Source organism: Aliiroseovarius halocynthiae, assembly GCF_007004645.1.
Taxonomy (GTDB): Bacteria; Pseudomonadota; Alphaproteobacteria; order Rhodobacterales; family Rhodobacteraceae; genus Aliiroseovarius; species Aliiroseovarius halocynthiae.
Map to the genome: position 1 here is coordinate 334647 of NZ_ML660019.1, position 55555 is coordinate 390201.

At 57.5% G+C, this 55555-nt stretch carries 60 protein-coding genes and 1 other RNA gene (2 of these 61 only partly in view); 38 read left to right on the forward strand and 23 right to left on the reverse strand.

What is annotated here, in order from left to right; translation table 11 throughout:
* Window positions 1–435, forward strand: partial view of a pyridoxal phosphate-dependent decarboxylase family protein gene (locus FIL88_RS01755; RefSeq protein WP_142852100.1) — the end only. The gene continues 981 nt to the left of window position 1, outside the view; 435 of the gene's 1416 nt are visible here — the last part of the coding sequence; its start codon lies off the left edge, out of view; the stop codon is at window positions 433–435.
* Between the two features lie 5 nt (window positions 436–440).
* Here FIL88_RS01755 and FIL88_RS01760 read toward each other — a convergent pair whose 3' ends face one another.
* Together FIL88_RS01760 and truA are read right to left on the reverse strand one after the other, a co-directional pair.
* A complete protein-coding gene (locus FIL88_RS01760) occupies window positions 441–1094 on the reverse strand; it encodes a site-2 protease family protein (protein ID WP_142852101.1) in 654 nt (217 codons plus the stop codon).
* 76 nt (window positions 1095–1170) lie between these two features.
* The gene (truA, locus tag FIL88_RS01765; RefSeq protein ID WP_142852102.1) at window positions 1171–1941 is read right to left on the reverse strand and encodes a tRNA pseudouridine(38-40) synthase TruA; all 771 of its coding nucleotides are present in this window, start codon (window positions 1939–1941) and stop codon (window positions 1171–1173) included.
* A 132-nt stretch (window positions 1942–2073) separates the two neighbouring features.
* Between truA and FIL88_RS01770 the strand changes: the two genes are divergently transcribed.
* From FIL88_RS01770 to FIL88_RS01790, 5 genes are read left to right on the forward strand one after another with little or no spacing between them, the layout of a single operon-like run.
* Window positions 2074–3489, forward strand: coding sequence for a YcjX family GTP-binding protein (locus FIL88_RS01770; protein WP_185960808.1), 1416 nt, complete (start codon window positions 2074–2076; stop codon window positions 3487–3489).
* A complete protein-coding gene (locus FIL88_RS01775; RefSeq protein WP_246066586.1) occupies window positions 3486–3920 on the forward strand; it encodes a GNAT family N-acetyltransferase in 435 nt (144 codons plus the stop codon). Before FIL88_RS01770 ends, FIL88_RS01775 begins: the two co-directional genes overlap by 4 nt.
* Entirely contained in the window at window positions 3905–4918 is a 1014-nt protein-coding gene (locus tag FIL88_RS01780) for a YcjF family protein (protein ID WP_142852103.1), read from the forward strand. The genes FIL88_RS01775 and FIL88_RS01780 overlap by 16 nt, the downstream gene beginning before the upstream one ends.
* Complete coding sequence (locus FIL88_RS01785) at window positions 4915–6210, forward strand: SDR family oxidoreductase (protein WP_142852104.1); 1296 nt, start codon at window positions 4915–4917, stop codon at window positions 6208–6210. The genes FIL88_RS01780 and FIL88_RS01785 overlap by 4 nt, the downstream gene beginning before the upstream one ends.
* Window positions 6210–6683: a DUF2269 family protein gene (locus tag FIL88_RS01790; protein ID WP_142852105.1), complete on the forward strand. Its 474-nt coding sequence runs from the start codon at window positions 6210–6212 to the stop codon at window positions 6681–6683. The genes FIL88_RS01785 and FIL88_RS01790 overlap by 1 nt, the downstream gene beginning before the upstream one ends.
* Before the next feature lie 2 nt (window positions 6684–6685).
* Here FIL88_RS01790 and FIL88_RS01795 read toward each other — a convergent pair whose 3' ends face one another.
* The gene (locus FIL88_RS01795; RefSeq protein ID WP_142852106.1) at window positions 6686–7114 is read right to left on the reverse strand and encodes a group III truncated hemoglobin; all 429 of its coding nucleotides are present in this window, start codon (window positions 7112–7114) and stop codon (window positions 6686–6688) included.
* 269 nt (window positions 7115–7383) lie between these two features.
* Between FIL88_RS01795 and ileS the strand changes: the two genes are divergently transcribed.
* The 12 genes from ileS to FIL88_RS01850 all read left to right on the forward strand — a co-directional run bounded on the left by ileS (window position 7384) and on the right by FIL88_RS01850 (window position 19072).
* Entirely contained in the window at window positions 7384–10398 is a 3015-nt protein-coding gene (gene ileS, locus FIL88_RS01800) for an isoleucine--tRNA ligase (protein ID WP_142852107.1), read from the forward strand.
* A 72-nt stretch (window positions 10399–10470) separates the two neighbouring features.
* On the forward strand, window positions 10471–10929 hold the full coding sequence (locus FIL88_RS01805; RefSeq protein WP_142853413.1) for a methylated-DNA--[protein]-cysteine S-methyltransferase: 459 nt from the start codon (window positions 10471–10473) through the stop codon (window positions 10927–10929).
* A gap of 66 nt (window positions 10930–10995) precedes the next feature.
* Window positions 10996–11922: an ABC transporter ATP-binding protein gene (locus FIL88_RS01810; protein ID WP_142852108.1), complete on the forward strand. Its 927-nt coding sequence runs from the start codon at window positions 10996–10998 to the stop codon at window positions 11920–11922.
* A complete protein-coding gene (locus FIL88_RS01815; protein ID WP_142852109.1) occupies window positions 11919–12680 on the forward strand; it encodes an ABC transporter permease in 762 nt (253 codons plus the stop codon). The genes FIL88_RS01810 and FIL88_RS01815 overlap by 4 nt, the downstream gene beginning before the upstream one ends.
* A gap of 80 nt (window positions 12681–12760) precedes the next feature.
* Window positions 12761–13558 carry a S49 family peptidase gene (locus FIL88_RS01820; RefSeq protein WP_142853414.1) on the forward strand — a complete coding sequence of 266 codons (798 nt, stop codon included), beginning with the start codon at window positions 12761–12763 and terminating at the stop codon, window positions 13556–13558.
* Entirely contained in the window at window positions 13559–13723 is a 165-nt protein-coding gene (locus FIL88_RS16605) for a hypothetical protein (RefSeq protein WP_185960809.1), read from the forward strand.
* A gap of 3 nt (window positions 13724–13726) precedes the next feature.
* Window positions 13727–14695: a calcium/sodium antiporter gene (locus FIL88_RS01825; RefSeq protein WP_142852110.1), complete on the forward strand. Its 969-nt coding sequence runs from the start codon at window positions 13727–13729 to the stop codon at window positions 14693–14695.
* On the forward strand, window positions 14692–15483 hold the full coding sequence (locus tag FIL88_RS01830; RefSeq protein ID WP_142852111.1) for an SDR family oxidoreductase: 792 nt from the start codon (window positions 14692–14694) through the stop codon (window positions 15481–15483). The genes FIL88_RS01825 and FIL88_RS01830 overlap by 4 nt, the downstream gene beginning before the upstream one ends.
* 316 nt (window positions 15484–15799) lie before the next feature.
* A complete protein-coding gene (gene uvrC / locus FIL88_RS01835; RefSeq protein WP_142852112.1) occupies window positions 15800–17683 on the forward strand; it encodes an excinuclease ABC subunit UvrC in 1884 nt (627 codons plus the stop codon).
* Window positions 17684–17701: 18 nt separating this feature from the next.
* On the forward strand, window positions 17702–18376 hold the full coding sequence (gene pgsA, locus FIL88_RS01840; RefSeq protein WP_142852113.1) for a CDP-diacylglycerol--glycerol-3-phosphate 3-phosphatidyltransferase: 675 nt from the start codon (window positions 17702–17704) through the stop codon (window positions 18374–18376).
* The gene (moaD, locus tag FIL88_RS01845; protein WP_142852114.1) at window positions 18373–18621 is read left to right on the forward strand and encodes a molybdopterin converting factor subunit 1; all 249 of its coding nucleotides are present in this window, start codon (window positions 18373–18375) and stop codon (window positions 18619–18621) included. Before pgsA ends, moaD begins: the two co-directional genes overlap by 4 nt.
* Before the next feature lies 1 nt (window position 18622).
* Window positions 18623–19072, forward strand: coding sequence for a molybdenum cofactor biosynthesis protein MoaE (locus FIL88_RS01850; protein WP_142852115.1), 450 nt, complete (start codon window positions 18623–18625; stop codon window positions 19070–19072).
* A gap of 97 nt (window positions 19073–19169) precedes the next feature.
* Here FIL88_RS01850 and FIL88_RS01855 read toward each other — a convergent pair whose 3' ends face one another.
* The 4 genes from FIL88_RS01855 to fsa all read right to left on the reverse strand — a co-directional run bounded on the left by FIL88_RS01855 (window position 19170) and on the right by fsa (window position 22365).
* Entirely contained in the window at window positions 19170–19862 is a 693-nt protein-coding gene (locus FIL88_RS01855; RefSeq protein WP_142852116.1) for a CDP-alcohol phosphatidyltransferase family protein, read from the reverse strand.
* 65 nt (window positions 19863–19927) lie between these two features.
* On the reverse strand, window positions 19928–20875 hold the full coding sequence (locus FIL88_RS01860) for a tyrosine recombinase XerC (protein WP_142852117.1): 948 nt from the start codon (window positions 20873–20875) through the stop codon (window positions 19928–19930).
* Window positions 20872–21579 carry a DUF484 family protein gene (locus tag FIL88_RS01865; protein ID WP_142852118.1) on the reverse strand — a complete coding sequence of 236 codons (708 nt, stop codon included), beginning with the start codon at window positions 21577–21579 and terminating at the stop codon, window positions 20872–20874. Before FIL88_RS01865 ends, FIL88_RS01860 begins: the two co-directional genes overlap by 4 nt.
* Window positions 21580–21711: 132 nt before the next feature.
* Window positions 21712–22365, reverse strand: coding sequence for a fructose-6-phosphate aldolase (fsa, locus tag FIL88_RS01870; RefSeq protein ID WP_142852119.1), 654 nt, complete (start codon window positions 22363–22365; stop codon window positions 21712–21714).
* A gap of 101 nt (window positions 22366–22466) precedes the next feature.
* On the opposite strand from fsa, the gene FIL88_RS01875 reads away from it, so the two are divergent.
* Window positions 22467–24662 carry a primosomal protein N' gene (locus FIL88_RS01875; protein ID WP_142852120.1) on the forward strand — a complete coding sequence of 732 codons (2196 nt, stop codon included), beginning with the start codon at window positions 22467–22469 and terminating at the stop codon, window positions 24660–24662.
* Between the two features lie 184 nt (window positions 24663–24846).
* On the opposite strand, the gene FIL88_RS01880 is transcribed toward FIL88_RS01875, so the two are convergent.
* The 7 genes from FIL88_RS01880 to FIL88_RS01910 form a co-directional block, all read right to left on the reverse strand.
* The gene (locus tag FIL88_RS01880) at window positions 24847–26208 is read right to left on the reverse strand and encodes a hypothetical protein (RefSeq protein WP_142852121.1); all 1362 of its coding nucleotides are present in this window, start codon (window positions 26206–26208) and stop codon (window positions 24847–24849) included.
* On the reverse strand, window positions 26201–27817 hold the full coding sequence (locus FIL88_RS01885) for a GMC oxidoreductase (protein WP_142852122.1): 1617 nt from the start codon (window positions 27815–27817) through the stop codon (window positions 26201–26203). Before FIL88_RS01885 ends, FIL88_RS01880 begins: the two co-directional genes overlap by 8 nt.
* The gene (locus tag FIL88_RS01890; protein ID WP_221931115.1) at window positions 27814–28119 is read right to left on the reverse strand and encodes a hypothetical protein; all 306 of its coding nucleotides are present in this window, start codon (window positions 28117–28119) and stop codon (window positions 27814–27816) included. Before FIL88_RS01890 ends, FIL88_RS01885 begins: the two co-directional genes overlap by 4 nt.
* A 164-nt stretch (window positions 28120–28283) precedes the next feature.
* Complete coding sequence (locus FIL88_RS01895) at window positions 28284–28979, reverse strand: phytochelatin synthase family protein (protein ID WP_142852124.1); 696 nt, start codon at window positions 28977–28979, stop codon at window positions 28284–28286.
* Entirely contained in the window at window positions 28961–29260 is a 300-nt protein-coding gene (locus FIL88_RS01900) for a c-type cytochrome (protein WP_142852125.1), read from the reverse strand. Before FIL88_RS01900 ends, FIL88_RS01895 begins: the two co-directional genes overlap by 19 nt.
* A complete protein-coding gene (locus tag FIL88_RS01905) occupies window positions 29241–30782 on the reverse strand; it encodes a multicopper oxidase family protein (protein WP_246066587.1) in 1542 nt (513 codons plus the stop codon). The genes FIL88_RS01900 and FIL88_RS01905 overlap by 20 nt, the downstream gene beginning before the upstream one ends.
* A 581-nt stretch (window positions 30783–31363) precedes the next feature.
* Window positions 31364–31813 (reverse strand): SRPBCC family protein, encoded by a 450-nt coding sequence (locus FIL88_RS01910; protein ID WP_185960811.1) that lies wholly within the window; start codon window positions 31811–31813, stop codon window positions 31364–31366.
* Window positions 31814–32024: 211 nt separating this feature from the next.
* Between FIL88_RS01910 and FIL88_RS01915 the strand changes: the two genes are divergently transcribed.
* Complete coding sequence (locus tag FIL88_RS01915; RefSeq protein WP_142852127.1) at window positions 32025–33170, forward strand: MFS transporter; 1146 nt, start codon at window positions 32025–32027, stop codon at window positions 33168–33170.
* Here the strand turns inward: FIL88_RS01915 and FIL88_RS01920 are convergent.
* Window positions 33163–34230: a YeeE/YedE family protein gene (locus tag FIL88_RS01920; RefSeq protein WP_142852128.1), complete on the reverse strand. Its 1068-nt coding sequence runs from the start codon at window positions 34228–34230 to the stop codon at window positions 33163–33165. The two genes, FIL88_RS01915 and FIL88_RS01920, sit on opposite strands and share 8 nt — an antisense overlap.
* 133 nt (window positions 34231–34363) lie before the next feature.
* Here FIL88_RS01920 and FIL88_RS01925 point away from each other — a divergent pair, with 133 nt between their 5' ends.
* The 6 genes from FIL88_RS01925 (at window position 34364) to FIL88_RS01950 (ending at window position 38913) form a co-directional block, all read left to right on the forward strand.
* Entirely contained in the window at window positions 34364–35596 is a 1233-nt protein-coding gene (locus tag FIL88_RS01925; RefSeq protein WP_142852129.1) for an MFS transporter, read from the forward strand.
* A gap of 128 nt (window positions 35597–35724) precedes the next feature.
* Window positions 35725–36270: a YcxB family protein gene (locus tag FIL88_RS01930; RefSeq protein ID WP_142852130.1), complete on the forward strand. Its 546-nt coding sequence runs from the start codon at window positions 35725–35727 to the stop codon at window positions 36268–36270.
* 52 nt (window positions 36271–36322) lie between these two features.
* On the forward strand, window positions 36323–37192 hold the full coding sequence (locus tag FIL88_RS01935) for a 50S ribosomal protein L11 methyltransferase (protein ID WP_142852131.1): 870 nt from the start codon (window positions 36323–36325) through the stop codon (window positions 37190–37192).
* A gap of 109 nt (window positions 37193–37301) precedes the next feature.
* On the forward strand, window positions 37302–37649 hold the full coding sequence (locus FIL88_RS01940; protein ID WP_142852132.1) for a hypothetical protein: 348 nt from the start codon (window positions 37302–37304) through the stop codon (window positions 37647–37649).
* A 224-nt stretch (window positions 37650–37873) separates the two neighbouring features.
* Complete coding sequence (locus FIL88_RS01945; protein ID WP_142852133.1) at window positions 37874–38197, forward strand: 2Fe-2S iron-sulfur cluster-binding protein; 324 nt, start codon at window positions 37874–37876, stop codon at window positions 38195–38197.
* On the forward strand, window positions 38197–38913 hold the full coding sequence (locus FIL88_RS01950) for an FG-GAP repeat domain-containing protein (RefSeq protein ID WP_142852134.1): 717 nt from the start codon (window positions 38197–38199) through the stop codon (window positions 38911–38913). Before FIL88_RS01945 ends, FIL88_RS01950 begins: the two co-directional genes overlap by 1 nt.
* A gap of 104 nt (window positions 38914–39017) precedes the next feature.
* Here FIL88_RS01950 and purD read toward each other — a convergent pair whose 3' ends face one another.
* Window positions 39018–40280: a phosphoribosylamine--glycine ligase gene (gene purD, locus FIL88_RS01955; RefSeq protein WP_142852135.1), complete on the reverse strand. Its 1263-nt coding sequence runs from the start codon at window positions 40278–40280 to the stop codon at window positions 39018–39020.
* A 59-nt stretch (window positions 40281–40339) separates the two neighbouring features.
* Between purD and FIL88_RS01960 the strand changes: the two genes are divergently transcribed.
* Both FIL88_RS01960 and xseA read left to right on the forward strand, forming a co-directional pair.
* Window positions 40340–40966 carry a glycine-rich domain-containing protein gene (locus FIL88_RS01960; protein WP_142852136.1) on the forward strand — a complete coding sequence of 209 codons (627 nt, stop codon included), beginning with the start codon at window positions 40340–40342 and terminating at the stop codon, window positions 40964–40966.
* A 1-nt stretch (window position 40967) separates the two neighbouring features.
* Window positions 40968–42548: an exodeoxyribonuclease VII large subunit gene (gene xseA, locus FIL88_RS01965; RefSeq protein WP_142852137.1), complete on the forward strand. Its 1581-nt coding sequence runs from the start codon at window positions 40968–40970 to the stop codon at window positions 42546–42548.
* 3 nt (window positions 42549–42551) lie between these two features.
* Here the strand turns inward: xseA and FIL88_RS01970 are convergent, their stop codons facing one another.
* Entirely contained in the window at window positions 42552–43514 is a 963-nt protein-coding gene (locus FIL88_RS01970) for a pseudouridine synthase (RefSeq protein WP_142852138.1), read from the reverse strand.
* Between the two features lie 72 nt (window positions 43515–43586).
* Between FIL88_RS01970 and FIL88_RS01975 the strand changes: the two genes are divergently transcribed.
* A complete protein-coding gene (locus FIL88_RS01975) occupies window positions 43587–44039 on the forward strand; it encodes a nucleoside deaminase (RefSeq protein WP_142852139.1) in 453 nt (150 codons plus the stop codon).
* Window positions 44040–44042: 3 nt separating this feature from the next.
* On the opposite strand, the gene FIL88_RS01980 is transcribed toward FIL88_RS01975, so the two are convergent.
* Window positions 44043–44741 (reverse strand): metal-dependent hydrolase, encoded by a 699-nt coding sequence (locus FIL88_RS01980; RefSeq protein ID WP_142852140.1) that lies wholly within the window; start codon window positions 44739–44741, stop codon window positions 44043–44045.
* A 151-nt stretch (window positions 44742–44892) separates the two neighbouring features.
* Here FIL88_RS01980 and gatC point away from each other — a divergent pair, with 151 nt between their 5' ends.
* The 6 genes from gatC to rpmG all read left to right on the forward strand — a co-directional run bounded on the left by gatC (window position 44893) and on the right by rpmG (window position 48848).
* Complete coding sequence (gatC, locus tag FIL88_RS01985) at window positions 44893–45180, forward strand: Asp-tRNA(Asn)/Glu-tRNA(Gln) amidotransferase subunit GatC (RefSeq protein WP_142852141.1); 288 nt, start codon at window positions 44893–44895, stop codon at window positions 45178–45180.
* Window positions 45180–46661 carry an Asp-tRNA(Asn)/Glu-tRNA(Gln) amidotransferase subunit GatA gene (gene gatA, locus FIL88_RS01990; protein ID WP_142852142.1) on the forward strand — a complete coding sequence of 494 codons (1482 nt, stop codon included), beginning with the start codon at window positions 45180–45182 and terminating at the stop codon, window positions 46659–46661. Before gatC ends, gatA begins: the two co-directional genes overlap by 1 nt.
* A 42-nt stretch (window positions 46662–46703) precedes the next feature.
* A complete protein-coding gene (locus FIL88_RS01995) occupies window positions 46704–47414 on the forward strand; it encodes a hypothetical protein (RefSeq protein ID WP_185960812.1) in 711 nt (236 codons plus the stop codon).
* Window positions 47414–48100 (forward strand): N-acetylmuramoyl-L-alanine amidase, encoded by a 687-nt coding sequence (locus FIL88_RS02000; protein ID WP_142853416.1) that lies wholly within the window; start codon window positions 47414–47416, stop codon window positions 48098–48100. The genes FIL88_RS01995 and FIL88_RS02000 overlap by 1 nt, the downstream gene beginning before the upstream one ends.
* A gap of 12 nt (window positions 48101–48112) precedes the next feature.
* Window positions 48113–48503: RNase P RNA component class A (rnpB, locus tag FIL88_RS02005), an RNA gene on the forward strand.
* Window positions 48504–48680: 177 nt separating this feature from the next.
* Window positions 48681–48848, forward strand: a complete 168-nt coding sequence (gene rpmG / locus FIL88_RS02010; protein ID WP_008034579.1) for a 50S ribosomal protein L33 — start codon at window positions 48681–48683, stop codon at window positions 48846–48848.
* Between the two features lie 251 nt (window positions 48849–49099).
* Here rpmG and FIL88_RS02015 read toward each other — a convergent pair whose 3' ends face one another.
* Complete coding sequence (locus FIL88_RS02015; RefSeq protein WP_281281278.1) at window positions 49100–49687, reverse strand: TetR/AcrR family transcriptional regulator; 588 nt, start codon at window positions 49685–49687, stop codon at window positions 49100–49102.
* Between the two features lie 248 nt (window positions 49688–49935).
* Between FIL88_RS02015 and FIL88_RS02020 the strand changes: the two genes are divergently transcribed.
* Window positions 49936–51048 carry an FAD-dependent oxidoreductase gene (locus FIL88_RS02020; RefSeq protein WP_142852144.1) on the forward strand — a complete coding sequence of 371 codons (1113 nt, stop codon included), beginning with the start codon at window positions 49936–49938 and terminating at the stop codon, window positions 51046–51048.
* A gap of 193 nt (window positions 51049–51241) precedes the next feature.
* On the opposite strand, the gene FIL88_RS02025 is transcribed toward FIL88_RS02020, so the two are convergent.
* The 3 genes from FIL88_RS02025 to FIL88_RS02035 all read right to left on the reverse strand — a co-directional run bounded on the left by FIL88_RS02025 (window position 51242) and on the right by FIL88_RS02035 (window position 53050).
* Window positions 51242–51946, reverse strand: coding sequence for an SGNH/GDSL hydrolase family protein (locus FIL88_RS02025; protein WP_221931118.1), 705 nt, complete (start codon window positions 51944–51946; stop codon window positions 51242–51244).
* 65 nt (window positions 51947–52011) lie between these two features.
* Window positions 52012–52728 carry a Bax inhibitor-1/YccA family protein gene (locus tag FIL88_RS02030; RefSeq protein ID WP_142852146.1) on the reverse strand — a complete coding sequence of 239 codons (717 nt, stop codon included), beginning with the start codon at window positions 52726–52728 and terminating at the stop codon, window positions 52012–52014.
* A gap of 115 nt (window positions 52729–52843) precedes the next feature.
* Window positions 52844–53050: a DUF1127 domain-containing protein gene (locus tag FIL88_RS02035; protein WP_142852147.1), complete on the reverse strand. Its 207-nt coding sequence runs from the start codon at window positions 53048–53050 to the stop codon at window positions 52844–52846.
* A gap of 123 nt (window positions 53051–53173) precedes the next feature.
* Here FIL88_RS02035 and FIL88_RS02040 point away from each other — a divergent pair, with 123 nt between their 5' ends.
* Entirely contained in the window at window positions 53174–54025 is an 852-nt protein-coding gene (locus tag FIL88_RS02040) for a LysR family transcriptional regulator (protein ID WP_142852148.1), read from the forward strand.
* A gap of 14 nt (window positions 54026–54039) precedes the next feature.
* On the opposite strand, the gene FIL88_RS02045 is transcribed toward FIL88_RS02040, so the two are convergent.
* The gene (locus FIL88_RS02045; RefSeq protein ID WP_142852149.1) at window positions 54040–55011 is read right to left on the reverse strand and encodes an NADPH:quinone oxidoreductase family protein; all 972 of its coding nucleotides are present in this window, start codon (window positions 55009–55011) and stop codon (window positions 54040–54042) included.
* Between the two features lie 300 nt (window positions 55012–55311).
* Between FIL88_RS02045 and FIL88_RS02050 the strand changes: the two genes are divergently transcribed.
* Window positions 55312–55555: the 5' portion of a helix-turn-helix domain-containing protein gene (locus FIL88_RS02050; protein WP_142852150.1), read on the forward strand. 125 nt of this gene lie beyond the right edge of the window; the window shows 244 of its 369 coding nt (coding positions 1–244); the start codon lies at window positions 55312–55314; the stop codon falls past the right edge of the window.

Below are 55555 nucleotides of genomic sequence, written 5' to 3' on the forward strand. Positions count from 1 at the left end.
GGTGGTGAGCCGTGGTTTTGCGATTATGGTATCGACCTGTCGCGTGGCAATCGTGCGCTCAAAGTCTGGTGTGCGCTTGAAATGTTCGGGGAAGAGGCGTTCGCTGCCGCGATTACCCTTAACTGCAAACAGGCAGCTTTCATGGCTGATCAGGTTCAGGCGCGCGGGATGGCTTTGGCAGCACCCGTTGTATCAAACATCTGCGTCTTTACCGCTGCGCCGGATCTGCCCGCAGACCAGCAATCCGCCCTGAATGCGCAGATCGCGACGCATTTGCAACTTCACCACGCCACCGTCTTTTCGACCACGGATGTGAATGGCATCACCTGCCTGCGAGCCGCGATCACCAACCACCGCACCCGCGATCATCATGTTGAGCAAGCCATGCAGGCGGTCGTGGACACTGCGGGCATGCTGAGAGGGGTGATAGGCTGACGTTCCTAGAACCCCGTGCGCAGCATACGCCAATGCACCCCAAATTGCGGGAAAAACAGCAGGATGAATCCGCCGCTGGTGATGCCCAGAATAAGGAATGCGGCCCATAGTCCGCAGGCGATAAGGCCGACACCGCCTGCGATGCGGGTGGCCAGCGTGGGGTGCGTAAACCGCGCGAGGATCAGTTGGAATAACCGGCCCCCGTCCAGAGGCATCATCGGGAACAGATTAAAGATCGCAAGGAACAGATTGATCTGCGCCACGAGATACAAAACATAAGCGATATCCCCGGATTGAACCATATCCAGCGCCAAGGATGACATCGCCCAAAGCGCAAGGTTCACAATCGGCCCCATCGCGGTTACCAGCTCGTCCTCGCGCCGCGACATGGAACGGCCGGGTAAGCAATAGCCGCCACCGCCATGAATAACGACCTCGCGGATGGGAATACCTTGCACCTTGCAGCCCCAGGCGTGGCCAATCTCGTGCAGATAGACTGAACCAATCAGGATCGCTGGCCATGCCAGAGATCCCACAAGGTTCGTGCTGTCAAAGCTTAGAAAAAGGATGAGGCCGAGCAGGAATAATACCGACTGCCGAAACTCGACAACAATCCCAAATGGGCCGCGATGTTCGAAGATGACGTTATCTGAGGACATGTAAAAACTCGGCTTATTCAAATTTAGGTGGAAAGTTGCAGGTTGGATCCGAAACGTCCAGCGCCAATTCACCGACCTATCCTGTGAACGGATCTTTCGGATATCCAACACCCGCCAGATACAGTCCTTCGGGTGGACAGACCGGACCACAGGCGGCGCGGTCGCGGGCCTCAAGCGCGCGGGTCATGTCGTCCGGTGTCATTGATCCAGCACCGACGCGTTCCAATGTGCCAACGAAGCTGCGAACCTGATTGTGCAGGAACGAGCGCGCCCGCACGTGGAAGCGGTATTCCACTTCATATTCACGGCGATGCTCTTCTACCCGCAGCTCGTCCAGCGTCCGGACTGGGCTGTCCGCCTGACAAATGGACGACCGGAAGGTGGTGAAATCATGCCGCCCGATCAAGCGATCCGCCCCCGCCTGCATCGCCGTGACGTCCAGTTGGCGTTTCACCTGCCACGCAAGCCCGCGATCATGAGTCAAGGGCGCGCGTCGTGCGATCAGCCTAAACAAATAGCGCCGTTCGCGGGCCGAGAAGCGGGCGTGGAAGTCATCATCCACCGCCGCGCAATCAACAATCGCCACACGTTGCGTTCTTAGGTGAAAATTCAATGCCTCGGACAGGCGAAACGGATCCCAGTCCTTCACCAGATCACAATGGGCCACCTGCGCCAGTCCGTGCACGCCTGCGTCTGTGCGCCCGGCGGCCGCAATCGTGTGCTCTCCGGGTTCCAGTTTTGCCAAGGCGGCTTCGATCGCGCCCTGAACGGACGGGTGTTCCTTCTGACGCTGCCATCCGGCAAAGCCAGCTCCGTGATAGTCAACTTTCAACGCATATCTGGGCATGGCCCCGCATAGCGTGCCCGCGTGGATCGGGCAAGTCACCAGCGCGCCACGGGGACTGTGTATTGAAAGCTCCCCTCTGGCGTATCGCGTCTGCCGCACATATCTTCCAGTTGAGCAGTGAAGGAGACAGCCGTGGGGCTTGGCGATATTGCAGACAGTGTCACCCGCCAAATCGAGGCGATAGGTGACGCCACAAGCGAAGCACTTTTCGAACCCGTGATCCGGCTGGGCGTGACGGGATTGTCGCGGGCGGGCAAGACCGTGTTTATCACGTCACTGGTTGCCAACCTGATGGACCGCGCGCGTATGCCCGGTCTGGTCGCAGGGGCCGAGGGGCGCATTCAAAGCGCGTTCTTGCAGCCGCAACCCGATGATACCGTGCCGCGGTTTGATTATGAAACGCATCTGTCCGCCATGACCGGCCCCGCGCCACATTGGCCTGACAGCACCCGCGCCATTTCCGAACTGCGCCTGTCTTTCCGGGTTCAGCCATCGGGGTTGCTGGGCGGGTTGCGATCTGCACGCACAGTGCATTTGGATATCGTGGATTATCCGGGCGAGTGGCTGCTGGATCTGGCACTGCTTGACCTGTCCTATGCCGACTGGACCGCGCAAGTGTGGGAACGTATCGCGGATCGCGAACAGGCGCAGGCCTTCCTGACCAAGGCGCGCACCGTTGATGCGACTGAAAAACTAGACGAGGTTCAGGCCAAGGATTTGGCAGGCAGCTTTGCAGACTATCTGAAAACTGCGCGCGAGGACGGGTTCAGCGATTGCACCCCCGGCCGTTTCTTGCTGCCCGGAGACCTCGAAGGCAGCCCCGCCCTGACCTTCGCCCCTCTTCCCAAGCCCGAAACGATCCCCCGCCGCAGCCTGTGGCGCGAGATGGAGCGCCGGTTCGAAGCTTATAAGTCCCGCATCGTAAAACCCTTCTTCCGCGACCATTTTGCGCGCATCGACCGGCAAGTGGTGCTGGTCGATGTGCTGGGTGCGATCCATTCGGGTCCCGAAGCATTGGAAGATCTGCGTCGCGCCATGGCCGAGATCCTGACCGCCTTCCGCCCCGGTACAAACGGGTTTCTCAGCTCGCTGTTGTTGGGTCGTCGGATCGAACGGATCCTGTTCGCGGCGACCAAGGCAGACCATCTGCACCACACGCAGCACGCCCGGTTGACCGCCATTACCGAGGCCCTGTTGCGCGACGCCCGGGATCGCGCAGATTTTGCCGGGGCCAAGACGGCAGCTATGTCTCTGGCGGCGCTCCGCACCACAACAGAAGAGCGTTTGGACCACGACGGACAAAGCCTTGATTGCGTGCGTGGGCAGCTTCTGGATACCGGGAAAACGGCGGCCTTCTATCCGGGGGCGCTGCCCGAAGACCCGGCGCAGCTGCTGAAACCCGCGCGCAAGGGCGCGGCAAGCTGGTTGGATGCGGATTACCAAATCATGCGTTTCGCACCTGCTGCGATATCGCTGAAACCGGGCGAAGGCCCGCCGCATATCCGGCTGGACAAGGCTGCCGAGTTTTTGCTGGGGGATCGGTTGTGATCATCGCGGCTGCTGCCCCATCGGACGTGCCTGCCATTGCGAATATTTTGACGGGCTGGAACGCGGCGACGCCGTGGATGCCGCGCGTGCATTCGCGCGCCTCGGAAAAGGGCTTTGCGCAGATGCTGGTTGATAATGGCTGGACGCTGGTCGCGCGGGATGGGCCGCGTGTCTTGGGGTTTCTGTCGCGCGACAAACGCAAGGTACATGCGCTTTACATCGCGCATCACGCCCGGGGGCAGGGCGTGGGAAAGGTGCTTTTGGACCACGCGAAGCAGGCCAGTGACGCGCTGTCGCTCTATACGTTTCAGAATAATTCAGATGCGCAGCGCTTCTATCTTCGTGAAGGATTTAACGAAATCTTTCGAACTGACGGCGCGGGCAATGACGAAGGTCTGCCCGACATCTGCTATGAATGGAGGCGCGCGTGACAGGCGACCGCAAACAAGGCCCCGTGCTGATCGAACTTGACGATGCGCAGGCGTCATCACCAGCCGAAGCGCCCCCCGTGCCAGATGTCACCGCGCCGGATCCTACGGGTGCCGCGATGCAGGGTGTGATCGCCGTGGCTGCCCGCAAACCATCGCGTCTGATGCGTTGGTTCTGGTCGCTGCTTGTGGCGCTTCTTGGATTTGTTGCATCCGTGGCAGCGTATGATTTTGTTGTCGGGTTGATCACACGAAATCCGACGCTTGGCTACGTGGCGCTTGGCCTGCTGGCCGCGTTCCTTTTTGTGCTGACGATCATTGCCCTGAAGGAATGGGTCGCCTTCGTGCGCCTGCGCCGGGTGGATGCGCTGCACCATGCGGCTGAAAGCGCCCGCAGCCATGGCGACTTAGAGGAGGCGCGAGCGGTGACGGCCCGTCTGAAACGCCTGTATCGCGGGCGCGATGATATGCGCTGGGCGTTGGAGCGGTTTTCTGAACGCGAAGCTGATGCCTTTGATGCGGATACCTTGTTCACTCTGGCTGAAACCGAGCTGATGGCCCCGCTTGACCAGGCAGCCTTGAAAGAGGTCGAGGCCGCCGCACGTCAGGTCGCCACCGTTACCGCCATTATCCCCATCGCCCTTGCGGATCTGATCGCGGCGCTGACTGCCAATATCCGCATGATCCGCCGCGTTGCCGAGATCTATGGCGGGCGCTCTGGTGCGCTGGGCAGCTGGCGTCTGACCCGCGCAGTGATGACCCATCTTGTGGCCACGGGCGCTGTTGCAGTTGGCGATGATCTGATCGGATCCGTGGCTGGGGGCAGTGTGCTGTCCAAGCTCTCGCGCCGCTTTGGTGAAGGCGTTGTAAACGGTGCCTTGACCGCCCGTGTCGGCGTCGCCGCCCTTGAGGTCTGCCGCCCGCTGCCCTTCGGCGAAGGCAAACGCCCCCGCGTGTCCGGCATTGTTAAACGCGCATTGGCAGGGCTGTTCGGGAAATGAAGCGGATTTTAGTGTTGGGTGCCTATGGCCTGATCGGGGCCGAGGTCACGCGCCATCTGCTGGCGGAAGGCTATGAGGTAACTTGTCTGGGGCGCTCACGCCGGGCCGCGCTGAGGGCTTTCCCAGATGTGCCTTGGGTCATTCGGGATCTGGCCGAGATGTGTGCCAAACAAGATTGGTATGACGTTCTTGCGGATACAGATGCCGTCGTGAATTGTGCTGGCGCGCTTCAGGACGGCCCACGCGACCATCTGCAGGCCATTCATGTCGACGCAATTTCCGCATTGGCGAGGGCTGCCGCCGAGCGGAATATTCAGGTCGTCCAGATTTCGGCCGCAGGTGTGTCCGACGCGGCATCGACCGCCTTCTTCCGCACCAAGGCCGCGGGCGATCAGGTCCTGTTGAGAAGCGGGGCTCCTGTAGTTATTTTGCGCCCCGGCTTGGTTTTGGCCCCGCAATCCTATGGAGGAACGGAACTTATCCGACAGTTGGCGGCCTTTCCGCTTGTGCAGCCTTTGGCCCTTAGGGACGCGCCTATTCAAACCGTCTCGGTTAAAGATGTGGCGCATGGTGTCCTGCACGCATTGGAAGGGCGGTTGCCCGATCGATCCGTTCTGGATCTGGTCGAACCTCAAACTCATAGTCTGGCCAATTTGGTTGCCGCCCATCGGCGTTGGCTGGGGGTAGCTCCAGCGCGCTTTACGATCTCCGCGCCCAGATGGGCGCTGGGTGGCATCGGAAAACTGGCGGATGCGCTTGGTCATCTTGGATGGCGCTCCCCGCTCAGAACGACGGGGATCAACGTTCTGAAGGATGGGGTGCGCGGTGACCCGGGGCCTTATCGTGCTTTGGTCGGCGATGTCACACCTCTGCAAGAAACGCTCTCCGGTTTTGAAAGCAGTGGCGCGCATCTGTTGAAGGCGCGGCTGTCGTGGTTTGTGCCTATGGGAATCGCGGTCCTATCGCTGTTCTGGCTGCTGTCTGGGCTGATCGGGATCGTTTCGGTTGGTGCCGCAGCCGAGGTTTTGACGCGCGTGGGTTGGCCGGGCTGGATGGCAACAACCGCAGTTCTGTTTTGGGCGATCGTAGATTTAGTGCTGGGCGTTTCGATCCTGTATCGGCCATGGGTGCAAAAAGCCCTGCTTGGGATGTTCTTGACCTGCGGTGTCTATCTGATTTCGGCCAGCGTGGTAACACCCGGCTTATGGTTGGATCCTTTGGGGCCACTGGTCAAAATTCTGCCAATCATGTTGGTGATTGCATTGATGTCACCACTTTTGGAGGACCGCTGATGGACTGGGATCTTCTGCTTCGGCTTGCCCATATCATGGGCGCCGTGGTCCTTATGGGAACCGGCGCAGGGATCGCATTTTTCATGGTCATCGTACAACGCAGCCGTGATCCGAAATTGATCGCGCATGTGGCGGGGATTGTCGTGTTGGCAGATACGCTGTTCACGGCGACGGCGGCGATCGCCCAGCCGATTACGGGAGCGCTTCTGGCATGGTCACTTGGTTGGAGCCTGTGGGAGAGTTGGATCGTCGTGGCAATCGGGCTGTATTTGTTCGTCGGAATCTTCTGGCTGCCGGTCGTCTGGATTCAGATCCGATTGCGGGATCTTGCGCAGCAAGCTGCTGATCAGGGCGAGCCGCTGCCCGAGGCTTACCATCGGCTCTATCGCATCTGGTTTGCCTTCGGCTGGCCTGCTTTTGCTGCGATGATCGCGATCTTTTGGGTGATGCTGGCTCGCCCCAATTTCTGGTAGCCTTACCCCAAGCTTGGCACAGCACTCGCGGGTCGCGTCATATCCTCGACCCCCATGCGCAGGCCGCGTCCGATCCGGTGTACCAGAGCGATCCAAGCTTTGGACGTATCGGGGGGCAGGGCGTCGGTCGCGACCTCTTCAAACAGGGCAATCCACGGATCAAAGTGTTCGGGGCGCACGTTGCCCGCTTGCATATGCGCACGCATTGGGTTTCCGTCATAGCCCGGCTCACGCAGGATCGCGCCGCGCCAAAAGCGGGCGATGGTGGCAACATGCACGTCCCATTCCGCGTCGGTTGTCCCAACGTGTCCGTTGAAAATCGGCCCAAGCTGCGGGTGGATTCGAATACGCGCATAAAACCGTGCCAGCACCGTGTCGATCTGGCCGGGTGTGATGTCGAAAAGTTGTAGCGGGTTGGGTGTGGGTGACATGGAAACCTCTTTCCCGAGTAAATTAGTCGGTGCGACCTGCGCAGCCAAGCCCACAAAGATGGACAAATCAACGCAGCCCGCCCAGCCTTCATGGCTTTACGGCACGCCTCCACGCGCCTATAACGCGCCCATGATGCACGCCAAAGCGATCATTATTCGAATTATATGCCCGGCGCTCTGATCCAGACGAGCCGCCGGGACAAGGCGCATGAACCTACGCGCCGCCCCCTCTTCGACATTGACGACTTATCCTGAAAAGGACCGGACACATGTGTGCCGACACACCCGAATACAAAGATACGCTGACCCTTCCCGTAACCGATTTTCCGATGCGCGCGGGCCTTCCCAAGCGCGAACCTGAATGGCTGGCCCGGTGGGAGAAGATTGGCGTTTATGATCGCCTGCGCGAGAACGCTGGCGACCGCGTACCCTTCATCCTGCACGATGGCCCCCCGTACGCAAACGGCCACCTGCATATCGGCCACGCGCTGAACAAGACGATCAAGGATATGATCGTGCGTTCGCACCAGATGATGGGCCATGACGCGCGTTACGTTCCCGGGTGGGATTGCCACGGTCTGCCCATCGAATGGAAGATCGAGGAACAGTATCGCAAGAAGGGCAAGAACAAGGATGACGTGGATGTTGTCGACTTCCGTCAGGAATGCCGCAAATTCGCCGAGGGTTGGATCGACATCCAGCGAGACGAGTTCAAACGTCTGGGGATCACCGGCAAATGGGACAATCCCTATCTGACGATGGATTTCCACGCCGAACGCGTGATCGCTGAAGAATTCATGAAGTTTCTGATGAACGGCACGCTGTATCAGGGCTCGAAACCTGTGATGTGGTCTCCGGTCGAAAAGACCGCGCTGGCCGAAGCCGAGATCGAGTATCACGACCACAAGTCGCATACGATCTGGGTGAAGTTCAAGGTTAAGAGTGATGGTAAATCGGAGACTGATATTGACGCAGAAATCGAGGAGCGGCGCTCTTCGCTTCTGAAGCAAGGAGAAGGTTACTCGGAGTTGGATGAAGCGCGAGATCGCGAGGATCTGAACCTTGAGTGGGCAGATGTAATCATTTGGACAACCACTCCTTGGACAATTCCCTCGAACAAAGCGGTAGCGTTCAACCCGTCAATTTCCTACGGCCTTTACGAAATTACCGACACTCCGGACGAGTGTTGGGCTAGCAAAGGTGATCGCTACCTGCTGGCCGACAATCTAGCGGAATCGGTACTGTCAGCGGCGCGGCTGGAAAACTCGATGTACAAGCGGCGGCGAGGTGTGGACGCATCTGAGTTGTCCGGAATTGTGTGTGAACACCCATTTGCATTGGAAGACGGCGCAGATGGCTTCTGGGATTATGAGGTTCCGATGATCGACGGCGATCACGTGACTGACGACGCGGGTACGGGTTTCGTGCACACCGCGCCCAGCCACGGTGCTGACGACTATGAAGCGTTCGTCGCCCGCAATTGGATCGACCGCATGACCCACAATGTGGGCGAGGAATCGGAATTCCTGCCCCACGTGCCCTTCTTCGCGGGGCTTCAGGTCTTTGATCGCAAGGGCAAGGAAGGCAAAGCCAACAACGCCGTGATTGCCAAACTGGTCGAAGCCGGCGGCATCATCGCGCGTGGCCGTGTAACACACTCCTACCCGCACTCGTGGCGGTCAAAAGCGCCGATCGTGTTCCGCAACACGCCGCAGTGGTTTGCATCGGTCGACAAAGAAGTTGGCGACGGGCAGGACGAGATGGGCAAGACCATCCGTGAACGGGCGCTCAACTCGATCGACCAACTGGTGAAATGGTGGCCGCAGACCGGTCGCAACCGTCTGTATTCGATGATCGAGGCACGCCCGGATTGGGTTCTGTCGCGTCAACGGGCTTGGGGTGTACCGCTGACCTGTTTTGTGAAGAAAGGTCTGCTGCCAACCGACGAAGGCTTCCTTCTGCGCGACCCCGCCGTGAATGCTCGCATCGCCGAAGCGTTCGAGGCCGAAGGCGCGGATGCGTGGTATGCCGAGGGCGCGAAAGAGCGTTTCTTGGGCAACGATCACAACGCTGATGAGTGGGAGCAGGTCTTCGACGTGCTCGACGTGTGGTTCGACTCTGGCTCGACCCACTCGTTCGTGCTGCGCGACCGTGAAGATGGCACGCCGGACGGCATTGCGGATGTCTATATGGAAGGCACCGACCAGCACCGCGGTTGGTTCCACTCGTCGCTGTTGCAGGCCTGTGGCACCAAGGGTCGTGCGCCTTATAAGAACGTTGTGACACACGGTTTCACGCTGGATGAGAAGGGCATGAAGATGTCCAAGTCGCTGGGCAACACCATCGTGCCCGAGGCTGTTGTGAAGCAGTATGGCGCGGATATTCTGCGTCTGTGGGTGGCCCAGACGGATTACACGGTCGACCAACGGATCGGGCCGGAGATCCTGAAGGGTGTTGCCGACAGCTATCGCCGTCTGCGCAACACGATGCGCTTCATGCTGGGCAACCTGAATGGGTTCTCGGAAGACGAGCGTGTGGACGTCGCAGACATGCCGGAACTTGAGCGTTGGGTGCTGCACCGCCTTGCAGAACTCGACCACGTCGTGCGTGACGGCTATCGCAAGTTCGATTTCCAGGGTGTGTTCTCGGCCGTGTTCAACTTTGCGACCGTCGACCTGTCGAGCTTCTATTTCGACATTCGTAAGGACGCGCTGTACTGCGACGGGGAAGACAGCCTGAACCGCCGCGCCGCGCGCACGGTGCTGGACATCCTGTTCCACCGCCTGACCACATGGCTGGCACCGGTTCTGGTCTTCACCATGGAAGATGTGTGGCTAGAGCGGTTTCCGGGCGACGAAAGCTCGGTCCATTTGGTGGACTTCCCGGACACGCCTGCCGATTGGCTGGACGAGCCGCTGGCTGCGAAATGGGCGGGCATCCGTCAGGTTCGCCGTGTCGTCACCGCCGCGCTGGAAATCCAACGTCGCGACAAGGTGATCGGGGCGTCTTTGGAAGCCGCGCCTGTTGTGCATGTGCGGGACGAAGACGTGCTTACGTCGCTCAAATCGGTGAACTTCGCGGATGTGTCGATCACAAGCCAAGTACAGCTAACCAGCGATCCGCTGCCGTCTGAGGCCTTCCGCGTGCCGGAAGTCGAAGGCGTGGGCGTGGTCTTCGAAAAAGCCTCGGGCGAGAAATGCCAACGCTGCTGGAAAATCCTGCCGGATGTGGGCAGCCACAATCACACAGGTGTTTGTGGCCGGTGTGATGAAGCACTGTCCTAACCGGAACGAAACCGCATGAAACGGAGCGCCCCAGCCATTGTGCCGGGGCGTTTTCTTTTGCACCATGTGGTCATGAATATTGCGGTGGTGGATAGCTCGGTCGGGCGTTTGAGCGTTGCGGAAGAAGGCGGCAAGATCACGCGCCTTCTTTGGGACGTGGACCCTGTAGGGGAGCCGACCCCGGTACTGGTTGAAGCCCAAGCCCAACTGCGCGCATATTTCGAGGGCAAATTGACAAAGTTTGATCTGCCGACAATGGTCGGGGGAAGCGATTTTCAGCGTGCAGTTTGTGACGCCATGTCCGACATTCCCTTCGGCGAAACCCTGACCTATGGCGAGATTGCTAAGTTGACAGGTAACTCTGCCCAAGCAGTGGGGAACGCTTGTGGGGCGAACCCGATCCCGATCATCATCCCCTGTCACCGGGTGATGGGGGCCGGTGGCAAGTTGGTTGGATTCTCAGGTGCTGGCGGGGTCGAGACGAAAGTTCAGCTTCTACGTCTTGAAGGTGCCGCCGGGTTGCTTATCTGATGACTTTGATTCACGCGCAACGGTAAGCGCGATTCAACAAAAAACGTGACCTATCAGGGGGACAGAATGACGACAATTCTGAGCGTCAGTGGTGTGACCAAGACCTATGAGGGTGGACACCAAGCACTGAAAGGTGTGAACTTAGACATCGACGAAGGCGAGATCCTGGCCCTGTTGGGTCCGAATGGCGCCGGTAAAACAACTTTGATTTCAATCATCTGCGGGATTGCCACGGCGACGTCCGGCACAATCACCGTGGCCGGGTTTGATCACGCACGCGACTATCGCGCAGCGCGCAACTTGATCGGTCTGGTGCCGCAGGAAATCAATCTGGAACCGTTTGAGACCGTGATGAACTCGGTCCGATTTTCGCGCGGGCTGTTTGGCAAGCCGCGTGACGATGCGCGGATCGAAGAGATCCTGAAGCTTCTCAGCCTACACGACAAGAAGGATGACCGGATCATGACGCTGTCGGGCGGTATGAAGCGGCGTGTGCTGATTGCCAAAGCGCTGTGCCACGACCCGAAGATCCTGTTTCTGGACGAACCCACTGCAGGTGTCGATGTCGAACTTCGCAAGGATATGTGGGAGATCGTCGCTCAGCTGAAGAAGACGGGCGTAACCGTCATTCTGACCACCCACTATATCGAAGAAGCCGAGGCTATGGCCGATCGGATCGGTGTGATCTCGAATGGTGAAATCCTGCTGGTTGAAGAAAAGGACGCGCTGATCAAGCGGCTTGGACAGAAAGAGCTGCTGATCGAGTTGGACACGCCGGTTGATACCGTACCCGAGGCACTGTCGGGCTATCCGCTGACCGTCTCGGATGCGGGCGGGTTGATCTATTCCTATGACGCGCAGGCGGGCAGTACCGGGATTACCGGACTGTTGTCGGATCTTCGTGAGGCTGGGCTGCATTTGGCGGATCTGTCGACGCGCCAAAGCTCGCTTGAAGATATTTTTGTCGATCTCGTGAAGGAGGATGCGGCATGAATTGGAATGCTATCGCAGCCATTTATCGCTTTGAAATGGCGCGTACTTTCCGCACATTGGTGCAGTCGGTTATCTCGCCCGTTCTGTCCACGTCGCTTTACTTCATCGTCTTCGGTGCGGCCATCGGATCGCGCATCGATCAGGTCGAGGGCGTCAGCTATGGCGCGTTTATCGTGCCGGGCCTGATCATGCTGACGGTGCTGACGCAAAGCACATCGAATGCATCCTTCGGGATCTATTTCCCTAAATTCATCGGCACAGTGTACGAACTGCTCTCGGCCCCGATCTCGTTCTTCGAGATTGTGATCGGCTATGTGGGGGCTGCAGCGACGAAAGCCTTCATGATCGGGATAATCATTCTGATCACGGCGCATTTCTTCGTGGATCTGACGATCGCGCATCCGGTCTGGATGATGCTTTTCCTGATCCTGACCTGTATCAGCTTCGCGCTTCTTGGCTTTATTATCGGGATCTGGGCGGGCAACTTTGAGCAATTGCAACTGGTTCCTATGCTGGTGATCACGCCGCTCGTGTTCCTTGGTGGATCGTTCTACTCGATCTCGATGTTGCCGCCCGTGTGGCAGACGATCACGCTGTTCAACCCGGTTGTCTATCTGATCTCGGGTTTCCGTTGGGCCTTCTTTGGGCAGGCGGATGTGGCGTTGGGCTGGTCTATCGCAGCGATCATTTTGTTCATGTCAGCCTGCCTGATTACCATCGGCTGGATCTTCCGCAGCGGATACAAGCTGCGTGCTTGACGTGCGGGTATGCCACATATGGGAAAAAGCGTGATCGGCTCACCCTTGTTAGACGCGGGTGGGCCATCTAAATGTCTGCCATGATCGAACGTCTACCCTTTGTAAAAAAGCCGCCAACGGTTGCGGTTGTGCGCCTGTCGGGCGTGATTGCCACCGGGACGCGTGGGCAGTTGAATGACGCGGCCATGGCCCCGGCCATCGAGCGCGCCTTTCGCAAAGGTAAGCCGTCTGCCGTCGCGCTTGTGATCAACTCGCCGGGGGGCAGTCCGGTACAGTCCAGCCTGATTGCGGCCCGCATTCGTCGTTTGGCGGCGGAAAAAGAAGTCCCTGTTTATGGGTTCGTCGAGGACGTGGCGGCGTCTGGAGGCTATTGGTTGGCCACCGCAGCGGACGAGATCTATGCCGACGAAAGCTCGATCCTTGGATCCATTGGCGTGATTTCAGCCAGTTTTGGTCTGACCGAGTTGATGGAGAAGATCGGGGTTGAGCGTCGCGTTCATACGGCGGGCAAATCGAAATCCATGATGGATCCGTTCCAGCCCGAAAAGCCCGCTGACGTGAAGCGCCTGAAAGCGCTGCAGGAAGATATTCACACGGCTTTTAAAACACAGGTCGAAACCCGCCGCGCAGGCAAACTGCCCGAAGGCGAGGACCTGTTCACCGGAGACATCTGGTTGGGGCATGCGGCCATCGAAAAGGGTCTGGCGGATGGGATTGGCCATCTGGTGCCAACGATGAAAGACAAGTTCGGCGACAAGGTGCGGTTCCGTGTCTACGGGCCTAAGCGCGGCGTGCTAAGCCGGTTCGGGATGCGCATGATCTCGGACACAATTTCGACCATCGAGGAGCGCGCGGAATACGCCCGTTTTGGTCTGTAAATGGTCATAAAGATCGTCGTTTTGTTTCTGGTGTCGATGGGTGTGCTGGCCATGTTTGGCAAGTTGCGCTATCCCGGCCAGCAACGTATCGAAGCGATGAAATGCCCCCGTTGCGGGCGCTATAAGCTGGGGAAAACCCCATGCGACTGCAAGGGAAAGGGCTGAGCCTTGGATCTGATTTTTGCCTCATTAGGTCTGATTATTCTTTTACTCGCAGGCGACAGTCTGGTGCGCGGTGCAGTGAACTTGTCGCTTCGTCTTGGTGTGCCGGCAATGATCGTATCCCTGACCATTGTGGCGTTTGGAACGTCAGCGCCTGAACTTCTGATTTCGATCGGGGCGATTCTTGAAGATGTTCCGGGGCTGGCTATGGGGAACGTGGTCGGATCAAACACGGCCAACATTCTTCTGGTGCTTGGGGTGCCTGCGCTGATGGCAGGTCTGTCGACCAAGACATGTGATAGCCGGAAAAGTTATTTTCAGATGATCGCCGCCACGGCTCTTTTCATTGTTCTGGCTTTGGGTGGTGAGATTGCATGGCCGCAGGGGCTGGTCCTTTTGGCTGCGCTCGCGCTGATCCTTGGTTCGGCGTTCAAAGAGGCGATGCGCCATCGCTGTGCGATTAAGGCGGGGCTGGAGGAAGAATGTGATGACGACGAGGATGTCGAAGGCGCGGACCCCGACATGCCCTGGTGGAAAGTCATCATGTTCCTGTTGCTGGGACTGATTGGTTTACCCTTGGGTGCAGAGCTTCTTGTCGACGCGTCCGAAAACATTGCCCGCCATTTCGGTGTGTCAGAAACCGTAATTGGCCTGACACTGGTTGCTCTTGGTACGTCTTTGCCCGAACTGGCCACGACAGTGATGGCCGCGCTGCGTAAGCAAGCAGATGTGGCCTTGGGGAACGTGATCGGATCGAATATGTTCAACCTTTTGGCCATCATCGGCATAGCATCGCTGGTTGGTCCTATTCCAGTCGAGCCAGGAATCTTGCAATTCGACTTGTGGGTCATGCTGGGTGCTTCGTTGCTGCTGGTCCCGTTTGTCTTCTTCAAGTGGCATATGGGCCGTGTTTGGGGCATTCTGCTGACCGGGCTTTATATGGCATATGTACTGATGGTTTTGGGGCACGCATGACGCCGGTTAGACGCGCATTGGTGACGGGGGCAGGGGCGAGGCTTGGACGTGCGCTGGCCGTCGAACTTGCGCGTCATGGCTTTGATGTGGCGGCCCACTACAGCAGCTCGGCAGACGGTGCCGCGCAGACTGTGGCCGACGTCGAAGCACTGGGTCAGCGTGCCGTTGCCCTGCAAGCAGATTTCCTGAAGCTGGACGAGGTTCAGGCGCTGGTGCCACGTGCAGCAGAGGCTTTGGATGGTCCGCTGTCGGTGTTGGTGAACAACGCCTCGATCTTCGAATATGACCGCATTGGCTCTGTGTCCGCTGGCAGTTGGGATCGCCATATGGCATCAAACTTGCGTGCGCCCCTGTTCCTGACACAGGAATTTGCCGCGCAGGCGCCGCAAGCCACGGTTGATGAGAATGGCGAACAGCTGTCTCAGGCGCTTGTAGTCAATATGCTGGACCAGCGGGTGCAGAAGCTGACGCCCGAGTTCATGACCTATAGCTTGGCAAAGCAGGGGCTGTGGACATTGACGCAAACTGCGGCGCAAGCGCTGGCTCCGCGGGTGCGGGTTAACGGGATCGCGCCGGGCTCGACATTGATCGGCGCACGCCAGTCGCAAGACCACTTTGACGCGCAGCGTTCAGGATCGATCCTGAAGCGCGGGCCAAACCCGGAGGACATCACCGCGGCGATGTCCTATTTTCTGATGGCACCGGCTGTGACGGGGCAGATGATTGCGGTGGACGGGGGGCAGCATCTTGGCTGGCAGACCCCAGATATCGTTGGAAATCCCAGCTAACCCTACACTTTTAACTGAGTATTCTAAGCTGCCGCCACGGAAGTTGTGCACCTGTGAAATAGTCCACGTCCAGAAACTGTGTTTTTTGCAATGATTTCACGTGTTTACAGAAACGACATATTTCTTCCCTTAAAAATCAATGGCTTGCAATATCGCCTAATTTTTAGGCAGTTCGACGAAAGGGGCCGAAAACAACGGAAAATCCGTAATTCAGACAACATGTCCTCAGACTTATCCACAGTTTCTGTGGGAATGTTTTTTCTTGTCACCAGAGCGATAAGATTGCAGCGGGATACAGAATCAAGAAAGATGCCCCATGACGCGCGAGAAGCAGGACACATCACAGGTTGAGGCGCCGGTTCAAACCGGCCACGAGGTGATCCAGTCCTATCTGAAAACCCTTGATAATTCGCCCGGCGTGTACCGGATGCTCGATACAAAGGGGCGTGTTCTCTATGTTGGGAAAGCACGCAGTCTGAAGAAGCGCGTGTCGAATTATGCCAAGCCGACGGGGCATAGCGCGCGGATTGCGCGGATGATCAGCCAGACCGCATCCATGATGTTTCTGACTACCCGAACAGAAACCGAAGCGCTGCTGCTTGAACAGAACCTGATCAAACAATTGAAGCCGCATTTCAATGTGCTGCTGCGCGACGACAAGAGCTTTCCGAACATTCTGCTGACTGGACATGAGTTCCCGCAAATCAAAAAGCATCGCGGTGCGCGCAAGGAAAATGGCCAATATTTCGGGCCGTTTGCCAGTGCGGATGCCGTAAACCGGACCTTGAACCAGTTGCAGAAGGTGTTCTTGCTGCGCAATTGCACCGATGCCACTTTCGATGCCCGCACGCGCCCATGCTTGCAGTATCAAATCAAACGCTGTGCTGGTCCGTGCGTGGGGAAAATCGACGCCGAGGGCTATGGCGCGTTGGTTCGGGATGCTGGGGATTTTCTGTCTGGACGCACGACAAAGATGCAAGAGAGTTTGGCCGCGGATATGCAGGCCGCCTCGGAGGCGATGGAGTTCGAGAAAGCTGCCGTCCTGCGCGACCGGATCCGCGCCCTAACGCAGGTTCAGCAAAGCCAAGGCATCAACCCGCAAGGGGTGGCCGAGGCGGATGTAATTGCGCTTCATATGGAAGGCGGGCAGGCCTGTGTGCAGGTCTTCTTCATCCGTGCCAATCAAAACTGGGGCAACCGGGATTTCTATCCGCGCACCGGGGCAGGTGCAGGGCCGGGCGAGGCGCTGCAGGCCTTCGTCGGGCAGTTCTATGACCAGAAAGAGCCTCCGCGCTTGATCCTGCTGTCGGACCCATTGGATGAGCAGGACCTGATGGCAGAAGCGCTGACTGAAAAGCTGGGCCGCAAGGTGGAAATTTCCGTCCCGCAGCGCGGTGAAAAATCCGAACTGATTGCCAATGCCCAACGCAACGCCCGCGAAAGTCTGGCCCGCAAGATGGCCGAGACCGCGACGCAAGCGAAACTTCTGGATGGCATGTCCAAGGCGTTTGGTCTGGATGGTCCGCCCCACCGGGTCGAGGTCTATGACAACTCGCATATCCAAGGTGCACATGCGGTTGGTGCGATGATCGTCGCCGGTCCCGAAGGCTATATGAAAAGCCAGTACCGCAAGTTTAACATCAAGGGTGATGACCTGACGCCGGGTGATGACTTTGGCATGATGAAAGAGGTCCTGACCCGCCGCTTCAAACGTCTGCTGAAGGAAGACCCAGATCGTGAGGGCGATGGGTGGCCGGGATTGCTTTTGATCGACGGCGGGGCAGGGCAGGTCAGCGCGGTGTATGAAATCATGGAGGAGTTGGGCGTCACTGACATCCCCATGATTGGTGTAGCCAAGGGTGTGGACCGCGATCACGGCAAAGAAGAATTCCACCGTCGTGGCCAGCGCCCCTTTGCTTTGCAGCGCAATGACCCTGTGCTCTATTTCGTCCAACGTTTGCGCGACGAGGCACATCGTTTTGCCATCGGCACCCATCGCGCCAAGCGGGCCAAGGCGCAGGGCGCGACCCCGCTGGACGAGGTGCCGGGCGTCGGCGCCACCCGCAAACGGGCCCTGTTGCAGCATTTCGGATCAGCCAAAGCGGTCAGTCGCGCCGGGCTTGAGGATTTGAAGGCCGTGGACGGCATTTCAGAAACTCTTGCAGAAACCATCTATGGCTTCTTCCATGACCGGGCCTGACACGGTATTGAAAAGCTTATGAAATGGAACTTGCCCAATATCCTGACCCTGTCGCGGTTGATTGCAGCCCCGGCTGTGGCGATCATGTTTCTGTATTTTGCACGTCCGTTGGCGGATTGGCTGGCGCTGATCTTGTTTCTAACGGCAGCGGCGACGGATTGGCTGGATGGCTATCTGGCGCGAAAGTGGAAGCAAGAAAGCAAACTGGGCGCGATGCTGGACCCCATTGCCGATAAGGCGATGGTGGCCATCGCGCTGATGGTGATCGTCGGCTATTCGGACGTCTATTGGACGCCGTGGCTGGTGCTGCCTGCCACCGTGATCCTGTTTCGTGAGGTCTTTGTTTCAGGTCTGCGCGAGTTTTTGGGCGACACCGCGGGCACTTTGAAAGTGACGAAGCTGGCCAAGTGGAAGACGACTGCGCAGATGGTGGCCATCGCGGTTTTGTTCTCGCGCGGGATATTCGAGCACCATTTCGGCATGGGATCCTTCGGCATGGATGACGCGATGGTCGGGCAGATCTTGGCGGGCGAGGTTGAGGACGTGAACGGATTGCGCGGCTATTTCCATGCGACGATCTGGTCTGGCCGCGTTGGGCTGTGGCTGTTGTGGATTGCAGGGTTGCTGACATTGATCACGGGCTGGGATTACTTCCGCAAGGCGCTGCCGCATCTGAAAGAGGATGACGCATGATCGACGTGATGTATTTCGCTTGGGTCCGTGAACGGATCGGTGAACCGCGCGAACAGGTCGACACCTCGGCGTCTACGGTCGCTGAACTGGTTGATGAGCTGCGCGCCCGCGAACCGCGTTATGCTGCGGCGTTCGAAGACCTGTCGGCATTGCGTGTCGCGTTGGATCAAGAACTGTCGGATTTCGATGCATCGCTTGAGGGCGTGCGCGAGGTGGCGTTCTTTCCGCCGATGACGGGCGGGTAAGATGGCCGTTCGTGTTCAGACCGAAGCGTTTGATCAAGGGGCAGAGCTTTCCGGTTTTGCCCAAGGGCGCAGCGATCTGGGCGCAGTCGTCAGCTTTACTGGCGTGGTACGCGATGAGGCTGGCACGCTCGACCGGATGGAGATCGAGCACTATCCCGGCATGACGGAAAAGGCGATTGCAGCGATCGTGGACGAGGCCACGCGCCGTTGGTCACTTGCCGATTGTCTGGTGATTCATCGCCACGGACCGCTACGGCCCGGCGATCAGATCATGATGGTTGCCACCGCCTCGGCGCATCGGGTTGCGGCGTTTGAGGCGGCGGAGTTCTTGATGGACTATTTGAAGTCCCGCGCACCATTCTGGAAGAAAGAATTCACCAAATACGGCGATACTGATTGGGTCGATGCCAAGGTGAATGATGAGGACGCGTTGAAGCGTTGGGAAGAGTGAAGCTTGTTTCAGTCCCGGCAGGGTTTTGCGTCTGCAATGCCCGAGACGATTAAAGAGTGAAAACCGTTCCGCGTCTGACAGGACGTTTCCCGGCCGTCTAGGCTTTTTCTGGAACAATCTGCTGCGCGATCCCTGCACCCAACAGATAGATCGAGGTTACAACAAGCCCCCAATGCGCCCAGCTTTCCGGGTGGAAATCAACCCATGCCGCCCACCCTGCAAACCCTGTCCATGCCAAGGCAATCGGCAGGCTGATCACGCGCCAGCGTTCGGTGCGTACGGGGTGGATGAACTTCAATGGCAAGAACATCGCAACGGCGATGGCCGCAACCAGTGCAGTCATGATCCAGAAATTCGGTTCGGTCGCGAAAAGCACCAGAATGACCATGTTCCAGCATCCGGGGAAGCCAGAAAAGCTGTTGTCCTTGGTCTTCATCCGCGTGTCGGCGAAGTAGACGACGCTGGTAAAGGTGATCACGATGATCGCAAACCAACCGGTCCAGCCGGGCATCAGACCCGATTTGAACAGCGCATAGGCCGGGATGAACACATAGGTCAGATAGTCGATGATCAGATCCATCAACACGCCGTCATATTGCGGTGCGTTGACCTTGACCTGATACCGGCGTGCCAGCGGCCCGTCGATCCCGTCGACGATGAAGGCCACCACCAACCAAAGGAACATTAACCCCCATTTTTCGTCCACCGCAGCCAGCATGGCAAGCATGGCAAATACGGCACCAGTTGCGGTCAATAAATGGACGAGCAGGGCTTTTGTCGAAATATTCATCCGCGCTTTGTGCAGGAAAATCGCTTTGGTGGAAAGCGAAAAGCTTTGGTGTGGCTGTTGGGGTGTCAGGCGCGGGGGTGTGCTGCGTTGTACACATCGACCAGCTTCGACGTATCCAGCGCCGTATAGCCCTGCGTCGTCGACAGGCTGGCATGGCCCAGAAGCTCTTGGATGGCACGCAGGTCCCCGCCTGATGCCAGAAGATGGGTGGCGAAGCTGTGGCGAAGGGCATGGGGCGTGGCGGTGGCGGGCAGGCCCAACTGCGATCGAACCTGCTGCATCATCTTTTGCACCTGACGCGGGTTCAGTGCCCCGCCGCGCACTCCGCGAAACAACGGTGCGTCCGGTGTTTCTGGGTGCGGGCAAATCGCACGATAGGCCTCGATCGCGTCGCGGGCAGCGGGCAGAACCGGGACCAACCGTTCCTTGTTGCCCTTGCCGCGAATGCGCAAAACCTCTTTCAGGGGGGCATCAGCGGCGGTAAGGGCAAGTGCTTCAGAAATACGAAGCCCGCAGCCATACAAAAGCGTCACCACGGCCATGTCGCGTGCGCCAACCCAATCGTGCTGCGACTGCAAGGGCGCCGTGTCGCGCACGGCTTGGGCCGCGTCGGGTGATAAAGGGCGCGGAAGTTTCTTGGCAAATTTAGGGCTGCGTGTTGACAGAACGGCGGTCGCGTCAAACTCATCCTGTTCGCTTAGCCAGCCGTAGAAACTTTTCACCGCCGACAAGGCTCGTGCCAAGCTGCGCGAGCTGATCCCGCGCCCACGTTCCGAGGCCATCCACGCCCGCATGTCGCTGATCGTGACGCCGGCCAATGCCCCACGCCCCGCTTCGCCGCCCAGATGGAAAGCCATGAAGGCCAGAAAGCCGCCAATGTCAGCCTGATAGGCCTTGATCGTGTTTTCCGACGCGGCATCCAAGGCGCGTTTATGATCCAGAAAAAGGTCCAACGCATCACGCGTGCCGGGCGGGATCTGAAGGCTGCCTTTGGTATGTTGCGCGGCGCTCATGACAGCCAGCGGCGCATCGCGCGTTCGAAAACGCCCCCGAAGAATTCCAGAAGGTCAGTGCCCTGTCCGGGGCGGAACTGAGCTAGATCTTCGGTCCCCATGACCAGCATCCCAGGCAGGCGACCTTCGCCTAGATCCAGAACAATGCAGGCCTCGGACCGAATCCAGAAACCGCAATCTCCGTAGATGTCCGGGTCACGTTCTTGCACCTGCCGCAAGAACACCGTGCGCCGGTCCGGTCCGGCGGGTTGCCCAAGATAGTCGTCAATGAAACCCGCAGGCGTTGTGGACAGCACAGCACCCAGTCGGTTCAGCGCAGCATCTGTTTCATCCTGCATGGTTTCAAGCACCAAACGCAGGCAGTCGATCTTCAGGATGTCGGCAACTTCGCCGTCCAAATCTTGCATGAACGCCGCGAAATCGGCGGGGTCCAGCATTCGCAGAACTGCGCGGTGAATCATCGCTGCCCCCGAGACATTCTCGTACGCGGCAGCCAGAACCGAGCGGTGTGTGTCTTCCAGCTGATCCAGTCGCTCGCTTAGACGGTCCATCGCTGCGCCACGCAGATCGACCACATTCGTGCCCATCTGGCGTTCATGCGCAGTGACCAAGGCATTCATAATGTCCTGATCATTCAGAATTATTTTTGGATGCGCGATGAGATGTGCGCGCAGGTCGTCGTCCAGTGCCGGGGAGCTGCTCATATCTGCCTCGGATTTTTGCCGTTTTTTTGATGTTATACCAGCACACGCGCAGATAGGCAAAATTCAGGGTTGGAGTGGACATAGAAAAGGGGGCCGTGGCCCCCTCGTCACATGCCTGTGTGCAAGAACCGTTTACAGGATCTTGATATCCGCGGCTTTGATGTCGGCCAAGAAGGCGTCCAGACCATTGTCGGTCAGAACGTGCTTCGCCATTGCCTGAATGACCGAGGGCGGTGCCGTGGCAACGTCCGCACCAACCAGAGCGGCGTCTTTCATGTGGTTCACATTGCGGATCGAGGCGGCCAGGATCTGCGTGTCGAACATATAGTTGTCATAGATGGTGCGGATGTCTTCGATCAGCTCCATCCCATCCAGATTGATGTCGTCCAGACGGCCGATGAAAGGCGAAATGAAAGTCGCGCCCGCTTTGGCTGCCAGCAGCGCTTGGTTGGCCGAGAAGCACAAGGTGACGTTGACCATGGTGCCTTCATCCGACAGAGTTTTACAGGCTTTCAACCCGTCCCATGTCAGCGGGACTTTCACGGCGATGTTGTCGGCAATCTTGGCCAGCTTGCGGCCTTCAGCGATCATGGTGTCTGCGTCGATGGCGGTGACTTCTGCCGAAACTGGGCCGTCCACGATGTCACAGATCTCTTTCGTGACGTCGATGATGTCGCGGCCCGATTTCTTGATGATCGAGGGGTTGGTGGTCACACCGTCCACCATGCCAAGGTCGTTCAGTTCCTTGATGGCGTCGATGTCGGCGGTATCTGCAAAGAATTTCATGTGCGCGTATCCTGCGGAAGTTTGCGTTTGGCCTCTCATACCCCATGGGCGCGCGGGCAGAAAGCCCCTATGATATCTCCGATAACGGGGAATCTGGCTATATGAGCGACATTGAGCAGTTTCCGGAAGGCGCAAGGGTCGGCGTGCTGACCGCCCAGCCTCTGGACCGAATCCTGACATATCGTGCGCCCGAAGGCGGCTGCGTGCAGGGCGACTATGTCGAAGTGCCGCTTGGGCCACGCAAAGTGTTGGGCATGGTCTGGGGGCCGGGCGAGGGTGGCTTTGATGCCTCGAAACTGCGCGCTGTGAACCGGGTGCTGGACGTGGCCCCGATGCGATCTGAAATGGCAGAATTTCTGACTCGCGTGGGCGATTATACCCTGACCCCGATGTCTCAGATGCTGCGCCTTGCCACCCGCGCACCGGGTCTGAGCGATCCACCGTCCATGCGCAAGATCTTGAAGGCGTCCGGCCATCGCCCGAACCGCCTGACGGATGCGCGTGCCAAGGTGATGGATGCGCTGATGGATCAGCCCGGCGTGGGGTTCACGCAGAAAGAGCTTGCCGATCTGGCAGGCGTCAGCGGGTCCGTGGTGAAGGGTTTGGTGAAGCTTGGCGCGATCCGGGAAGAGGATACGCCGCGCGACATGCCGTACCCGCGGCTTGATCCATCGCTGCCCAGTAAAACCCTGACCGAAGATCAGGCCCTCGCGGCCAAGCAGTTGTCTGACGGTGTGCGTGGCGGCCGCTATGGCACCACGCTTTTGCGCGGCGTCACGGGCGCCGGTAAGACCGAAGTCTATCTGGAAGCCGTCGCCGCCTGTCTGCGCAAAGGGCGTCAAGCATTGGTGCTTCTGCCCGAGATCGCCCTGACCGCCGAGTTTCTAAAACGGGTCGAGGAACGCTTTGGTGCACGCCCCGCCGAATGGCATTCCGGCGTCACCATGACCGAGCGCCGCCGGTGCTGGCGCATGGTTGGGCAGGGCGAGGCGCAGTTGGTCGTTGGAGCCCGATCTGCGCTCTATCTTCCCTTCCGCGATTTAGGCCTGATCATCGTGGATGAGGAGCACGACAGTTCCTACAAACAGGAAGACGGGGTGTTGTACTCGGCCCGTGATATGGCGGTGATGCGGGCGTCGATTTGTGATGCGCAGGTGGTGCTGGCCTCGGCCACGCCGTCGCTGGAGACGTGGGCCAATTGTGAGGCTGGGAAATACAAACGGATCGAGCTGACCAGCCGTTATGGCCCCGCCGTCATGCCCGACATGTGTGCAATTGATATGCGTCAAGAAGACCTGCCCGCGCAAAGTTGGATCTCGCCCACCTTGAAAGCCGCCGTGACCCAACGCATTGCGAAGGGAGAACAATCGCTTTTGTTTATCAACCGCCGTGGCTATGCGCCGGTCACGATTTGCCGGGCTTGCGGGCACCAGATCGGTTGCGACCATTGCGACGCACGCATGGTCGAGCACCGGTTCCAAAAACGCCTTGTCTGCCATCAATGCGGCGAGACGAAGCCGATGCCGGACGCCTGCCCGGAATGCGAGGTCGAGGGCAAGCTGGCCCCCGTTGGCCCCGGCGTCGAACGACTGGCCGAGGAAGTGACCGCCGCCTTTCCAGACGCCCGCATCGCTGTGTTGTCCTCGGACCTCTTCGGGTCCGCGCGGGCGTTGAAAGAACAGATCGAGCTGATTGCCGACGGCGGCGCGGACATCATTATCGGCACACAGCTGGTCGCTAAGGGGCACAACTTCCCAAAGCTCACCTTGGTGGGTGTGATCGACGCGGATCTTGGCTTGCAAGGCTCTGACCTGCGTGCAGCAGAGCGTACGTTCCAATTGATCCGACAGGTTGCAGGCCGGGCAGGGCGGGCGGAAACGCCGGGGGTGGCTTTGCTACAGACCTTCCAGCCAGAACATCCTGTGATCCGCGCGATCCTTGCGGGCGAGGAAGAACGGTTCTGGAAAGCCGAAGCGGGCGAGCGACAGGCCGCTGGCGTGCCGCCTTACGGGCGTCTGGCCGGGATCGTCCTGTCGTCGCCCGACATTCAAGCGGTGTTTGACCTTGGGGCCGAGATGGCCCGCCGGTCCGAGCCTCTGACCCAAATCGGCGCGCAGCTTTTCGGCCCCGCCCCCGCCCCCATCGCCCGCGTGCGTGGACGACATCGCGTGCGCTTGCTTGTGAAGGCCGAGAAAACCGCCCCCATCCAAGCCGCGCTAAAACGCTGGCTGGCGCAGTTCCAGATCAAAGGGGATATGCGCGTGTCCGTGGATATCGACCCGCAGAGTTTTTATTGAGAAGTGTCTGCTCTGCTGTAAAAACCAGCCTTGCGCGCCACACTTCATTTGTGACGGGTTGGTCGCGGTATTCCTTTGCTCAAGCCATCTTTCGTGATTGCATCCAAGACAGGAGAGGTCGCCGTCGGTCTTGGTAGGCTCCAGGGTCGTCAGATGGGCGCAGCATTCGCTCAAGCCGCCCAAGCTACGTCGACACATTTTTCACCTTTGAGAGCACGAATGGAATTGCGATCAGGACAAACACAACCTGCGCCACAAAGATCATGGTGTAGGAAGTATAGAGTGGTATTTTTGCTAGCTCGGCCAGCTGAACGAAGACTTCAAATAACTCCAATCCAACTTCCGTACCAATGATGATTACAAATGCAATAAAAAGGGAGAGCCCCGCACCCTGTGAGCTCGATTTGGACACTGCAAAAATGGCGGCCGTTGTTAGCAATCCGGTTCCAAATCCGGTGATGGCCTTGGAGCCAACATAAACTTCATAAATGGGGTAGCTAAAGTAGAGCATATATGACGCCAGGCCGATTGCCGCAATTGCGGCACCCAAAACCATTAGTGCCCGCTGTAGTTGATACCGGGCCAGCAGTGCAGTTGCCCCCATCGCCGCGCAAACCTGTGCGAGGGCCGCGAGGGTGGCGCGATCAGCGATCAAGGTGTTGGAACACATATGCAACACTAGATAGGCGGTGTCATAAAACCCAGTAGTCGCAATATTAACCAAGAATAAAAACACGAAGATTCCCATTGTCGCGCTGCCGGCAGTTCGTGCAGAGCCTTTGGCCTTTTGGCTATGGATCAGGTTGATGAGGGCTATCACGAACAGGACCGCCATGCCCTGCGTCAGCGGCGATGAGATACCCAACATAGTGACGAGAAGGGTCATCACTTCAAAGGCGATCAAAGTCAAAATTGCAGGCACAAGCGCCATAATGGACGGTGCCGTCTGATCCGTGAAAGCAGCTTTCACCGGCTCGCGCACAATCCAGATTGCTGCGATCAATAAAAGCGGTGCGACCGCAAAGCCCGCAAAAAACACATCAAGCCCATAGCGTGGCGCAATCACGCGGACCAACTGTGGTGTCACTAGGAATGCCGCTGGCATTGCCACAGCCCATACGCCTGTCAAAAGCTTTGCATGTCTTTCGCCACCCCAACCTGTCAGTAGCTGCGCTACCGGGGCCATTGATGCCAGTGAGAACCCAATAAGCGGAAATAATAGCATCACCAGCGCTTCCCGCGCCGCCACCGGCGGGCTCGTCCAGAACATGGCGGCAAGACCGAAGCCAGCACCACTCGCGATGAGGCACATCACTGTGGTCAGCATTTTAATGGAAAACCGCGCGAGCATCCATGGTGAGATCAGGAGCGACAGCAAGACAGCACCAAGCAGCAATTCGATGATTGCCGACGTCTGCGAAACGGAGATTTTGAGAAAACTCGCAAACGTGCCCTCTGAGACGAACACTGTCGAACTGATTACCGAGCGCAGCCCGTTACCCAGCAAGACCAATGCCATCAAGAGTGGCAGAGTGACCTTATTCATGTGCTGTGCTGACCAGATGTTCCGCTAGCCGGATCCCCATGGCGGCGATGGTTAGTGACGGTGCATTGACCGGCGCGCTGACGTGGGTCGAGGCGCCGAGGATATAGAGGTTGCGATGCTGATGTGTTTGCAGATCAGCATTCACGACAGAGGTAGCGGGGTCTGTTCCCATACGCGTCGTTCCCGCGATAATGGCGTTGGACAGATAAGGTGTATCAGACTTGATGTCTTCTGCCCCCATCAATGTCAGAACCTTCTCATTTGTCTGCGTCGCGATTTCCACACCGGCGCGTGTGTATTCATCGACGGTGAAAGCCACTCGCGGCTTTGGTACGCCCGCACTGTCCATCTGATCAGACAGAGTGATACGGTTATCTGCATCGCCGAGCGTTTCCGCGGATGAATTCAGGCGGACATGTCGTCCGATTTGGTCATTGAGCGCCTGAACCAAAGCCGCTCCGCGCATACCTTGGCTGATCAACTCCTTGGATAGTTTGGTCGCATCGGCGTTTCCGCTCCAACCGTTGTTCATGAAGGACGTACCAAACGGAGCATAGTCTTTGCGAAAGTTTCCATCCCGAAATTCAATAATACCCGATGTCTGTTGCGGCCCGCGATACGGATAAACCGGATCCGTGACTTCACCTGTGACATCGACGTTGTACTGCGACAGCAAGTAACGCCCAACTTGGTCGTTCTCATTGGCAACACCGTTGGGTGCGGTTTCTTGTCGAGAATTCAACAGTAGCCGCGGGTTTTCGACAGCGTGGCACCCCAACACAAATGTATTGCCGGTTACCTTCTGCGTGCTGCCATCGGGGCGCCTGATCGTCAGCGATACCACGTCTTGATCTGCACCGATTTCAACGAAGGTGACAAGGGCGTCCAACTCAATTCGTGCGCCCGCCGCCACCGCCTTGTCCATGTCGATGGATGCATCATATTTTGCGGCGATCGGACAGATCGGTACACAGGTGTTGTTGCCACAGCATGGCGGACGTCCGTCAAAGATCACCGAGTTTCGCGCGTGCGAGAAGCGTTTGGATGTCAGGTCCATCTGGTCCAACGCCTTTTGGATCTGAAGATCCATGTAGGAGGCTGGGATCGGTGGCATTGTATAGCCTTCGCCAGGTTTGCGTGGCGATCCCCAAGTGTAATCAGGGTCTCCAGACACACCCCAGCGCGCCTCGGCTTTCTCATAGAATGGGATCAGTTCGTCATAGCCTATCGGCCAATCAGTTCCGCGCCCGTAGAGCGTCGCGCCTTGAAAATCGGCAGGGCGCAGGCGATCAGCGAACCCGGTCCAGTGCCAAGTCGTGCCGCCGTAAATCCGCAAATAGGCACCAACAAACCTTTCCGGCCCGGCCTGGTCGTAAAAGCTGTCATAGTCGGTATCCGTTGGATGTGGGGCACTGTTTTGGCTGGGATAAGGGGCTTGCGGCCCTTTAACTGGATTCTGATAAAAGTCACTGAGGTATTCGGCACGTAATTTGCGGCCGCCCGCCTCAAGCACCAACACGTCGCGCCCGGCATCGGCCAAGCTGCGCGACAGATGCGCCCCGGCCATGCCGGACCCAACGATAACGATATCTGCGTTAAGATCGGTCATGCGGCCTCCCATGGGTGCAACCAGTACCCAAACTCTGGTCCTGCACATAGCCCAGGTGCTTTGGCAAATCGCAGAGATTTCCATGCTAACGCATAGGGATAGTTGATCATCCGCGCGTTACCTTCAGATGGATCAGCAGAGCCCGTAAACAGATAACTTGCAATCCATTGCACCTGACTTTCAAACGGGTCTGGTTGCGGGTCAAGCACAGAGATAACGCCATTTCGGCCAAATCGGCTGACCAGGTCGCTAAGCGCAGAGAGGCCAAACTTGGCTTCGAAATCACGCGTTAGAGCAGTCAATAGTGGCGGTGATAGCTCTACCGGACCAGCTATAGCGTGCACCAGCGCATCCCAGATCGTATCATCATACAACCCGGCAAGGCCTCCACCATGCGCTATACCTGACAGAGCCAACACACTACATGTGCCGCCGAGCACCGCTCTGCGAGAAAGATGTTTAGTGGTCACTGCAAACTCACTTCGACAAAACCACGCGATCTGTTTGATCCGGTGTCAATCAGCATCATCGCGTCGTGAAGTTTCTGTACTGTGATCCAAACCGGTGGGTATTTGTACTTCGCAACATCAAGGATCAGCACGCTATCGGTGTCCGCATCAAAAGCGCCTATGGGCGAGATGTGACCATCTCCCTTCTGTGGCAAAGCTTGGCGCGAATAGTTGACTATCAATCTTGCGTTGCGGTCAGATAGTGTCGCCTCAATCGCGCTGCGCAATTCATCCACAGAGGTTTCATCCGCAAAGTGGTGCTCTGCTGCCAGTCCGACGTTTTCAATGAACTGATCAAGCTCCTCCAAAGTCAGCCCTTCATGTTCAACCATGCCATAGGGCTTTAGCTCCTGGTTTGCAGCATTGAACAAAAGGTCTTGGGTGAAAAGCGTCCAAGGATACAGCCGATCCGGAGACGGGCGATCGATGTTCAGCGAATTTGCGACCGCAGCAACCGAGGCGGGCCCGCAAAATGTGAGAACCTGTTCAGTTTCCAGATAGGTCGCGAGGCTGAAATAGTCGCGGTTCAGCCCTGTCTTCACTAGGCGATCTTCGCCTGCCTCAGTCGTCAGATAAAGCAGATCGTCTTGTGCGATTGCCATCGTGGCGGTGAGTGCAACGAAAGCTGTAGCAACTAGTTTGCGGCAAACCATTCGGCGATCTCCTTTATGTCTTCATCGGTCAGTTCTTTGGCATAGGTGCTCATCACATCGGCCGGCCCGCCCGTGCGCCGGCCGTCGCGGTATGATCGCAATGCAGCTTCGAGATAGGTCGCACGCTGACCCGACAAGATCGGGACCCCCGCAACCAGCGGGTTCCCATCCGCAGAATGACACGACACACAGTTTGTCGCCACCGTTGGGATGCTGCTGTCTTGCGCCTGCGCTGCAATCGGCAACACCAGCAACGCTGCGCTAAGCTTCAATATTGACATTCAGCATCATCCCCAGATCTTCGTGTGGCAAAATATGGCAGTGCATCACAAACCGCCCATCAAATTCGGTGAATCGCATCCGTACCGTTGCCGTACCAGCAGCTGGTACCGCGATTGTGTCCTGCCAATGCTTGTACGCCAACGCCTCACCGTTGATATGGGTCACCTGCATTGGATTCACATGCACATGGATTGGATGTGGAAAGGGTGTGGTGTTCACAAATTCCCACTCCTCGGCCTCGCCTAGTTTTGCGACGATATCGTCACGTGACGGGTCAAAAGGTTCACCATTCAGCGTAAAGACCACGTCTTTATACATGCCGGGTGTTTCTTTCACACCAAGAACAATCTGGCGGTGGTTGGTAATCTCGGCATCAGTGATGTCGGTGAGGACCGCGTTTTTTGGCAACGGCCCTTCTGGAATGCGCGTTCCCTTTTTGACGTCAGACGCGATCCGATCCGTATCTGCGGGCAGAACGATCACCTGTGCCATATGTACCTCAGGCAGGTCAGTCTTGCCTTGCGTGAATGCTGGGCGTAGCAGGTCATAAACGCCAACCTTAGGCGCCCTCACCATTAGGTTGGATCGATTGCCCGGTGCAATCTCAACTTTGTTGGTCAGCCGGGCATGGTCGTAGGGGTTCCCGTCAAAGCCGATCTCATGAAGCTCCAGGCCATCCAGTGTCATAGGCAAGAATTGCTCATCGCCGGCGTTCAGCCAGCGCCAATGCTGTACCTCGCCTTCACGCATGTATATCTTGGGCTGGTATTCGCCATTCACGAGCCAAAACCGCTCGGAATCCAAGTTCCATATGGTGTCATAGCTGTCGACCTCGCCACTTGAGGGATCAACTACGGGGCATTGAAAGACCATCACACGCTCAATCGCTTCGGCGACTGCGGGAACGTCATCGAGCGTACCGCGCACGATCATCATGCCACCGCAACCAGACGCCACCTGAACGGCGACTGAACCGTGACGGTGCGGATGATACCAATAATTCCCGGCAGGGTGATCCTCTGGCAGCTGCACCAGATAGTTGAAGCTTTCACCAGGGTTTATCTGCAAATACACGTTGTCACTATTGCCCTTGGGGCTGACGTGGAACCCATGAAAATGTAGGTTTGTCGAGTTGAACTGGTTGGGTGTGTTCAGAACCGGGTCGCTATCAGGGTTTGATGGAAACCGGTTGTGCAGCGTAATCTCTATTTCGTCCCCGGGGGAAACACGGAATGTCGGCGCTGGAATTTCGCCTTCGTAGAGGCGCAAAGACGCACTAGCATAGGGTAGATCATGACGCGCAATGACCATGTTCAACTCGGTGCGAAACCGGCCACCAACAGACGTAATCTCACGCGGATTTTTAAGGTCACCCTCCATTCCAAGTGGCGACTGCGCTGGGATTTGGGCATCTAGCACGCCCGCTGCTTCAGCGCCTCGCGCAGAAAAGTAGTTGCCCAAGACGACTGTACCAGCCATCGCAGTGGTGCCCAAAATAGCTCTGCGGCGGCTGATTTGCATGTCGGAACCTCTGCTGTGATTTGACGAACGATGACGTGAAAGCGGGTGTCTGTTCTGGTGGCAAATTGTCGCACTCATACGTAACTATCGTGCTTTGCTCTGTCTACACTTTTTGGTTGCTCTTCGGTCGACCGAGTTGAAAGCTGGCAACGCGTCTAAACCCTCCAAAAGTCGGCTAAGGACAGATCCAAACGATGGATGCGAATAGAGCTGCAATCTGTCATTCAGCAAGAATGTTGCGGCTTAGCATACTTGAGTACAAAAATAGGAAAGACTTCTGCTGCGTGTCGCTCTGTCGATCCAAGAACTGGAAAGAGCGGCTCACGAAACGAACAGAGACAGAGTCGGGCTTGTGACCGACATAGCCAGTCGCCAAGAGTTTCAACACCAATACGGCCATTCGTGCATCACTCAGCCTTTGTCAAACTGGGCTCGAAGCTGATTTCAAAAAAGAGATTGCTCGGTCTCCAACTGAAGGATCTCGGGCTGTTCTACAAGAGTATCCGTAATCATCACGCAGATTAAATACATCAATGCATAAGCCAAGCAGTGCCCAAGAAGCGAAGTGATATCGAGCACTCTTAGCCAGAGATAACCCTCTTCTCCAACCCTTTCAAATTCCCGCCCACGACCGTGTTAAAAGGGCGTCTCATCAAAAGCTGCCCCATAAGCCACCCGAATGGGCCGAATTTGACCTGAAATTGAGTGTTCCAAACGGTTTTTGAACGTCCGTTTGGCAGCGGTTCAACACGAATTATCGTTTCGAGCGCCTTCAAAGGCAGAGGTTCAAGGTCAGAGCAATGGATCGTCATTTCGCGGTTTGGTTGCCAGTCTACGACCTCTTCCACAAGAGACGTGCCATTGTCGAAATGGGCGCGTCGCCTTGCGCCAAGCCCCTCGCGGAAATCTGTCAGTGCATCCACTTTGACGACGAGCGGAGCGATGTCATCAAGATGCATGAAGCGGCTCAGTTCGGCCCAGACGGCTTCGGGCGTTGCGCCGATCTTTCGGGTTCGTTCAATCTGAATCACAGTGCAGTCCTTTAACAATGTTAAGTGCACCCTAGCAGCCCACTCCTGACCGCATACTGTCAGGAGAGATGGCAGGAGCTGCCAAAAAAGTTTCTGCAGCGCGGGTGGTGGTGTCTACGTTTCGGTGTTGATTCATATTCCTATATCTGAAATTGGTAGCGCTATCACTCAAGAGGCGGACACCCGATGGGGCAGAGCGAAAGGGCTATTCATGAAGTTTGACACGTCACGTTGGGCTGTTTTCCTCTGTATGGCTGTTTTCTTTGTGAAGCCGGTGCAGATTGGCATTTGGTTTTCACGCGTGGCCGAGGTCCAATATGTGCTTGGGCTTAGTAAGTCTCAGTTGGCTTTGTCGCTATTGGGGATGCCTATGGGGCTGCTGCCAACACTCTATTTCGCAGGGAAACTGGTGGATAAGATGGGTCCACGTCACGCGTTGTTGTGGTGCTTCCCGCCAATGCTTCTGGTCGGTGTGACGCCTGGTCTGGCGGTTGGGCCGGTTAGCCTGTTTGCATCACTTTTTGTCCTCGGATCGGTGGTTGCTTTTGCCGAGATTGGAATCAATGTCTTCGCCGCACGCGTCGAAAAAGCTTGCGGAAGATCGATCATGAATCGCGCACATGGGTTTTGGAGCCTTGGCGTCATGGTCGGCAGCTTGATCGGTGTGCAATTGGCCGCATTCGCATTTCCCGCATTCACGGCTCTGGCTATTGGCGGCGCGATTATGCTGCCTTTGCTAATGGTCGTAGCCTATGTGCTGCCTCATATTGAAGCGCCTGAACATCACGAAGCTGAAGAGCCTGCTGGTCGCCCGATTCCCGTTGCGCTTTATCTGATTGTTGTAACTGTGTTCGGAGCGACGCTTGTGGAAGGAGGGATGATTGACTGGGCCGCAGTCTATATGCGCGAGGTTGCTCAGTTCACGTCCGGCCGCGAGGGACTGGCGGTGACAGTGTTCTCAGGCTTTGTGACTGTTGGGCGATTCGTTGGCGATGCCATCAATACGCGATTCGGGGCAGCGGTTCTGGCGCGAGGTTGTTTGAGTTCTGCGCTTTTGGGTGTCATTGTGTTGGCATCGAATTTCGGTCCCTATCCATCCTTTGTTGGCTTTGCGTTGGTTGGTTTAGGAGTTTCGACAATCTTCCCACTTGGTGTGACCGCCAGTGCGGCGCTCAGCAAACGGGCCGAGGCGCGCAATGTGTCGTTCATGACCTTCGGTGCACTAAGCGGCTTTCTGATTGGACCTCCGGCCATTGGGTTCATGGCACAGGCGACGTCATTGGATGTGGCGTTTCTGCTTCTTGTGCCGGGGCTGATCCTAAGCGTGACGCTTGCGCATCGCTTGGCTGTTAAGTAGCGGCGCCCACCAGGCCTGCGCGTTGATCCACCAAGGCATCCGTCACCATCGCGCCGATCCACATGCAGAGAAGCGCCAACCATGCGGTGCCGACAAAGATCGACCCGCCCGTGACGCCGGCACCAATCGCGCAACCTCCGGCCAGCATCGCGCCGAAGCCCATCAGGATGGCTCCGGTCATTGAGCGGCGCATATTGGCCTCGCCCTCGAACCCCTGGAACTTGAATTCTCCGCTCAGCCAGCTGGCGACAAAGGCCCCAATGACAACGCCCGGAACTAGACCGACGTCGAATTCAAGCACCGGGTCCGAGACAAGGAAGAACATGAGCGTGTTCGCCGACGGGCCCGAGAAGGTAGCCGAGGTGACAGAGATCGGTTCGAACGCCGCGAGCGACAATTGATAGGTCAACACCCAGCCCAACGCCACGGCGAACCCGACACCGGATCCAAAGATCAGACGGCGGGGGGCAAGTCCTGATTTGCGGGCAATCACGATGGCGAGCACGGCCGTCACCATCCCCAACGCAAGTCCTGCCCATTCCGGGGCACCAACAACTGTGAGCAGGTCTACGTTCGCGCCGCCCTCGGTCATCCACAGTCGAGCCAGCTTGTCGCGTGTCGGGGTCAGCCAGCCATGCAGGCTCATCTGTGCGACGACGGCGAAGATCAGGCCAGACACGACGGACCGCAAGTTGCCGGTCGCCGCGAGCACCAGAAGCCGCCCAGAGCAACCGCGCGCAAGCACCATCCCGACACCAAAAAGAAGCCCGCCAATGATAGCACCTGACCAGCTTCCGGTGACTGCCATCATACGTGCGTCTTCGGGGCGCATCAGGCCAAGCAGGGTGGCCCCTTGCACCCAGACGACGGCTGTCGAAAAGGTCAAAAGCCACACCGCGACCGAGCTGTCCATCTTGCGGCGGGCGAACTCGACCGTGGCGGCACGCAGGCAAAACCGGGACCGCTGGGCAGACACGCCGAACACGATGCCGGTGATTAGGCCGAACAGGGCGGCGGTCGGGTTTTCTCCGATCCGATCGATCAGGGGGACGATGTCCATTGGGGCCTCCTTAAAGTTGGCGCAGTTTTAGCGACATGCCTGCAGAGTACCTTGACCTATGTCAGAAACGGATATGCATGCGTGAATACGTTTTGCGCTCGCCAAGCTTGGAAAAGGGGCGTAATGCAACCGCATGAGACATCAGATCCTGACCCTTGATGAAGCCCGCTCGCTGCCGTTTTGGCGCCGCCCCATCTTCCTGTTGATGCTGATGGCCGCCGGGATGCCGATTGCGTTTCTGACTTGGCTGGCACTGTTGAACAACTTCGTGGTTGAGGTCGCCGGTTTTACGGGGGTAGAGATTGGTTGGCTGCACACGATCCGTGAAATCCCCGGCTTTCTGGCCATTGGCGTCATCGCTCTGATGATGCTGTTTCGTGAACAGGTTTTGGGGGTCGTTGCACTGGGGATGCTGGGCGTGGCGACGGCGATTACCGCATGGTTTCCCAGTTTCGGCGGCATATTGACGGTCACGATGCTTAGTTCGATCGGGTTTCACTATTTCGAGACGGTGAACCAGTCTCTTCAGCTTCAGTGGATCGACAAGAAGAAAGCCCCTCAGATGCTGGGGTGGATCATGGCCATCGGGTCGGCAGCGGCACTGGTCAGCTATGGCCTGTTGGTGCTGACTTGGAAGACCTTCGATCTAAGCTTTAACCTTGTGTATTTGATCGCGGGCGGCACGACCTTCGCCATCGCGATTTTTGCGTATTTCGCCTATCCTCAATTTGAAAGCCCCGAGCCGCAGCTGAAGCAATTTGTGCTGCGTCGCCGGTACTGGCTGTACTATGCGCTTCAGTTCATGGCAGGCGCGCGGCGTCAGATTTTCGTGGTATTTGCTGCCTTTATGATGGTCGAACGTTTTGGCTTCGAGGTGCACGAAGTCACCGCGCTGTTCCTGATCAACTATGTCGCCAACATCTTCTTTGCCCCCTTGATGGGCAAAGCTGTGTCGATCTGGGGCGAACGTCGTGCGCTGGCATTCGAATATGTCGGCCTGATTTTCGTGTTCCTCGCCTATGGCGGGATCTATTATTTTGGTTGGGGCGTGGTATTGGCGGCAGCCCTCTACGTGCTGGACCACATGTTCTTTGCGCTGGCTTTTGCCTTGAAGACCTATTTCCAGAAGATTGCGGATCCGCAAGACATTGCCCCCACGGCGGCGGTAGCCTTTACCATCAACCACATCGCAGCGGTCTTTCTGCCTGCACTTTTGGGGTATCTTTGGGTGGTGTCGCCCGGTGCTGTTTTCGCGCTGGCAGCGGCGATGGCAGGGGTGTCTTTGATGTTGGCGCTGATGATCCCGCGCCATCCTGAGAAGGGCAACGAGACGATCCTGACGCCACGAGTTGCCCGCACGGCATAGGCGGGATGTTGCGCAGCTTTGGGTGAGGTCTGATTTTCCTTACTCGCCCGATCCTTGGAATTCTGGCACACTGATTTCATCTGCTGCGTTACGAACGCGCGTTCTGTCTGCCATTCATGAGATCTGATTTGAGCACCACTCTCGAGTATTATTCACGGTTCGACGCAATCGATGTCGACTATGCGTTGCGTGCTATGGCGGCCGAACGGCGTCGGCGAGCAAAGGGGTGGGGCGGAAAAGCCAGAACCCTGATCCTGAGCATTGCGTTCATCTGCGTTGCCGCGATCGTTGCCATCGCCAGCGCATCAGGGGTTTGGGTGTTTCTGTCCTTCATGCCGTTGTTGGGGGCGGGGTTCTACGTTCTGCAACACAGTCGGAACTCGTATCAGACAACGCTCAGCAAATCCCCTTTACGCGGCGGCGTGGTGCGGATTGTTCTCTCGGCGTTGGGTATGCGCATCACACATCCTGGATACGAGGTGGTAATATCTTGGAGCCATATGGAAGGCGTGATCGTGACCGAACGCGGCCTGCTTCTTATGATTGACGTATATGATTACTGCCCACTTGCTAAGTCGGCCTTTAGCAGTGACGCGGACATGCAAGAAGTTGTCGCACAGATCGAAGCGTGGCGTGCGGCGGGTGTCGCTCAGCCCTCCAAGTCTGACGCTTGACCCGCCCTTAAGGGGACGCTAGGGCACAGGGGCTTGTTTGAAAGGATGCGACATGCCCACCTGGACCGCTTTGACCACCGTTGATGGACAAGAGACCGCCGAAGCCCTTGGGCTTGCGATGGAAAACCTTGTGCCAGAACCGACCGGCATTGGAGTGTTCGAGATCGAGGATGACAGCGGCATCTGGGAAGTCGGCGGGTATTTTGTCGAAGAACCCGATGCAGCAGGATTGGCGTTGTTGGCGTCGATGCATGGGTCTAAAGATTTCAGCGTCTCGGAACTGCCCGAGGTCGATTGGGTCGCTCATGTAAAGCGTGAATTGGCCCCGGTCGAGGCCGGACGCTTTTATGTATATGGTAGTCATGATGCAGCCTCGCTGCCTGAGGATAAGATCGGGCTGCTGATCGACGCGGCTATGGCCTTCGGTACGGGCCATCATGGAACCACTCTGGGGTGTCTGCGCGCGGTGGATCGATTGGCCAGTGATGGATTTGAAGGGCGAAATGTTGCAGATATCGGTTGTGGAACCGCCGTTCTTGCGATGGCCGCAGCGAAGATATGGCCTAATCCGGTGATTGCCAGCGACATAGATGAAGTCGCCGTAGATGTTGCCCGTGCCAATGTTGCCGCCAACGCGCTTGAGGACCGTGTCCAATGTGTTGAAGCGGCCGGTTTCGGGGCCGATGCGCTACAATCCAAAGCGCCGTTCGATCTGGTGTTTGCCAATATTCTGAAAGGCCCGTTGATTGGTCTGTCCCCTGATATGGGGCGCAATATCAGAAAAGATGGCTATGCGATCCTGTCAGGCATACTAAATCCGCAAGCGAACGAAGTCGTCCAAGCCTATACAGAAAACGGGTTTGACGTACTCAGCCAAGACGAAATTGGCGATTGGACCACCTTAGTTTTGCGCAAAAGGTGATAAAATGTGACGGAATTCCGTCAGCTTTCTAGCAATTGCCACAAAATTGCTGTAATCTAGCATCGTCCACTTAATTGCAAGTTGAGTCGTCAACTAGAGGAAGTTGAAAATGGCCGAAGCTCAAGTGAAAGATTTTGAAAAACGCATACGGCAGATTGATCGCCGCCATAACAAAATTGCCCGTGGTTATGTCCAGTTGGTCGAGCGTGACGGGCTGCTCGTTCCCAAGACGAAGATGCTCAAGAAACGCAGCTTCCCGCTGCGTGCAATACTCATCGCTGTGGTCGGTTTCGCTGTCTTTAAAGGGGTTCTGGTCAGTCAGGTTGGATTGACCAGCTATGAGGCACGGCTTGAATCCTTAACCGAGGGCGGCATGGTTGAGCGAGCGGGCGCTTGGCTGATGCAAGTGGATCCGTTTTCGCGCGGCGTTGCTGAATTCATTCTCAGCCTATCTTGATCCGACTACGGATATATTCCATCCAGTTTGAACCCAATCAGAGGCATCTGGTTGGGTTTTCTTATTCCGAACAGGGGTGATTGTAAGAATCGCACTAAGTGTTTCGCGCCTTTTAGGCTCGAAATACGGTGACTTCGTTGTTATTTGATCTGTCGAATGAACAGCTAGTATCCTGTGCGCCGGTCGAAAAGGCGTACACAATACGCCAGTAATGGAGATGCCACATGGCGAAGATCACATATATCGAGCACAATGGAACCGAACATGTCGTGGATGTTGCCCCCGGCCTGACCGTCATGGAAGGCGCCCGCGACAACAATGTTCCTGGAATTGAAGCGGATTGTGGTGGCGCATGTGCGTGTTCGACATGCCATGTTTATGTGGACAACGCTTGGATCGAAAAGATCCCGGCGAAGGACGCAATGGAAGAAGACATGTTGGACTTCGCCTTCGAACCTGACGCCGCGCGTTCGCGTCTGACCTGTCAGGTGAAGGTGACGGAAGATCTGGATGGCCTTGTGGTCCATATGCCTGAAAAACAGATCTGATGTACGGCGTCAAAGCCGCACTTCTATCACTCTGTCTGGCCGCACCCGCTGCGGCCGACATTGCCTCGGCGCGTTATGCCGAACCAACGGACCGCTATGGCCACGGCGCGGTGCCCGGTGGTGAATATGGCGCGTTGGAGGTCACGCTGACGGACGGTACGCGCCTTCTGACCCGCGTTTCCGGCGGTGTCTTCGAAGACACTGCGCCGCGCCTGCATGATTTCGATGGCGACGGCACGCCCGAGATTGTTGCGGTCTTCAGTGGTGACACAACTGGCGCGATGATCCGTGTCTATGGGCTGCAAGACGGTATGCTGACCGCACTGGGGAACAACGCCCCCATCGGTACGCGCTTTCGCTGGTTGGCAGTTGCTGGCATGGCGGATTTCAACGGTGACGGGCTGGACGAGATCGCCTATGTCGACCGCCCCCATCTTGCACGTCGTCTGCGTTTGGTCACCGTTGATGTAACGCATTCGCCCTATGCTTTCAGGGAAATCGCCTCGGTTGGCGGGCTGACCAATCACAAATATGGCAGCCCCGATATCGAAGGCGGCATTCGCGTCTGCCCGAGCCAACCTCCTGTGATCATCACTGCCAGTGCCAACTGGTCACGCGTCATGGAAGCACGTTTGGTGGATGGTGAATTCCAGATCGCTCCGGTTGGAAAATACGAAGATCCAGGCAGCCTCGAGGCAGCCCTGCGCTGCGACTGACCTCTTTTTCTTGTCGGAAATATCCTGGGGGAACGTGTCCCTGTTAAGGGCACGAGGGGGCAAAGCCCCCTATAGGCTCACGCAGTGAGCTGCCGCTGATGATATTAAAGCGCGCGCCAACCGATGTCCGAGCGGTTGAACCCCTCTGGCCAGTTAATCCCCTCGATCATTGCATAGGCGCGGTCGCGGGCTTCTTGCAGGCTGTCGCCGCGGGCAGTGACGTTCAGAACCCGCCCGCCTGAGGCCGTGATCTTTCCGTCAACCTCAGTCGTGCCTGCATGGAACACCATGTTCTTCGAATCTTCCGGCAGAGCGTCCAACCCGTTGATCACAGAACCTTTCTCATACGATCCCGGATAGCCATTGGCGGCCATCACGACCGTCATCGCGTGGTCATCTGCCCAGTTCACCTGCGCCTCGTGCAAGCGTTCTTCGGCACAGGCTAGCATCAGATCCAGCGCCTGCGCGCCAAGGCGCATCATCAGAACCTGACATTCCGGGTCTCCGAAGCGCACGTTGTATTCCACCAGCCGCGCTTGTCCGTCCTTGATCATGAACCCTGCATAGAGCACGCCTTGATAAGGCGTCCCGCGCTTGGCCATTTCGTCTACGGTGGGCTGCACAATCTCGCGCATGGCGCGGGCGGCGATGTCGTCAGTAAGAACCGGAGCCGGGGAATAGGCCCCCATACCACCCGTGTTCAAACCGGTGTCACCATCGCCCTCACGTTTGTGGTCCTGCGCCGTCCCGATGGGCAGCGCGGTTTTGCCATCGCACAGAATGAAATAGGACGCTTCTTCGCCGTCCATGAACTCTTCGATAACAACCTCGGCCCCCGCTCCGCCAAAGGCGCCACCAAACATGTCGTCGATGGCGTCCAGCGCGGTTTCAACGTCCATCGCCACGATCACGCCTTTGCCAGCTGCCAATCCGTCCGCCTTAACAACAATCGGTGCGCCTTGTTCGCGGATATAGGCTTTGGCCGCCTCGGCATCGGTGAAATGTCCGTAAGCTGCGGTCGGTGCGTGGGCCGCGTCGCAAATCTCTTTCGTAAAGCTTTTCGAGGCTTCCAGCTTTGCGGCTTCGGCTGAAGGGCCAAACACCTTGATGCCCGCTTCGCGCAGACGATCCGCCACACCAGCCGCAAGTGGGGCTTCGGGGCCGACGATCACAAAGTCGATGGTGTTTTCCTGTGCAAACGCTGCCACAGCGCCGCCATCTTCGATATCCAGCATGGCGCATTCCGCGATCTGCGCCATGCCCGCGTTCCCCGGAGCCACGATCAGCCGGTCGCATTTGGGGTTCTGCATCACTGCCCATGCCAAAGCGTGCTCGCGTCCGCCGCTGCCCAGAATTAGGATGTTCATGGATGCTCTCCCTGTATAAGTTGTGGGTGAAATACAGAAGCAGCAGGGCGCCGACAAGCATGCAGAACGAAAAGCTTTGGAATGCACTCCAATCGCTTACCTTTGATAATGTGTTCGTTGATGCATTGATGCGGGAAAATCGTTGGGATCGTGACTTCACCCAGAATGCAATCAAGGAATATCGCCGTTTTCTGTACCTGACGCAGGTTTCGGACAGCCCGGTCACCCCGTCGGTGGTGATTGACAAAATCTGGCACAAACACATGACGTATACGCGCGACTATTGGGACGGTCTGTGTAAAGAGGTCTTTGGGCGTCCCTTGCATCACGAGCCGGGGCGTACCCCGGCCGATGCCGCGCGACATGCAGAGCAGTATCGCCACACTCGCGCGCTTTATGCCGCCTGTTTTGACCAGACCCCGCCGGATGCATTCTGGGCTGCGGTGGAACCCTCACGTAAATCCAAGCGTCTGATGCTTTTGATTGCGTCCGCGATTACGGTATTGGCGGGCATGGCGACTGGTCGTGTGGATGTAGTATTGGGCAGCTTGCTGGTTGTTGTGGTGATTTGGGAAATTGGTGGCATGCCGCTTTTCGCCATGACCCCGCGCTCGAATTCGAATAATTCTGGCGGCTGCGCAACCTGTGGCTCAAGCTGCGGTGGCGGCGGATGCGGAGGAGACTGATATGGACCTGATCGACGATCCCCAGCCGGGTGAAAACGCCCCAGAGTTTACCGTTTCCGAGATCTCGGGCGCGGTGAAGAAGACCATCGAAGGTGCGTTTGGCCGTGTGCGTGTGCGCGGCGAAGTCGGGCGCGTGATGCTGGCCCGTTCGGGTCACTTGTATTTCGACGTGAAAGACGACCGGTCCGTGATCGCGGCGGTCAGCTGGAAAGGGCAGGTCAGCCGCCTGTCGATCATGCCGGAAGAAGGGATGGAGGTCATCGTCTCGGGCAAGATCACAACTTTTGGCAGCCAGTCCAAATACCAGATCAACGTGGATGACGTTGTGGTCGCGGGCGAAGGCGCGTTGATGGCGATGTTGGAAAAACGCAAGAAAGCGCTGGCCGCCGAGGGTCTTTTTGCCCCCGAACGCAAGAAAAAGATCCCTTTCCTGCCCGAGGTGATCGGGGTTGTGACCTCGCCTTCAGGTGCGGTCATCCGCGATATTCTGCACCGGCTGCGCGACCGCTTTCCGCGTAAGGTTCTGATTTGGCCCGTTGCTGTTCAAGGGGACGCCTGTGCCCCACAAGTTGCCGCCGCAATCGAAGGTTTCAACCGCATGACACCGGGCGGAGCACTGCCGAGACCTGATTTGCTCATCGTAGCGCGCGGTGGTGGCTCGATCGAGGATTTGTGGGGCTTTAACGAAGAGATCGTGGCGCGGGCTGCTGCCAGTTCGGACATCCCTCTGATTTCGGCGGTGGGTCACGAGACCGATACGACGCTGATCGACTTTGTGTCTGACCTGCGCGCGCCAACGCCCACTGCCGCTGCCGAGCACGCCGTTCCGGTTCGGCTGGAGCTTCTGGCGTGGACCGAAGAACAAGGCACCCGCCTAACCCGTGCGTTAGAGCAGGGCGTTAACCAACGTAGTCAGCGTTTGCGCGACCTGTCCCGCGCCTTACCCCGCGCGGATAGCTTGTTGGACGGACCGCGCCAGCGACTGGACACGGCGGGTCTGAAGCTCCCCATTACCTTGACCCAGATGACACAGGCGCGGCGGGTGAAACTCAGCGAAGCTTCGGCTGGGTTGCGCCCTCGCGCCCTGACAGCTCGCCTTGCGCCGTTGCGTGAAAAGCTGGCAACGGCAACCAGCCGGCTCGGTCCGGGTCTGTCACGTGGCACCGCTCAGCATCGACGCGAGCTTGACCGTTTGGCCGCGCGATTGGATTCGGGGCGCATTGCACAGGCCAATCAGCAGCGAAATCAAGCGCTTCTGGACGCATCTGCTCGGCTGGACAACGCCTATCTATCTGCCGTCACGCGTCAGAAAGACCGTTTGGCCGCGCTCGAGAGGATGCGTCAGACGCTTGGCTATACCGAGACACTGAAACGCGGCTATGCGGTTGTGCGTGGCGACGGCGATGTGGTGACGACGCAGGATGCCGCCAGCAAGGCCAAGGCGTTGGAGATCGAGTTCGCAGATGGCCGATTGGCGCTGGATGGATCCGGGTCTACCCCTGCCACAACGGCTCCGACACCCAAACCTGCCCGCAAAGCAAAGCCTAAGAAAGACGCCCCGGATCAAGGGTCACTTTTCTAAGCTCTAAGTCTTATTTTTTCGTGATCCAGGCCTGCCTTGCGGTTTGCCGCCCGGGTTCCGATCGCGTGACCCGCCGCCACCAAAGCTCTTGCCTGTCGGGCGTTGCCCCGGTTTTCCTCCAGAACGCCCAGTGCCCTTGAATGCGGGCTTGGCGCCCGGTTTGCTCCCATGTTTGCCACGTGGGATCTCAGCTCGTTTACGAACGGGTGCTTTTGCTGGGGCTTCCATGCCCAATTGTTCCCGCACAACGCGTTGGCGGATCTCTTCGACTTCGCCGGATTTCAGCTCTCCCAGTTGGAACGGGCCATAACTGACGCGCAGCAGGCGGTTCACTGACAGGCCGATCGCCTCCATCGCGCGGCGAATCTCGCGGTTTTTGCCTTCACGAATGCTGATGGTCAGCCACGCATTCGCGCCCTGCTGCCGATCAAGCGAGATCGACATGGGCTGGAAGCGTTCGCCATCCACCGTGATTCCCTTGCGGACCGGTGCCAGCATGTCGTCCGTTGGCTTGCCCTTCACACGCACGCGGTATTTGCGGGTCCACCCGGTCGACGGCAGCTCTAGCTTGCGCTTTACGCCACCGTCATTGGTCAGAAGAAGCAACCCTTCCGAGTTCAAATCCAAGCGCCCCACGCTCATCACGCGCGGCATATCCTCGGGCAGTTTGTCAAAGACGGTTTCGCGGCCTTTTTCGTCTTTGGCGGTGGTCACCAGCCCAGTGGGCTTGTGATACAGCCAAATGCGCGGCGGCTCGGGCTCGGCCACGGGTTTGTCATCCACAAGGATCTTGTCCTTGGGGGTCACGTTCAGAGCTGGGCTGTCGATCACCTTGCCGTTGACGCTGACGCGTCCGGCTTCGATCATGCGTTCAGCGTCGCGGCGGCTGGCAATGCCGGCGCGCGACAGCACTTTGGCGATCCGGTCGCCGGCTGGTGTCTGGGTGGGGGTGGGTTTATCCGTCATACCCCCGGCATACCTTGCGCCACCGGAAAGGGGAAGCCTTGGCAATCGCGGGCAGGGCAGGCATGAAGGGGCATGACCCGTTTCAAAAGCCATATGGACACCGCCTTGGCCGAGGCCAGCGCTGCTGCAACACGCGGCGAGGTTCCCGTGGGTGCCGTGCTGGTTGCGCCGGACGGTCATGTGGTCGCGCAGGCGGGCAACCGAACCCGCGAATTGAACGACCCAACGGCCCATGCCGAAATCCTTGTGATCCGCGAAGGCTGCACGCGCGCAGGATCAGAACGCTTGCCGGGTTATGACCTTTACGTCACGCTTGAACCATGCCCCATGTGCGCCACGGCCATTTCGGCGGCGCGGATCCGGCGCGTATATTATGCTGCTGCCGATCCAAAATCGGGTGGCGTGGCGCAAGGTCCGCGCATTTTCAGCCACCCGCAATGCCACCATGTGCCCGAGGTTTATGACGGCATCGGTGCGGGTGAAGCTGAACAGATCCTAAGGGATTTTTTCGCTGCGCGACGGTGACGCCTAAATCGTGATCGGCTTCAGAAGCTCAGGCTCTATAACATTCACATTCGGTAGGGCTGCGATCAGTTCATCCGCGGATTGTGCAAGAATGGGGAATGTCTTGTAGTGGCAGGGAATCACGGTTTTGAAATCGAAATACCGATTTGCCGCATAAGCTGCCCGCGCCATGTCCATTGTATAGTGTCCACCGGCGCACAGAATGCCGATATCGGGTTTGTGCAGATCCCCCATCCATTCCATATCCGCCATGATGTCGGTGTCGCCTGACAAATAGATCACGTGACCTTCGCCAGCGATCATGAACCCGGTCTCGGACCCCGCACAAAGGGGACGATCACCGCCGAGATAGTCGAAACTTGAAGAATGCGAGGCATTGACCATCGTGACCTTCGCACCATTCAGATCGACGGTGCCGCCTTTCCCAAAGCCCAACGTCTCGATCCCATCTTCTTTGCCCCAGAACGTGGCCAGCTCGTGAATGGCGACAATCGGAATACCCTTTTCTTTCGCAATCGAAAGTGTGGATGCCGCATGATCCCCGTGTCCGTGTGTGATCAGGATGTGAGTCGCGCCATCGATTGCCTCGTCCCGCCTGTCTTCGGGAAAGATCGGGCTTCTGTCCAACCAGGGGTCAATCAAAAGCACGGCCCCTTCGATTTCGATCCGAAAACCTGCGTGGCCTAGAAATGTGATTTGCATAAGAAGCCTCTCTTTTCATCATTCGGGCTGACAGTAACAGCAAAATCAAGCCTGTCACCCATGAGGCGATGGTGCAGCAGGTGCACATGGCTTGCGGGCACGTCTCGCGCGCGTTAAACGACTGGTCGAAACATGAGCCCGGGAGCCCCCCATGTCCATCGACACAGAAACCGCGCGCAAGGTTGCGCATCTGGCCCGCATCAAGGTCGAAGACGACCGCCTGCCTGAACTGGCTGAGAACTTCAATGCGATCCTCGGATTTATCGAGCAGTTGAATGAAGTCGATGTCGACGGCGTCGAGCCGATGACCTCGGTGACGCCGATGCGTCTGAAACGCCGTGAAGATGTGGTGACCGATGGCAATATGCCGGAAAAAATCTTGTCCAACGCGCCCGATGCGCGCGAAGGCTTCTTTGCTGTGCCGAAGGTGGTTGAGTGATGACTGAGCTGAACAAACTGACGATTGCCGATGCCCGTGACGCGCTGCGCAAGGGCGATGTGACCTCGGCCGAGATCACCGAGGCTTGCCTGACCGAAATCGAAGGCGCAGATGCGCTGGGCGCGTTCGTTCACAACACGCCGGACTTGGCGCGTGAGCAGGCGAAAGCTGCGGATGCACGTCTTCAGGCGGGTGATGCGCCTGCCATGTGCGGCATTCCGCTGGGCATCAAGGACCTGTTCTGCACCAAGGGTGTGCCCTCGCAGGCGGCCTCGAAAATCCTGGAGGGCTTTACGCCGGAATACGAATCGACCGTCAGCCAGAATTTGCTGGATGCAGGCACGGTGATGCTGGGCAAGCTGAACATGGACGAATTCGCCATGGGCTCGTCGAACGAGACGTCGGTTTACGGCAATGCGGTGAACCCGTGGAAAGTGGACGATCGTCAGTTGACGCCGGGTGGTAGCTCGGGTGGATCGGCATCCGCCGTGGCAGCTGATCTGTGTCTGGCTGCGACTGGCACCGATACAGGCGGATCCATCCGTCAGCCTGCCGCCTTCACCGGCATCACCGGCATCAAGCCCACCTATGGCCGCTGCTCGCGCTGGGGTGTTGTGGCTTTTGCCTCGTCGCTGGATCAGGCTGGTCCGATGACCAAGTCGGTGCGTGACGCGGCCATCATGTTGGAAGCCATGTGTGGCCATGACATGAAAGATTCGACCAGCGCGGACATTCCGGTGCCGAATTTTGAAGCCATGCTGACGGGCGACATCAAAGGCAAGAAAATCGGGATCCCGAAAGAATACCGCATGGAGGGCATGCCCGCCGAGATCGAAAAGCTTTGGGCCGATGGGGCCGACATGCTGCGCGATGCAGGGGCCGAGATCGTCGATATCTCGCTGCCGCATACCAAATACGCGCTGCCTGCCTATTATGTGATTGCTCCGGCTGAAGCTTCGTCGAACCTCGCCCGCTATGACGGCGTGAAATACGGCCACCGCGCCAAGCTGGAAGCGGGGGATGGCATCGACGAGATGTACGCCAAAACCCGCGCTGAAGGCTTCGGTGACGAGGTGCAGCGCCGCGTGATGATCGGCACTTATGTGCTGTCGGCTGGCTTCTATGATGCCTATTACAACCGTGCCCGTCGCGTGCGCGCGTTGATCAAGAAAGACTTCGACGATGTCTTTGCGGCTGGCGTTGACGCCATCCTGACCCCGGCTACGCCATCGGCGGCCTTTGGTCTGGGCGAGATGGAGAATGCTGACCCGGTCAAAATGTACCTGAACGACGTGTTCACCGTGACCGTAAACCTTGCTGGCCTGCCCGGCATCTCGATCCCTGCAGGATTGGATGCGCAGGGTCTGCCCCTCGGTCTGCAGCTGATCGGCCGCCCGTGGGAAGAAGGCGATCTGCTGAATATCGCGCACGAGGTTGAGGCCCGTGCAGGCTTTGTGGCGAAGCCGTCGAAATGGTGGTAAAACGCGCTTTGATGGCGTGAGAGAACCCAAAGGAGCCCCGCGATGCGTATCACTATTGGACTTGCCGTTCTTGGCCTGATGGCTGGATGTGTCGCGCCCCTTCCGGACAGTAGATCCCCTGCAAATGTGGGGGCTCAGCCGGCTGCTGGGACAGGTGGTCAGCCTCTTTCGGCCTTTGGGCAAGGCAGTTCTGTAGACGCGGTGCCCACCGCCGTGTCCGAGGCCGCAACCATCTCGGACGAACAGGATTTCAGTGCCGTATCGTCGCGTGAAAGCATTGAGAGCGATGCGGCACGTCTGCAGGGCTATCGTGCGAATTACCAACAGGTGCAGCCCGAAGCAGTTCCGGATCGCCCGGCGAGCAGTTCGACCTCGATCGTTCAGTTCGCGTTGTCCACGACCAATTCGGTTGGGCAGTCAGTATACCAACGCTCTTCCCTATCTGGTGCAGCCCGTGCTCAGCGTAATTGCTCTCGCTACACCTCGGCTGATTTCGCTCAGATTGCGTTCTTGGAAGCTGGTGGCCCGAAGCGGGACCGCTATGGGATTGACCCAGACGGCGACGGATTTGCCTGCGGTTGGAACCCGGCACCTTTCCGAGCCGCTCGTGGGGGGGCAATTACGGCTGTGCCAACTAGTGCGGAAGCCGTCAGCTCTTCGGAGTTGGAGGCCATCGGCATTCCCGCCGGGCCTGCACCTCAGGCTACTCCGGTGCCGCTGCCTGGTAATCCACTGAACATTTCCACCGAGTGATGCAGCCCATCGCGCATCCATCCCCGAATTTCGGCCCGCGCCGGGAGGGGTTGGAGTCGTCTCTGATTGTCCTGCACTATACTGCGATGCAAGATCCCAAGGCCGCATTGGAGCGCCTGTGTGATCCCGCACACGAGGTATCTGCCCACTACCTGATCCATCGTGACGGGCGGCTGTTTCAGCTGGTCCCGGAAGAGATGCGCGCTTGGCATGCAGGGGCGGGGTTTTGGGGCGGTCTGGACGACATCAATTCCCGCTCGATTGGCATCGAGTTGGACAATGATGGGGCATCCCCGTTTTCCGAGCCACAGATGGCCACGCTAGAGTCGGTGTTGCCCCAGATTATGCAGCGGTGGCGTATCGCGCCTGTGGGTGTGATTGGTCATAGCGACATGGCGCCTGCGCGGAAGTCCGACCCCGGACGACGTTTCGACTGGGCGCGCTTGGCACGACAGGGATTGTCGATTTGGCCCGAGGGAAGCGATGTGACTGTCGATACCGAGCGCTTTCTAAGCCTGCTCGCGCGCGTTGGCTATCCCATTTCAGATGGGCTGAATCCAGTGCTGCGGGCATTTCGTCAGCGGTTCCGCCCGTGGCAACACGGGGTGTTGGATGCTCGTGATATGGGGATTGCTGAAGACCTTGCCACGCGCTTCGGCGTTGACCGCCCTGTTCCCATCGCCTAAGTCCAGCCCTGCGCGGATGGCTGGATGACCGCGGGTGACTGTCGGGGCTTGCTTCGGCGTGACGCGAGGAAAGTCCGGACTCCACAAGGCAACGGTGCCGGGTAACGCCCGGCCGGGGAAACCCGAGGGACAGCGCCACAGAGAACAGACAGCCTGCGCATGCGCGGGTTATGGTGAAACGGTGGGGTAAGAGCCCACCGCGCTTCTGGCAACAGCGGCGGCACGGCAAGCCCCACCGGGAGCAATGCCTAATAGGGATCGCGCGGGGGTAACCCCAGGGGTGTCTTGCCCCGAGCAGATCCGGGTTGGCAGCTTGAACCTGTTGGTAACAGCAGGTCTAGAGGAATGGTCATCCATGGTGGCGACACCAAGACAGAATCCGGCTTACAGGCCGTCCGCGCACATGATTCTTGTCGGTTTCAAAGATTTAGGCCTCCGGCGGGGATATTTGTGACAAGAAAAAGCAGCGGCGCCGAGGATTCCTCTGCTTTGCGGTTGACTCGGGTTGAATTGGCGCTAAAAGGCGGGTTCCAGAGATTTACGCCGGGCGGCATGCGCCCGCCCGATAGGAGCTTTTGTTATGGCGAAGCCGACCACAATCAAAATCCGCCTGAACTCGACCGCGGATACCGGCCACTTCTATGTGACCAAGAAAAACGCACGCACCATGACCGAGAAAATGGTTGTCAAAAAGTATGACCCGGTTGTGCGCAAGCACGTTGAATACAAAGAAGGCAAGATCAAGTAAGATCGAGTTTCTTTGGGTAAAAAGGCCGTCCCGGTTGGGGCGGCTTTTTTCGTTTCTGGTGTCGGTGGCCACATAGTTTGTCCCTAATGGACATATAGATTGGTATTTCCTAGCAGCACCGCTGACCCTTTCGGAAGAAACGAACCTTCGGTTAGAGCGCGGGGAAGGGGGAAACGAACCCAAGTCTCCAAATTCAGCGAAGTTGTGGAATGTCCGAGCTGAACAACTCTCACTGAACTTTGGGTTTGTATTCACGCGGCGTCTAAGAAGATGCCGATCGAGCCTTTGATGTCGACGACGTCTAATTCTCGCCCGAGAACAGCCCGATACATCGGGTCTGTAAGAACGATCGCCGTTCCTGCGGTTAGCGAGATAAGATGCAGATACAGCAACCTCGGATCCTCGTCAGGTCGCCATCCGCTCAATTGAGCAGCCGTAATATCCTCCCATTGCATGGAAGCGAATTTGTCCACAGAGGACTTCAGATCATCCGAAGCGTGTCGCATGACATCTGGATTTCGCAAGATGTGATGATATGCGGCGTTCTCGGTAGCCCAAAGAACATAGCCGTTCATTGTTTGCCGTAAACGGTCCAAACCCGGCTTTAGGTCTCCTGCCGACTTGCTCGCTTCAATCAGGCGTTCAACGCCGGCTTGGGCGATTTCCCGTAGTAGATCTGCTTTGTTTGCGAAATGCCGCAGCGGGGCAGCGTGACTGACGTTTAAGTCACGGGCGAGACCTCGAAGGCTCAGTTTTTCCAAACCCTCTTTGTCCATAACTTCAATTGCCCTCTCTATGAGGGCGTTTCTCAAGTTGCCGTGGTGATATGGGCCAGACACTGTCCACTCCAAAGGTTGATATTAGCGGTTTCGAACGACTGATGTAGTCAATGACTGCATCGAATCTCTTGTGTGTTCTGTCAATCGTTTGCGGGACCGAAGCTGCCTCTTCCAAAAAGTTTGCCAAAAAATGTTTACATCGACAACATGAATCTTTATGTAGTCGGTGTAAACATTATCTATTCGGTTAAAAGAGGTCGTTTTCGATTTGCGAGAGTCGATAACGAGCGAAAGGCAGGAGAAGCCCAATGACCCAAGCCCCCAATATTTCTGATGCAACCCAAGACACGCCCGTTTTGATTGTCGGGGCAGGACCGACAGGCCTTACTGCCGCGCTGGAACTTGCGCGCCGTGAAATTCCGGTGCGCATCATTGAGCGTCGTGAAGGTCCGTCCGCTTTGTCGCGGGCAGTTGGTATCATGCCATGGGCCATGGACATTCTTGATAAGTCAGGCGCCGGTCCGTTGGTACGTAATGCAGCTCAGCCGGTGCACCGCGTTGAGGTATGGACAGACAAACAGCAAACCATGACACTTTCTATGGACGTTGATCCCGATCCTAATGTTCGTCTGTTCTGCCTCCCTCAAAATGAAACTGAAGCCATACTTGCCGAGAAGCTGGCCGGGCATGGTGTCCAGGTCGAGTATGAGAAAAGCCTTGAAGGGATTTCAGAAGAGGCCGACTTTCCCAAAGCGACGATCAACAGTGAAACAAAATCATATGCTTTCATTCTCGGGGCCGACGGCGTGAGGTCTATGGTTCGGGATTACCTTGGCGAAGAGATGCAGGGGTATGATCTGCCGACTAAATGGTCGATTGCTGATGTGGATGCATCAGGATGGACTGAACCAGGTGTTTTCCGCGTCTATTTGAAGAACGACGGCAATGCCGTCTTCGTGATTCCTATGTCACCCAAACGCTATCGACTTGTTGCATCTGAACCAGATGCGCTTACTGCACTTCCTGTTGAAATGAAAGTTGAGCACCTTCACCGTGCTGGCGACTTCACAATTGGTATCCGTCAAGCTGGCAGCTATGGGCGTGGGCGTATCTGGATTGCCGGCGACGCCGCACACACACATTCGCCTGTTGGTGGCCGCGGCATGAATCTGGGCATCCAAGATGCCGACGAATGGGTGGAGCGTCTAATAACACACCGCCTCGAACCAGAGGGCATGCAAGGTTACAGCGACGCACGCCACGCGCGCGGCAAAGAGATCATCGAATTCACTGAAACGGCACGTAAAAACGTCATGGCCGAGTCCAGCCTAACAAAGACGTTGGCTCTAAAAACGGTTGGTGCCCTTGGAGGCTTGATGCCGATCAACCGCAAACTTGTACGCAGGATGCTCTTGACATAGCTTGCCACCCTTGAGTTGGCATTTGTCTCGTGCATCTGGGATCTTGAAAGCAGCCATTTGAATAGTGTTTTCAAATGGCCTCTTTGTCCGCCCTACGGCTAACGATAGAGACGCTTTGAACGGCTGGTTTCGAGCAAAACTGCGCTCAGGGGCAATCTATTTGTCATGCCGTATCTGGGGAATTGGTGCCGGGCTAGCGGTGCAGGATGCGCTGCGCTACGGTTTGGCCCATCAGGTAATAGGTATTGGGGCCGGGGTGGAAGCCGTCCTCGGCCATCATCTCGGGCGTCAGGGGCAGATCGAAGGGGATGTAGTCCACACCCATCTGTTGTGCCTGTTGGGAAAGGGCCGTGTCAAAGCGACGTGCTTGCAGGCCGAGAAACCAGCGCAGTGGTTGTGGCAGCAGGGGGAACTTCCTAAGCGGGGGGATGCCGGCCACGATTACACGCTTGGCCTGCCAGTCATTGAATAGATGTGCATACAGGTGCTCGCGCTGACGCAGAAGACGTTTCAGAGGGATCTGGCTGGTAATGTCATTCACACCAAGGACGACGAAGGCGACATCGACTGGATGCGCCTCTTGTGCGCGCAGAAGGGGCAGGGTGGTGCGTGTGGTGTTCCCAGTCCGTGCCACCAATTGCCAGTCGACATGGTAAGAGGTGCTGAGTGCTTGAACAAGCTGTCCTGAAAGCGCTTCGGTCTGATGTGTGGCCCCCACGCCGGCAGCAGACGAATCCCCTGTGATCAGAAGTGTCAAAGGCTGACCCTGCCCGCTTGCCCCCGAGCGGTGGCCAGGAGGCTCGGGAAGCCGTCTGGCGGTCTTACGCACGCGCAGCGCCTGATAGGTCAGGAACGGGCTGAGCAGCAGCTTGGCGAGGGTTTCAAGAATCACGAACACGGGCGTCATCTCATAAAAAAGGGCCGGTCGCGATGACCGGCCCTGTTGTTTTCAGGCAGTGCAGATCACTCGCGGTTGCCCAGGAACTGCAGCAGGAACATGAACAAGTTGATGAAGTCCAGATACAGGTTCAGAGCACCCATAATTGCGGATTTCGCCAGCCATTCGCTGTCCATTGCATGGGCATGTGCGATGTAGTCATTCTTGATTTTCTGCGTGTCATAGGCGGTCAGGCCCGCAAAGATCAGAACGCCAATCACCGAGATCGCGAAGTGAATCATCGACGAGCCGATGAAGATGTTCACGATCGATGCAATGATAATACCGATCAGACCCATAATCAGGAATGCACCCATCGGCCCAAGGTCGCGCTTGGTCGTGTAGCCGTAAAGGCTGAGACCTGCGAAGGCGATGGCAGTGATCAGGAAAGTATTCGCAATCGACATGCCGGTGAACACGACGAAAATATAGCTGATCGACACACCCATCACAGCCGAGAAGGCGTAGAAGAACAGCTGTGCGCCAGCGGCGGACAGGCGGTTGATCATTGCGCCAAAGGCAAAAACCATGATCAGCGGGGCAAACATCACGATGTAACGGGTAAAGCCGGTGAACAGCGTTTCCATCATCGCGGCGTTGTTGCCCACGGCCCAAGCAGCCGCAAAGGTCAGAAGCAGACCCATCGACATGGTGCCGTATACTTTGTTCATATGGGCGCGCAGCCCTTCGTCGATCGCGGCGCGTGTACCAGCACCTGCGCGGATCGTGTCAAACTCAGCCATTGAGACCTCCAAGCAAACTTTCTTTGGCGGCCCCCAAAACAGAAACCGCCCTTGGCCGTTATATTGGCAAGGGCGGCGTAATTTTCAAGTGTTTAACGGCGTGAAACGCTTAGTATTACCAGTGTGCCGGTACGTCCCAGATCGGACGGCCAGCTTCACGGTCGGCTTCGGCGCGGGTCAGGCCCAGATCTTTCAGGCGGTGATCGTCAAGCTGCGACAGGGCTACGCGCTCGCGACGGGTCTGGATTGCGGTTGCAAGCCACGTCAGCGGCGAGAAGCTGTGCTTTACGGCGGGGGCGTTGGTGCAGGTTACGGCGGTCATCTCGTCTCTCCTTGGTGTTTGCGATGGATGATGTGTGTTGCATCAAATTTCTTGATTGTTATGCTTGGTTGGGTGAAATAAGTAAAATGAATGATTGTGTGTTAATATATCACGGAGGTTGATGTGCCGCGTAATCTTGATCTGACTGCCTTACGCAGCTTTGCGACTGTCGCCGATGCCGGAGGTGTAACCCGAGCAGCCGGACTTCTGCATCTGACGCAATCCGCTGTGTCCATGCAATTGAAGCGTCTCGAGGAAAGCTTGGGCCGCCCGTTGCTTGATCGTTCGGGTCGCGGCGTTTCTTTGACTGCCGATGGCGAACAGCTTCTGGGCTATGCGCGTCGCATTCTGCGTCTGAATGACGAGGTTTATTCGCGGCTGACCGATCAGGCCTTTGAGGGTGAAGTTGTTTTGGGTGTGCCAGCCGATGTGGTCTATCCGGCAATCCCCAAAGTGTTGCGGCAGTTTCATGCGGCCTATCCGCGGATGCGGGTTCAGTTGATCTCGTCCTATACCAGTCGATTGAAGGCGATGTTTGCGCGCGGGGAGTGCGACGCCATTCTGACCACGGAAGAGGAAATGGACGCCGGCGGCGAGACATTGACTGCGTTGCCGCTGGTCTGGGTCGGCGCACCGGGCGGGCAGGCGTGGCGGCAACGCCCCTTGCGCTTGGCGTTCGAGCATAACTGCATCTTCCGAAAAGGTGTACAGCAGGCGTTGGACGAAGCGGGTATCTCCTGGGAAATGGGCGTCGAAAGCGATTCGACCCGCACCATCGAAGCGTCTCTGTCCGCTGACCTCGCCGTTCATGCGGTGATCGAAGGCACCGTGCGCAGTGATCTGGATGTGGTTGATCACGGCGGCGCGCTGCCGGACCTCGCGGTCACGCAGGTGAACATGTACGCCGCCAAAAGCAGCCATCAGGCGATGGATGATCTTCTGGATATGATCCGGCGCGCCTTTGACGAACTATAAAGCCTGCGATGGGTCTAGCTATTCGGCCCCATCGTCACCACCACCTTGCCGGTGGATTTGCGGCTGCGCAGAAGTTCGAGCGCATCTTCGGCCTGTTCAAGCGGCAGTGTATGACTGACATGTGGGTGGATCTTGCCCTCGGCGTACCACGTAAGAAGCTGACGAAGGCTGTCAGTCAGGACGTCGGCATTGAATTTTAAGTATCCGCCCCAATAGAACCCGATTGTGGTGATGTTCTTCACCAGCATGTGGTTGGGTTTCAGATTTGGCATGTCGCCGGATGCGAACCCGATATACAGGAACCTTCCGTCTGGATTCGTGGCACGGAACGCGGCTTCGCCTTGCTCTCCGCCGACCGCGTCATAAACAACATCAGCCCCGCCGAGGGCCTTCACGACCTCGCGGATATCTTCGCTGGTGCTGTCGATCATATGATCGGCCCCCGCCTTCTTGCAGATTTCCAGCTTATCGGCGCCGCGTGCGCAAGCGATGACACGCGCGCCCATCACTTTCCCGATTTCGACGGCGGTCAGGCCGACACCACCCGCAGCGCCAAGCACCAGCAAAGTTTCGCCGGGTTGTAGGCGGGCTTTATAGTCCAGTGCCATGTGGCTGGTGCCATAGGTGATTTGGAACGCAGCGGCGTCCTCGAAGCTCATGTTGTCGGGCAGGGGCAGGCAGCGATCCGCAGGGAAGACGCCCTCATCTGCTAGGCCGTCCTTGCCGGAAAAAACGACAACCCGTGTTCCCACGGCAAGCCCGCCAGTTTCAGGGCCGAGTTCGGTCACGATGCCAGCGGGCTCCATCCCAAGAGAAAAAGGCGTTTCAGGCGTGTCTTGGTAGCGCCCCTTGGTCATCAAAAGATCTGCGAAATTTAGGCCGCAGGCACGAATGTCAACGCGGGCGTGGCCGGGCTGAAGAGGCAGGGCCGACAGCGCGGTTAAAGTGGGCTGTTTTCCAAGTTCTGATACGCGAAATGTCTTCATGGGGCCTCCTACTTGTGATGTAGCGCGCTTGCTTCTGAAAATCGAGAACAACAAGTAGCGTCCATGGTTGCCCAGTCCTTAACGGGTTAAATTGCCAAGCTTTTATGATTATGCTAAACAGAAGTTGCGTGTTGGCTATGCGGGAATTCACCCGCAGGGGTGGTGGATGGTCTTTCACACTCGCCAGAGCCATCTGGTCGCGCGTGGGGAAATGGGGAACTACGCCTGTTGTGAGGCGCGGGGACTGTTATCAAGAAGTGAGTTTGGCTGTTTTGCAGCCGATTAACGAGGAGTTATTGGATGAAGCATCCTGTGGATATCCATGTTGGAAAACGTGTCCGGCATCGGCGCTGGATGGTGGGGATGACCCAGCAGCAATTGGCCGAACAAGTCGGGATTAAGTTCCAACAAATCCAGAAATACGAAACCGGTATGAACCGGGTGTCGGCGTCCCGTCTTTGGGATATGGCCTCGGCGCTTTCAGTTCCGGTCAGTTTCTTTTTCGAGGGCTTGGAAGACCATACGGATGAGATAACCAGCGACA

Excerpts from the sequence above, each read along its gene's own strand:
- FIL88_RS01820 (WP_142853414.1), top strand. The coding sequence starts at position 12,761 with ATGATCGAACGTCTACCCTTTGTAAAAAAGCCGCCAACGGTTGCGGTT.
- FIL88_RS01960 (WP_142852136.1), top strand. The coding sequence starts at position 40,340 with ATGCAGAACGAAAAGCTTTGGAATGCACTCCAATCGCTTACCTTTGAT.
- truA (WP_142852102.1), bottom strand. The coding sequence starts at position 1,941 with ATGCCCAGATATGCGTTGAAAGTTGACTATCACGGAGCTGGCTTTGCC.
- FIL88_RS01975 (WP_142852139.1), top strand. The coding sequence starts at position 43,587 with ATGACCCGTTTCAAAAGCCATATGGACACCGCCTTGGCCGAGGCCAGC.
- FIL88_RS01920 (WP_142852128.1), bottom strand. The coding sequence starts at position 34,230 with ATGGACATCGTCCCCCTGATCGATCGGATCGGAGAAAACCCGACCGCC.
- FIL88_RS01780 (WP_142852103.1), top strand. The coding sequence starts at position 3,905 with ATGGAGGCGCGCGTGACAGGCGACCGCAAACAAGGCCCCGTGCTGATC.
- FIL88_RS01935 (WP_142852131.1), top strand. The coding sequence starts at position 36,323 with ATGCCCACCTGGACCGCTTTGACCACCGTTGATGGACAAGAGACCGCC.
- FIL88_RS01895 (WP_142852124.1), bottom strand. The coding sequence starts at position 28,979 with ATGGTTTGCCGCAAACTAGTTGCTACAGCTTTCGTTGCACTCACCGCC.
- purD (WP_142852135.1), bottom strand. The coding sequence starts at position 40,280 with ATGAACATCCTAATTCTGGGCAGCGGCGGACGCGAGCACGCTTTGGCA.
- FIL88_RS01995 (WP_185960812.1), top strand. The coding sequence starts at position 46,704 with ATGCGTATCACTATTGGACTTGCCGTTCTTGGCCTGATGGCTGGATGT.
- FIL88_RS01860 (WP_142852117.1), bottom strand. The coding sequence starts at position 20,875 with ATGAGCGCCGCGCAACATACCAAAGGCAGCCTTCAGATCCCGCCCGGC.
- gatC (WP_142852141.1), top strand. The coding sequence starts at position 44,893 with ATGTCCATCGACACAGAAACCGCGCGCAAGGTTGCGCATCTGGCCCGC.
- FIL88_RS01950 (WP_142852134.1), top strand. The coding sequence starts at position 38,197 with ATGTACGGCGTCAAAGCCGCACTTCTATCACTCTGTCTGGCCGCACCC.
- FIL88_RS01855 (WP_142852116.1), bottom strand. The coding sequence starts at position 19,862 with ATGAATATTTCGACAAAAGCCCTGCTCGTCCATTTATTGACCGCAACT.
- FIL88_RS01875 (WP_142852120.1), top strand. The coding sequence starts at position 22,467 with ATGAGCGACATTGAGCAGTTTCCGGAAGGCGCAAGGGTCGGCGTGCTG.
- rpmG (WP_008034579.1), top strand. The coding sequence starts at position 48,681 with ATGGCGAAGCCGACCACAATCAAAATCCGCCTGAACTCGACCGCGGAT.
- fsa (WP_142852119.1), bottom strand. The coding sequence starts at position 22,365 with ATGAAATTCTTTGCAGATACCGCCGACATCGACGCCATCAAGGAACTG.
- pgsA (WP_142852113.1), top strand. The coding sequence starts at position 17,702 with ATGAAATGGAACTTGCCCAATATCCTGACCCTGTCGCGGTTGATTGCA.
- FIL88_RS01865 (WP_142852118.1), bottom strand. The coding sequence starts at position 21,579 with ATGAGCAGCTCCCCGGCACTGGACGACGACCTGCGCGCACATCTCATC.
- FIL88_RS01760 (WP_142852101.1), bottom strand. The coding sequence starts at position 1,094 with ATGTCCTCAGATAACGTCATCTTCGAACATCGCGGCCCATTTGGGATT.
- xseA (WP_142852137.1), top strand. The coding sequence starts at position 40,968 with ATGGACCTGATCGACGATCCCCAGCCGGGTGAAAACGCCCCAGAGTTT.
- FIL88_RS01850 (WP_142852115.1), top strand. The coding sequence starts at position 18,623 with ATGGCCGTTCGTGTTCAGACCGAAGCGTTTGATCAAGGGGCAGAGCTT.
- ileS (WP_142852107.1), top strand. The coding sequence starts at position 7,384 with ATGTGTGCCGACACACCCGAATACAAAGATACGCTGACCCTTCCCGTA.
- FIL88_RS02030 (WP_142852146.1), bottom strand. The coding sequence starts at position 52,728 with ATGGCTGAGTTTGACACGATCCGCGCAGGTGCTGGTACACGCGCCGCG.
- FIL88_RS01880 (WP_142852121.1), bottom strand. The coding sequence starts at position 26,208 with ATGAATAAGGTCACTCTGCCACTCTTGATGGCATTGGTCTTGCTGGGT.
- FIL88_RS02035 (WP_142852147.1), bottom strand. The coding sequence starts at position 53,050 with ATGACCGCCGTAACCTGCACCAACGCCCCCGCCGTAAAGCACAGCTTC.
- FIL88_RS01940 (WP_142852132.1), top strand. The coding sequence starts at position 37,302 with ATGGCCGAAGCTCAAGTGAAAGATTTTGAAAAACGCATACGGCAGATT.
- FIL88_RS01970 (WP_142852138.1), bottom strand. The coding sequence starts at position 43,514 with ATGACGGATAAACCCACCCCCACCCAGACACCAGCCGGCGACCGGATC.
- FIL88_RS02020 (WP_142852144.1), top strand. The coding sequence starts at position 49,936 with ATGACCCAAGCCCCCAATATTTCTGATGCAACCCAAGACACGCCCGTT.
- FIL88_RS01945 (WP_142852133.1), top strand. The coding sequence starts at position 37,874 with ATGGCGAAGATCACATATATCGAGCACAATGGAACCGAACATGTCGTG.
- FIL88_RS01885 (WP_142852122.1), bottom strand. The coding sequence starts at position 27,817 with ATGACCGATCTTAACGCAGATATCGTTATCGTTGGGTCCGGCATGGCC.
- FIL88_RS01785 (WP_142852104.1), top strand. The coding sequence starts at position 4,915 with ATGAAGCGGATTTTAGTGTTGGGTGCCTATGGCCTGATCGGGGCCGAG.
- FIL88_RS01805 (WP_142853413.1), top strand. The coding sequence starts at position 10,471 with ATGAATATTGCGGTGGTGGATAGCTCGGTCGGGCGTTTGAGCGTTGCG.
- FIL88_RS01915 (WP_142852127.1), top strand. The coding sequence starts at position 32,025 with ATGAAGTTTGACACGTCACGTTGGGCTGTTTTCCTCTGTATGGCTGTT.
- FIL88_RS01900 (WP_142852125.1), bottom strand. The coding sequence starts at position 29,260 with ATGTCAATATTGAAGCTTAGCGCAGCGTTGCTGGTGTTGCCGATTGCA.
- FIL88_RS01905 (WP_246066587.1), bottom strand. The coding sequence starts at position 30,782 with ATGCAAATCAGCCGCCGCAGAGCTATTTTGGGCACCACTGCGATGGCT.
- FIL88_RS01980 (WP_142852140.1), bottom strand. The coding sequence starts at position 44,741 with ATGCAAATCACATTTCTAGGCCACGCAGGTTTTCGGATCGAAATCGAA.
- FIL88_RS02000 (WP_142853416.1), top strand. The coding sequence starts at position 47,414 with ATGCAGCCCATCGCGCATCCATCCCCGAATTTCGGCCCGCGCCGGGAG.
- FIL88_RS01830 (WP_142852111.1), top strand. The coding sequence starts at position 14,692 with ATGACGCCGGTTAGACGCGCATTGGTGACGGGGGCAGGGGCGAGGCTT.
- moaD (WP_142852114.1), top strand. The coding sequence starts at position 18,373 with ATGATCGACGTGATGTATTTCGCTTGGGTCCGTGAACGGATCGGTGAA.
- FIL88_RS01925 (WP_142852129.1), top strand. The coding sequence starts at position 34,364 with ATGAGACATCAGATCCTGACCCTTGATGAAGCCCGCTCGCTGCCGTTT.
- gatA (WP_142852142.1), top strand. The coding sequence starts at position 45,180 with ATGACTGAGCTGAACAAACTGACGATTGCCGATGCCCGTGACGCGCTG.
- FIL88_RS01815 (WP_142852109.1), top strand. The coding sequence starts at position 11,919 with ATGAATTGGAATGCTATCGCAGCCATTTATCGCTTTGAAATGGCGCGT.
- FIL88_RS01795 (WP_142852106.1), bottom strand. The coding sequence starts at position 7,114 with ATGTCACCCACACCCAACCCGCTACAACTTTTCGACATCACACCCGGC.
- FIL88_RS01810 (WP_142852108.1), top strand. The coding sequence starts at position 10,996 with ATGACGACAATTCTGAGCGTCAGTGGTGTGACCAAGACCTATGAGGGT.
- uvrC (WP_142852112.1), top strand. The coding sequence starts at position 15,800 with ATGACGCGCGAGAAGCAGGACACATCACAGGTTGAGGCGCCGGTTCAA.
- FIL88_RS02045 (WP_142852149.1), bottom strand. The coding sequence starts at position 55,011 with ATGAAGACATTTCGCGTATCAGAACTTGGAAAACAGCCCACTTTAACC.
- FIL88_RS16605 (WP_185960809.1), top strand. The coding sequence starts at position 13,559 with ATGGTCATAAAGATCGTCGTTTTGTTTCTGGTGTCGATGGGTGTGCTG.
- FIL88_RS01790 (WP_142852105.1), top strand. The coding sequence starts at position 6,210 with ATGGACTGGGATCTTCTGCTTCGGCTTGCCCATATCATGGGCGCCGTG.